Here is a 53,556-nt window from a genome sequence, read left to right as displayed (position 1 = left end):
TTGCCCGACGGGCTCAAGACCAGCGCGGACGGGCATGTCTATGCCACCGGACCGGGCGGGGTCTATATCCTGTCGCCCGAGGGCAAGGCTCTCGGGCTGATTTCGACGGGCAAGGCGACCGCCAATTGCGGCTTCGGCGAAGACGGCAAGACACTGTTCCTGACCTCCAGCGACATGCTCGCGCGGGTGCGTCTGAAGCGTTCGGGGTGGTGAGCGGGGCGAAGGCTCCCTAGATCGGGCTATGGCCGAAGCCGAAGCGATACCTGCCGCCACCGTAATCGTGATGCGCGACCGTGCAGGCAAACCGCCCGAATTGCTGATGGTTGAACGTGCGCAGGCGATGTCGTTCGCGGCCGGCGCGTTGGTCTTTCCCGGCGGGCGAGTCGATCCGGGCGACCGGCTGCTCGCCGCTCTGTTTGCGGGTGACCCAGACGATATCGCCGCTCGCGTCGCCGCGGTGCGCGAGACGCTGGAGGAAGCGGGAGTCGCGGTCGGCCTCGACGTCCCGCTCGCTGCGATTCCCAAACTCGGCAGGCGCCTCTATGCCGGTGAGCCGATGGGGGCGCTGCTCGAGAAAGCCGGCGGCGCGCTCCGCATCGACGCGCTGACGCCCTTCGCGCGCTGGCTGCCCACGGGCATGCGGCACAAGATCTTCGACACGCGCTTCTATCTTGCCCGCGCGCCCGACAACGCCGAGCCGGTGGTCGACGGCAACGAGAATGTTCGGGTCTTTTGGGCCGGCGCGCAGGCGGTGTTGGACGCCGCTGATGCGGGCGAGGCCATGATCATCTTCCCGACGCGGCGCAATCTCGAGCGGCTGGCGACCTTCGCAAGCTTCGAGCAGGCGGTGGCCGATGCGCTGGGGCATCCGGTGGAGACGATCACGCCCTGGGTCGAGCGCCGCGACGGCATCGACCATCTCTGCATCCCCGACCATCTCGGCTATCCCGTCACTGCCGAGCCGCTGGGCCAAGCGGTTCGCGCGTGAGGGCCATCCGTCTGACGATTGGTGCGGTGGTGACGGTCGCGGTCCTGCTCGGGATCGTCTTTACGCTCTACGCGCTGATGCGCAATCGCCCGCAGGACCTGCCCTGGACCCGGCTCGATCTGGGGCAGCCGATCGGCGCCTTCACCGGGCGCAAGCTGGCCGGATTGACCGACGATTATGCCGCCTGCCGCGCGCACCTGCGCAGCGCCGGGGTGCGCTATACGATGCTGCCGGCGGTGCAGTCGGAGGGGCAATGCGGCTATAGCGACGTGGTGCGCTTCGCGTCGGGTGGTTCTCGGCAGATTCGCTTCTCACCCGCCAATCTAGGCGTCTCCTGCCCCGTGGCGGCGGCGCTGACGCTCTGGGAATGGAACGTCCTTCAGCCCGCCGCGCAGAAGCATTTCGGAGCGCGGGTGGAATCGGTCGATCATCTCGGCAGCTATTCGTGCCGGCGCATCTACGGCCGCACCTCCGGCGACTGGAGCGAACATGCCACCGCCGACGCGGTCGACATTGCCGGCTTCCGACTGGCGGACGGAACGCGAATCAGCGTGCTCGGCGATTGGGAGAAGGAGGGGGCGAAGGCCGCCTTCCTGCACGAAGTGCGTACCGGCGGGTGCAAACTGTTTTCGACGGTGCTTTCGCCCGATTACAATGCGGCGCACCGTGATCACCTGCACCTCGATCAGGCAAAGCGTGGCGAGATGGGGGGCAGGGTATGCCGCTGACCCCCGCCGCGAGCGGCAGGGGTAGCGAGATCAGTTCGGCAGCGCCGTCGCGTCGACCTTTTCCACCCATTGCGGGAAGAATGCAGGCTGACGGTTCGACCAGCCCGATGCGGTAGCCGCGGCTTCGCTGATCGACTGGAGCAGCTTGCGGCGCAGGTCCGGGTGTAGATGCGGCAGCGCCGCGGCCGAGCAGAAAGCCGCGGGAAGCCAGGGTCGAACCTCGGCGCCGACCAGCCGCTCGTAGAGAAAGCGAAAGCTGGAGAAACTGGTGAGCCGGCCCTGGCTCAGATCGAATGCCGATACGGTGACCAGCGGCGCCATGAACGGTTCGATCGCGTTGAGATCGCTGTCGTCCGGCATCAGCGCGCGGATTTCGGGGATGCGATCATACATGCGCGCCTGGGCGCGGATACTGGCTGCCTCGACGACGTCGCGCGACCAGCGCTCCATTGCATCGTCGCGCTCAAGTCCGATGTCGAGCGAGCGGCGGACATAGCGCTGCGTCGCCGCGCTGAATCCCGCAAATTCCTTCATTTCGGCCAGCGTCATGGCGCCTTCGGCCGGCTTCATTCTCGATGCCATCACCTCAACTCCCACCCACTCATTCCCCACCGACGGATCATGCAATAGATTGGTTAACGCGTTGCTTAATCCGTCGTTGGCCCCTGTTCAGATTGGAGCGCAGAAGGTGTTGCGGCGCAACATCGCTGCGATGAACCGAGTCCGGTTTCTCGATGCGTGTGGCAATGCTGCGTTCAAGAAGGAAAGTGGGGCGAATCGGCAAGGTTCCGGCAACCCATCGGCTCACCGCAACGACTCGTCCCATCGACCGGTCGATGGGGTGTACGGCCCGGAAACGATCTGGTTAGCAGGATCCAACAGATCATCTTCCTGACCGGGGGGTCCCGTGAATTTTCGAGCGATTGCAGCGCGTTTCGCGCTGGTGGCGGCTTGCGCCCTGATGACTTCGATGCCCGCGCAGGCAAAGAGCGCGTTCCTGCAATGCGCGCCTTATGCTCGCCAAATCTCCGGCGTGAAGATCCACGGCAATGCCTGGACCTGGTGGGCGCAGGCCGCCGGCCGCTACGAGCGGGGCGAAGCGCCCAAGGTCGGCGCGGTGATGTCGTTCAAGAAAACCGGCCGCAACCCGTTCGGCCATGTCGCGATGGTCTCCAAGATCGTCGACGACCGCGAAGTCCTTCTCACCCACGCCAATTGGTCGCGCCGCGGCGGGATCGAGCGCAACGTGCGCGCCGTCGACGTGTCGGCAGCGGGCGACTGGAGCGAGGTTCGCGTATGGTTCGCCTCGGTCGGCGGGCTCGGCACGTCGACCTATCCGATCAACGGATTCATCTATTCGGACGGCGCCTCGGACGCAGACGATTTCGAGGCTCCCCAGATGGTGAAGAAGGACGATCGCGTGCTGGTCGCTTCGCTCCAGCTCGACCTCAGCGACCTGAAGCCCGAGACCGGCGTCAACTGAGCCGCGTCAGGCCTTCGGCTTGAAGGTCATCGCCACGCCATTCATGCAATAGCGCTTGCCCGTCGGGCGCGGACCATCGTCGAAGACATGGCCGAGATGCCCGCCGCAACGGCGGCAGCGGACTTCGGTTCGCGAAAAGCCCAGCGTTCGATCGGTGCGCGTGACCACCGCATTGGCTAGCGGCGCATAGAAGCTCGGCCAGCCGGTGCCGCTTTCGAACTTAGTGTTCGATGAAAAGAGTGGGAGCGTACAGCCGCCGCAGGCATAGACTCCCGCGCGCTTTTCCTTGTTCAGCGGGCTCGAATAGGGCCGCTCGGTGCCCTCGTGGCGGAGTACGTCATAGGCGGCGGGCGAGAGCCGCTTCTTCCACTCGGCGTCGGTGAGGTTGAAGGCGAAGGTCTGCGCGGCCTCGGCAGGTCCGCTTCCGCAGGCCGCGGTGAGTACGCCGAGCCCGGCGACGGTGAGAAGGGTGCGGCGATCGGTTTCCATCCGGCCTATGTGGGAACAGATTACGGCAATTCCAACGCTACCTCTCCCCTTGGGAGAGGCATGTTTCAATAGTGGCTAAGCTCCACCGGCATCTTGCGATATCCGTGGACGAAGCAGCCCGCGACTCGCTCGGGCTCGCGCATCACATTCGCACGCAGGCGCCGCTTGCCCATTTCCTCGAGCAATATGCCGATCTGCAGCTCGGCCAGCCGCGCGCCGACGCAGCGATGGATGCCGTGGCCGAACGCCAGGTGCCGCCGCGCATTCTCACGATCGACGATCAGCCGGTCCGCGTCGGGAAAGACGCTTTCGTCGCGATTGGCCGAGACATACCAGAGCGCGAGCTTGTCGCCCTCGCGGATCATCTTCCCTTCCAGTTCGGTGTCCTGGGTCGCGGTCCTGCGCATGTGCGAGAGCGGAGTCTGCCAGCGGATGATTTCCTGGACCGCATTCGGGATCAATCCGGGATTGGCCTCCAGCTTCGCGCGCTCGTCAGGAAACTGCTCGAGTCCCCAGGCATAAGCGCTCATCGAATTGCGCGTCGTATCGTTGCCGCCGACGATCAGCAGGAGAAGATTTCCCAGAAATTCCATCTGGTCCATATGCGACATCGCATCCGAATGGATCATCATCGAGATGAGATCGGGAGTCGGCTCCTTGCCGATCTTGCCTTGCCACAGATTGCCGAAATAGGCCGCGCATTCGAACAGAATCTGCTTGCGCTCTTCCTTGAGCACCGGGTCCTTGGCGATCTCGATATCGCCCGCCCAATCGGACCAGTAAGTGAGTTTTCGCCGGTCCTCCCAGGGGAAATCGAACAGGATCGCCAGCATCTGGGTGCTGAGCTCGATCGAGACTCGATCGACCCAGTCGAATTCCTCTCCCAGCGGCAGCGAATCGAGGATTTCGGCCGAGCGCGCGCGGATATTCTCGGTCATCCGCGCCATTTCGGACGGGGTGAAGGCCGGGGCGACGGTGCGCCGCTGGCCGGTATGCTTGGGCCGGTCCATTGCGATGAACATCGGCATCCTGATGTCCCCCTCCTTCAAATCGGCGAGGGTGATGGTGCCGATTGCGGAGGAATAGATGTCGGGGAGCGATTCGACCTGGGCCAACGCCTTATAGGTCGAGACCGACCAGTAAGGCCCGAAGTCGCTATTCTCGCAAAAATGGACCGGGGCTTCGGCGCGCAGCTTGCGGAAGGGTTCGTGCCACGTGTCGTCGCGGTACAGTTCGGGCCGGCTCACATCGAGCGGATCGACGGCATGTTCGGGCGCGTTTTCGGTCGCTAGCGTGGCCATGTGTCTCTCCTCATTTGACGTGAGGAGACTGCTAACTGACAGAGATGTCAATAGTGGCCTAACGCGCGAACATGGCTTTCAGCCTGAACTTGGGGCTGCCCGATTTGAGCACGCCGCGGCGGAACCAGCGCGCGCCCAGCGTCACGGTGATCGCGACCCACATCGCCTGCCAGGCAAGCGCCAGCAAATGCGGCCAAAGCTCGGGCGAATTGCCGGCACGCCCGATCATCGCGAAGGGCGAGCTGAACGGGAAGATCTCCGCTGCCAGCGCGACCCAGCTGCCGGGTGACGATGCCGCCGCGAGGGAAAAGCCGAACATCAGCATCTGGAAGATCGTGATCGGCAGCGACAGCATCTGCAGCTCGCGCTGAGTCGATGTCTGCGCGCCGATGCTCAGGAAAACTGCACCGAGGAGCATATAGGCCATCGTGAAATAGGCGATGAAGAGCAGCGCATAAGCCGGCATTCCGACCGCGGAGCCCATGCCGGAGAGGCCGCCGGCCACGTCACCGGGAATGAATTTTGCGGCGTTGAGCAACAGTGTCGCCCAGAACAGGATGAACAGCACCGCCACCGCGAACATGCCCACCAGCTTGCCGAGGAAAACCGATTCGAGCGGAACCGCGGCCGCCAAAATCTCAATCACCTTGTTCGATCGCTCCTCGGCCATGGTGCCCACCGCCTGGCTCGACAGGAACAGCGTGAGGAAAAACATCCCGAAAACGCCGATCGAGGCGACCTGGCTCTTGCCGGTGAGCGAGATGCCCTCGCGCTTGATCTCGGTGCGTGTAGGTGTGCTCAGGCGTGCCGCGCTGCCGAGCTTCTGGTTGCGCAGCGCCTGTTCGGCCAGTTCGGCGAGATAGGCGGCGTCGTCGCGGCCGCGCGGAGCGTAGAGGATTTCGGGGCGATCGAGCGGACCGTAGAGCACCGCGGCGGCTTCATAGTCGCGCGAGTCGAACATCGCGCGCGCCTGTGCTGCCACATCGGTCGCCGGCGCCACCAGCGTCAGCGGCGGCCGCGCATAATCGCCACGCGGCGGGAAGAGCGTGCGCAGCTCGCGGTCGGCCTCGACGATCATCGCCGACTGGCTGGCGGGGGCGATCGCCACCACCCGCACCTTGTCCTGCGCGCCGCTGTCCATCGACTGGGCACCGAGCCCGCCGACCAGCCCGAAGCCGATCATGAACAAGGGCGCGAGCAGGAAAAGCAGGAAAGTGGGGGTGAACACCGTCGCGATGAAATCGCGGCGGGCGATCGTGAGCGTCTGGCGCAGCGTGCGGCCAAAATTGCTCATGCCGCTTCCTCCAATGCCTGTTCGCCGACGATCTTGACGAAGGCGTCGTGCAGCCCCGGCCGCTCGATCGACAGGCCCGATATGCCGTAGCCGGCGTCGATCAGCCGCACGAGCAGAGCCTCCATCCCCTCATCGGGCACGGTGAAGCGCCAGCTGCCATTCTCGCGCTCGGCATCGGCGGGAAGCAGCGCGCCGGCGCCTTCGATATCGTTATGCGGGGTGTAATGCGCCTTCAGCGGCAGCAGCGCGCGGGCCTCGTTCACTGTGCCCTCGAAGCGGACCTTGCCGCCGGCGATGATCGACAGCCGATCGCACAGCCGCTCGGCATGCGCCATGACGTGGGTGGAAAAGAGGATCGTCGCGCCGCGGTCGCGCTCGGCGCGGATCAATTTCTCGAGCCGCTCCTGATTGACCGGATCGAGCCCCGAAAAGGGTTCGTCGAGCACGAGCAGATCGGGTTCGTGGACGATCGATCCGAGCAACTGGACCAGCTGCGCCATGCCCTTCGAAAGTTTGCGGATCTTGTCGTCGGCGGCGTGGCCGAGCCCGGCGGCCTCGAGCAGCCCGGCGGCGCGCTTGCGCCCGGTCGCCCAGGGCAGGCCGCGCAGCGCGCCCATGAAGGCGATCGCTTCCTTGCATTTCATACCCGGATAGAGGCCGCGTTCCTCGGGCAAATAGCCGACCTGATCGCTCGCCTCGCGGGGATTGGAGCGGCCGAGCAGCATCCGATCGCCCTCGTCGGGCTCGATGATGCCGAGCAGCATGCGCAGCGTGGTCGTCTTGCCCGCGCCGTTGGGGCCCAGCACGCCGTAGATCATGCCGGTGGGCACGGCGACGCTCACGCCGTCGACCGCGCGCCGATCGCCGAAGCGCTTGACGAGGCCGGTGGCGCTGACGGCCAGATCGCTGCTCAAATTCATGCCCCTAAAATCCAGAGCTTCGTGGTAGCGGGTGCGCGTGCGGCAAGACAAGCCATTGGAAGCCCGACTGAAGGCGAAAGCGGCCGAAATCGGCTTCGCGGATTGCGGGATCGCGCGCACCGACGCCGCGCCGGCGGCGGGCGCACGGCTGCGCGAATGGCTGGCCGAGGGGCGGCACGGATCGATGATCTGGATGGAGGAGCGCGCGCACCAGCGCGAGAGCCCCGCGTCGCTATGGCCCGAGGTGCGATCGGTGATCGCGCTTGGGATGAGCTATGCGCCCGCGAGCGACCCGCTGGCGCTGGCCGGGGAAGGGGAGGTGGGCCGCATCTCGGTCTATGCGCAGGGCGGCGACTATCATGACGTGATCAAGCGGCGGCTGAAGGAGCTGGCGCGCTGGCTGGTCGGGGTGGCCCCCGGCGCGGACGTCAAGGTGTTCGTCGATACCGCGCCGGTGATGGAGAAGCCGCTCTCCGAGGCGGCGGGGCTGGGCTGGCAAGGCAAGCATAGCAATCTGGTCAGCCGCGATCATGGCAGCTGGCTGTTTTTGGGCGCGATCTACACCACGCTGGAACTGGCGCCCGACGAGGCGGGGCGGGATCTGTGCGGCAGTTGCAGCGCCTGCCAGAGCGCGTGCCCGACCGATGCCTTTCCCGCCCCCTATCGGCTCGATGCGCGGCGCTGCATCTCCTACCTGACGATCGAGCATAAGGGACCGATCCCGCTCGAGTTTCGCGCGGCGATGGGCAATCGCATCTATGGCTGCGACGATTGCCTGGCGGTCTGCCCGTGGAACAAGTTTGCGGCTTCGGCGCAGGCGAACCTCGCCTTCGCGCCGCGAGCCGAGCTGACGGCGCCCGGGCTGGCCGACCTTCTGGCGCTCGACGATGCCGGGTTTCGCGAGGTGTTTTCAGGGTCGCCGATCAAGCGGATCGGGCGGGACCGGATGGTGCGCAATTGTCTGATCGCGGCGGGGAATAGCGGGAGTATGGCGCTGATCGGGCCTGTGCGCGCGTTGCTCGACGATCCTGATGCGGTGGTGCGCGAGGCGGCTGAGTGGGCGCTGGCGCGACTTTCTGCCTAATTCCCCTCCCGCTTGCGGGAGGGGTTAGGGGAGGGGAGTGCCGCGGGCGAACTGATATTTGACAGCCCCTCCCCCGACCCCTCCCGCAAGCGGAAGGGGAGAAGAAATCACCGCTTCCCCAAAGCCGCGACACAGCTTGCCTGGTCGATGGGACCACCGTCGCGCTGCCGGGTGTCGAGATAGGTTACGGTAGGATCCCCGCGGCCGTTGGCCGCCGGGTAGAGATAGGCATCGAGCACGCAGATCGGTCCGGCGAACTGCAATTTGCGCCCGCGCCCCTCGACGATATCGAGCTGCGGCTTGCCGAAGCGCGCGATCATCGCATTGCCGGTTTGGCCGAGGATCGCGCCGACATTTGCCGGCAGCGCGGCGGTGGGGACGGGGATATGGGCGGCCGGGCGTACTTCGGCGCCGCTGCCGCCGCATGCGCCCAGCGCGAGTCCGGCGGCGAGGATCCAGAATTTCATGCGAGTCTCCGATGGAAAAGATGCGTCGCCATCGCCGCGCCGACGATCGGGGCGAGCAGATTGAGGATCGGGACCAGGAACAGGGCCGTGCCGATCGCGCCGAGCAGGAAGCGGTGCCCCCCGGTCTGCTTGCGCCACGCGGGTAGCGCATCATAAGGCATGTGCCGGGCGGCGACCATGTCACCGAGATCGCGACCGAGCAGCCAGCTGTTGACCAGGAAGAACAGGATTGCCGTGCCCACACCGGTGATCAGCAGCATCAGATAGACCGGCGAAAGCAGCAGGTTGACGGCAACGATCCGCCCCGCCGAGCCCAGCCCCATCGCTAGCGAGCGCGCAAAGGGGAGGTCGCGCGCGCCGGCATGCGCGCCGGGATAATGTTTCGCTTCCACCGCCGCGACGACTTCGTCTGCGAAGATGCCGATCACCGCGACCGCGATCGCGCGGAACAGCAGCCACCAGGCGATCAGCAGCAACACAAGCGTGGCGATGCTCGCAAAGGCACCGCTTCCGCCGTTCATGCCAAGCCAGGATCCGGCGACGGCCCCGAGCCAATCCATCGCAAACCAAAGCCCCACGCCCCCGCAAGCGAACAGCAGCAAGGTCACGATCAGCGACTTGAGGAACACCATCATAATGCGCGGATCGAGCAACTGGCCGAGCGAGAGGAAGAAGGCCTGTAACATTGCGCTCTCCCTTGCCTGTCCCTAGTGCGTCGACGCAACCCAATTGGAGCCAAGAATTGACCAGCCCCACCTATGACGTGGTCGCGATCGGCAATGCCATCGTCGACATCCTCGCCCAGGCCGAAGACAGTTTCATTGAGGAGATCGGCGTCGCCAAGGGCTCGATGCAGCTGATGTTCTCGCCCGAGGAAGCCGACGCGCTCTATGCTAAGATGGGCCCGGGCCGCGAAGTATCGGGCGGATCGGCGAGCAATACCGTCGCCGGGATCGCGGCGCTGGGCGGCAAGACCGCCTTCATCGGCCAGGTCGCCGACGACCAGCTCGGCGCGGTCTTCGCGCATGATCTGCGCGCCGCTGGGGTCGCGTTCGCCACGCCGGTGCGCCCGGGCCAGCCGACCACCGCGCGCTGCCTGATCTTCGTCACGCCCGACGGGCAGCGGACGATGAACACCTTCCTGGGGGCGTCGCAATATCTGCCCGCCGCCGCGCTGGATGAGGAGGTGATCGCCAAGGGCGCGATCCTCTATCTCGAAGGCTATCTGTGGGATCCCGAGGAGCCGCGCGCGGCGATGCGCAAGGCGATCGACATCGCCCGCGCCAACGGCCGCAAGGTCGCCTTCACGCTCAGCGACGTGTTCTGCATCTCGCGCCACGGCGACGATTTCCGGCAGCTGATCGCCGATGGCCTGATCGACATCCTGTTCGCCAACGAGAATGAGCTGCTGGCGCTGTGCGAGCATGAGAGCTTCGAAGCCGCGGTCGAGCATATCCATGGCAAGGTGCCGCTGCTGGTCGTCACCCGCTCCGAGCAGGGGGCGATGGCATTGCAGGGCAGCGAGCGAGTCGAAGTTCCCGCCGAGCCGATCGCCAAGCTGGTCGACACGACCGGCGCGGGCGATATGTTCGCCGCGGGCTTCCTGCATGGCCAGGCGCAGGGCCGCGGGCTCGAGGACTCGCTTCGCCTCGGCGCGATCTGCGCGGCGGAGATCATCCAGCATTATGGCGCGCGCGCCGAGGTGGACCTGAAGAAGCTGACCGACGAAAAGCTGGGCTGAGCTAGTCCTCCCCGGTACGGGGAGGGGGACCAGCCGAAGGCTGGTGGAGGGGGCGGGCCGCAAGCTGGCCGCGTCGTGGAGAGCCCCCTCCGTCAGCGCTATGCGCTGCCACCTCCCCGTACCGGGGAGGATAAAGAAAAAGGGCCCGGGGATCGCTCCCCGGGCCCTTTCTTTGTGCGCTACGCCGGATCAGGCGTCCTTATACCCCGGCGTCGGGGCACCCGGCAGCGGCGGGACCGGCTGCGGCGGGGCGTCGGGATCGTCCTCGTGGACGTCGACGATGCCCTGGCCGACATGGCTCTTGCGGCGGCTGTAGGCGAAATAGACGACGAGCCCGATCGCCGCCCAGATCACGAACATCAGCTTGGTGTCATGCCCCAGGCTGTAGAACAGATAGGCGCAGCCGAGAATCGCGATCGGCGCGGTGATCGTGATGAAGGGCGTCCGGAACGGACGATGGCGGCTCGGATCGGTCCGACGCAGCACCAGCACCGCGATCGACACCGCGGCGAAGGCGAACAAGGTGCCCGAGTTCGAGATGTCGGCCAGCTTGCCGACCGGAAAGAAGGCCGCGAACATCGCCACGAAGATGCCCGTCAGGATCGTGATGACGTGCGGGGTGTGGAACTTCGGATGGACCTTGGAAAAGACCGCGGGAAGCAGGCCGTCGCGCGACATCACGAAGAAGATGCGGGTCTGGCCGAACATCATCATCAGGATGACTGAAGGCAGCGCCAGGCCGGCGGCGAGGCCGATGAGGTTGCCGATCTGCGGCCAGCCGATTTCGCGCAGCGTCCAGGCCAAGGCCTCCTTCGAGCAGACAACCGCGTCGCGGCCGGTGGCGGCGACATTGTCCGCGCAGGCCTTGGTCAGCTCGATGCTGCCCGGGGGCAGTGCCGCGCCGTCGGGGCCCAGCATCGGCTGCGCGCCGACGCTGCCAATGACGCCGGCGGCGACGAGCAGGTAGAAGATGGTGCAGATGGCGAGCGAACCGATCAGGCCGATCGGCATGTTGCGCTGCGGATTCTTGGTTTCCTCCGCGGCGGTCGAGACCGCGTCGAAGCCCACATAAGCGAAGAAGATCGAGGCGGCGGCGGCTGATACACCGGCGAAGCCGAGCGGCGAGAAGGGCTCGAAATTCTGCATGTTCATCGCCGGCACCGCCAGGATGATGAAGAGCGTCAGCGCGGCGACCTTGACCAGGACGAGGATCGAATTGACAAACGCGCTCTCCTTGGTGCCGATCACCAGCAGCCAAGTGACGAGGCCGGCAATCGCCATCGCCGGCAGGTTGATCAGCCCGCCGTCATAGGGACCACGCACCAGCATGTCGGGAATGTCGATCGCGAACGCGTTTTCGAGCAGGCCGACGACATAGCCTGACCAGCCGACCGAAACCGCCCCCGCGGCAACGGCATATTCGAGAATCAGGGCCCAGCCGACCATCCAGGCGATCAGTTCGCCCATCACGGCATAGCTATAGGTATAGGCGGAGCCCGAAACCGGGACCATCGCGGCCATTTCTGCGTAGCAGAGCGCGGCGACCGCGCAGACGAAGCCGGCGATCACGAACGCCAGCATCATGCCGGGGCCGGCCTTTTGCGCAGCCTCGGCGGTGAGAACGAAGATACCGGTACCGATCACCGCGCCGATGCCGAGCATCGTCAGCTGGAAGGCGCCGAGCGATCGGTGGAGCGATTTCTTCTCGGCTGTGGCCAGAATGGCGTCGAGTGACTTTACGCGCCCGAAAATCATGAATGGGTCCCCTTACGGCGTCTGATGCGCCGCTCCGAATTGGAAAGGCGCGAGCCTAGTCGCAAAACCCGAGGGTGCAATCCCTTAGTGCGATGAGACGAACTGGCATGGCCGCCGGACTCAGCCCTGGCGAGCGAGCATCGGGCCCAGGGGCCGCCCCGCGAAGATATGCACGTGGAGGTGCGGGACTTCCTGGCCGCCGTGCTGGCCGACATTGGCGAGTAGGCGATAGCCGTCCTCGACCATCCCCGCTTCCCGCGCGACCAGTCCTACTGCGCGGATGAATCCGGCAATCTCGGCGTCGCTCGCCTTCGTAGAGAAATCGTCCCAGCTGACATAGGCGCCTTTGGGGATCACCAATATATGTTGCGGCGCCTGCGGATTGATGTCGGGAAAGGCGAAGGCATGCGCGTCCTCGTAGATCGGCTTGGCAGGAATTTCGCCGCGCAGGATTTTCGCGAAGATGTTGTCGGGGTCATAGGGCTGGGTGGCGTCGATGGGCATAAGGTGCTCCTAGTTTGCCGCACCGTAACCGATCCTCCCCGGAACGGGGAGGATCAGATGCGCGACGCCTTCTCGTCGAGACCGGACACACCCTCGCGCCGGGCGAGTTCGGCGCGGACATCGTCCAGGCTGAGGCCGGCGTCGGCCAGCAGTACGGCCAAATGGAACACCAGGTCCGCGGCCTCGCTGGTGAGTGCGATCCTGTCGTCGGACAGCGCCGCGATCACGGTTTCCACCGCTTCCTCGCCGAGCTTCTGCGCGATCTTGGCGCGGCCCTTGGCGGTCAGGCGGGCGACGTAGGAGGAATCGGGATCGCCGGCGCGGCGTTCGCGGATGACGGCTTCGAGCGTGTCGAGATAGTCGGGCATGGGCTCCGGCTGCGGGAGCGGGGGGCCGCTGTCAATCCTTGGCGCGGAAGCGCGCGCGCAGCTTGCGGCGGACGAACCAGATGCCGGCCGCGGCGCAGGCGAAGAGCGCGAGGTCGGAAAGCTCGGGCATCGAGCGGCTGCCGGCGACGCCGCTATGCGGCGCGGGATTCGCCAGCGCGGGGGTGGCGAGGAACAGCAAGAGGGCGAGGCGGAGCATTTGGGTGGTGTAGTAGGTCGGGGTTTGGGAAGGGTTAAACCACTCCTCCCCCGGCACGGGGAGGGGGACCGCCGCGAAGCGGTGGTGGAGGGGGCGAGCCGCAAAGAGCGTCCCTCGTGGAGAGCCCCCTCCGTCAGCGCTGCGCGCTGCCACCTCCCCGTGCCAGGGAGGATCGACTACGCCCTAACCGGGATCCCCGCCGCCGCCAGCGCGGCGTGGGCTTGGGCCACGGTTGCTTCGCCGAAATGAAAGATGCTCGCCGCCAGCACCGCCGAGGCATGGCCGTCGCGGATGCCCTCGACCAGATGGCCGAGATTGCCGACGCCGCCGCTCGCGACGACCGGGACGGTAACTTGATCGGCAATCGTGCGGATCAGCTCGAGATCATAGCCGTCGCGGGTGCCGTCGCGGTCCATCGAGGTGATCAGCAATTCGCCCGCGCCGAGTTCGGCCAGCCGCAGCGCATGCTCGACCGCGTCGATGCCGGTCGCGCGGCGGCCGCCATGGGTGAAGACTTCCCAATGGTCGCCGCTTCTGCGCGCGTCGATAGAGGCGACGACGCACTGGCTGCCCATGCGATCGGCGATCTCGGACACGACTTCGGGGCGCGCGACTGCGGCGCTGTTGACCGCGACCTTGTCGGCCCCGGCGAGCAGGAGCGCGCGGGCATCGTCGACGGTGCGCACCCCGCCGCCGACGGTGAGCGGCATGAAACAGACCTCGGCGGTGCGGCGGACGACATCGACCATCGTGCCGCGAGCCTCGTGGCTGGCGGTGATGTCGAGGAAGCAGAGCTCGTCGGCGCCGGCGGCGTCATAGGCGCGGGCCTGCTCGACGGGATCGCCGGCGTCGGTCAGCGCGACGAAATTGACTCCCTTGACGACGCGACCGTTGGCGACGTCGAGGCAGGGGATGACGCGGGCCCGGACGGTCATCCCTTTGCCACCTCGATCGCCCAAGCGAGGTCGAGCCGGCCGTCGTACAGTGCGCGGCCGGTGATCACGCCCTCGACGCCGTCGTCGACATGGCCGCGCAGCGCATGGATGTCGCCGATATCGGTCACTCCGCCGCTGGCGATGACGGGAATGGAGACCGCGCGGGCGAGCGCCACGGTGGCTTCGACGTTACACCCTTTCAGCAGCCCGTCGCGGCCGACATCGGTGAAGAGCAGCGCGGCGACGCCGGCATCCTCGAAGCGCCGGGCGAGATCGATCACCGATACGTCGGAGACGTCAGCCCAGCCGCGGGTCGCTACCAGCCCGTCCCGGGCGTCGACTGCGACGACGATCCGCCCCGGATTGTCGCGCGCCGCCTCGCGCACCAGGTCGGGATCTTCCAGCGCCGCGGTGCCGATCACGACGCGCGCGACGCCCAGATCGAGCCAGCGCTCGATCGAATCGCGGTTGCGGATGCCGCCGCCAAGCTGGACCTTGCCGCCGAAGCGCTCGACGATAGAGGCGACCGCCGCGCCGTTGACCGATTCACCGGCGAAGGCACCGTCGAGATCGACGACGTGGAGCCACTCGGCGCCTGCCTGCGCAAAGGCCTCGGCCTGCGCGGCGGGATCGTCGCCATAGATGGTTGCGCGGTCCATATCGCCCTCTGCCAGGCGCACGACCTGGCCGGCCTTCAGGTCGATCGCGGGAAAGACGATCAGGCCCATGAACTTATGGTCGCCATGTGAGGAACCTCTCCAGCAGCGCGATGCCGTAGCGCTGGCTCTTTTCGGGGTGAAACTGGACGCCGGCCAGATTGTCACGACCGATCGCCGCGGTGACGGGGCCGCCATGCTCGGTCGTCGCCAGCACATGCTCGCCCTCAAAGGCGAAGCTGTGGAGGAAATAGGCCTCGCCGGGCTCGATCAGCGGGTGTTGGCCGACGGGGACGACGTGGTTCCAGCCCATATGCGGCACGCGGATATCGGAGGCGGGGGCGAGAGGGCGGACGGTGCCGGGGAGCCAGCCCAGGCCGGCATGGCTGCCATGCTCCTCGCCGCTGGTCGCCATCAACTGCATGCCGACGCAGACCCCGAGGAAGGGTGCGCCTTGCTTGAGGACGCGTTCCTCGAGTGCCTCGATCATCCCGTCGATGTCGCGAAGCCCGCGCGCGCAGGCGGCGAACGCGCCGACGCCGGGGAGGACGATGCGGTCTGCCTTCAGCACCAGCTCGGGATCGGCGGTGACGGCGAAGTCCGGCGCGCCCGCGGCCTTGAGCGCGTTGTGCACCGAATGGAGATTGCCCGCGCCGTAATCGATCAGCGCGACGCTCATGCCAGCAGGGCGTCCAGCCCCGGCGCGGCCAGGCTCGGCGTATATTCGACGAAGCTCGCGGTGGCGACGCCTTCGGTCACGAACGGATCGGTTGCCGCCCAGGCCTCGACTTCGGCGCGCGTGCCCTTGGCGATCAGCACACCGCCGGTGAGCGGAACCTGGCGCCCCGCGGTCACCAGCCGGCCCTCGGCCAGCGCGAGCTTGAGCCAGGCGACATGCGCGGCGCGGTGGCGGTCCACCTCGGCGATTTCAGCGACATAATCGAGCAGTACGATCACCATGTCAGAGCACGCCCTTGGTGCTGGGGATCACGCCGGCCTTACGCGGATCGAGCTCGACGGCCTCGCGCAGCGCGCGGGCCAGGCCCTTGAACGCAGCTTCGGCGATGTGGTGGTTGTTGTTGCCGTACAGCGTCTCGACATGCAGCGTCACGCCCGCGGTCTGCGCGAAGCTGTGGAACCAGTGTTCGAACATCTCCGTGTCCATCTCGCCCAGGCGCTTCTGGGTGAATTCGGTCTTCCAGACCAGGAAGGGGCGTCCCGAAATGTCGATCGCCACGCGAGTCAGCGTCTCGTCCATCGGCGAAAGCGCATCGGCGTAGCGGCGGATGCCGCTTTTGTCGCCGAGCGCCTGCGCCACCGCTTCGCCGATCGCGAGCCCGGTATCCTCGACGGTGTGGTGCTGGTCGATGTGCAGATCGCCGACCGTGGTCACGTCGAGGTCGATCAGCGAGTGGCGGGCGAGCTGCTCGAGCATATGATCGAAGAAGCCGATGCCGGTGGAAATGCGATAGGCGCCGGTACCGTCGAGGTTGACGGTGACGTCGATCGAAGTTTCGCTGGTCTTTCGGCTGATCGTGGCGGTGCGCATGTCGCTCACATAGCGATGGTTGCCGCCCATGCAATCTTGACCCGCGGTTTCGAGCCGCTACCCAAGGGGCATGACCGCAACCGTGCCCGACAGCCTGATTCCCTATGACGAAATCGTGCAGGAAGCGCTGCGCGCGGTGGTGGGGCGCGTGCTCGGCTCGGTCGCCGCGACTCAGGCGCTGCCGGGCGGGCATCATTTCTACATCACCTTCAAGACGCATGCCCCCGGTGTCGACATCCCGCAGCGGCTGATCGAGCGTTTTCCGGACGAGATGACGATCGTCATGCAGCACCGCTTCTGGGACCTGAAGGTCGACGACGAGCGCTTCTCGATCGGGCTGAGCTTCAACCAGGTGCCGGCGATGCTGACGATCCCCTTCTCAGCGATCACCGGCTTCCACGATCCCGCGGTCAATTTCGAACTGCGCTTCCAGGCGCAGGAGGGCCCGGATGCCCCCGAGCCGCACGACGAGGCGGAGAATGACGGCGCCGCGCCGCCGAAGCCGGTGGACGATGGGTCGAACGTCGTCTCGGTGGACTTCAAGCGGAAGAAGTAATCCGTCCGGGGACGGATACGCCGCCGGAGGCAGGCTGGGGGCTGACTGCCCGACGCTCTCGTGGAACCCTTGTCGAAATACGTCCGATGCCTTTAGAGCGCGCGCAAACGTTCTCGGAGGATCTCGTGACCAATACCCGCACCGAAACCGACTCGATCGGGGCCATCGAAGTCGCCGCCGACGCTTATTGGGGCGCGCAGACGCAGCGTTCGATCGAGAATTTTCCGTTCGGCGAGATGGAGCGGATGCCGCTGGGTATCGTCCATGCCCAGGCGATCGTGAAGCAGGCCGCGGCGCGGGTGAACCGGCGGCACGGGCTCGACGATAAAATCGCCGACGCGATCGAGGCCGCGGCGCAGGAAATCGTCGACGGCAAGCTCGACGATCAGTTCCCGCTGGTGATCTGGCAGACCGGCAGCGGCACCCAGACCAACATGAACGTCAACGAGGTGATCGCCGGCCGCGCGAACGAGGTGTTGAGCGGCGCGCGCGGCGGCAAATCGCCGGTGCACCCCAACGATCATGTCAATATGAGCCAGTCGTCGAACGACAGCTTCCCGACCGCGCTTCATGTCGCGGCGGTGCGTGCGACGCGCGATGCACTGATCCCGGCGTTGGAAAAGCTGACCGAGTCGCTGACCGCCAAGGCCGAGGCCTGGGACCATATCGTCAAGATCGGCCGCACCCATACGCAGGACGCGACGCCGCTGACGCTGGGCCAGGAATTCTCCGGCTATGCCGCGCAGCTGATCAGCTGCAAGGCGCGGATCGAGGGCGCGCTGAACGGAAACCTGCGCAAGCTCGCGATCGGCGGCACCGCGGTCGGCACCGGGCTCAACGCGCCCGAGGGTTGGGCCGAGGATATGTCCGCGGCGATCAGCGAAATCGCCGGCACGGAATTCGAGAGCGCGCCGAACAAGTTCGAGCAGCTTGCCGCCAAGGATGGGCTGGTCTTCTTCTCGGGCGCGCTGAACACGCTCGCAGTCGCTCTCAACAAGATCGCCAACGACATCCGCTTCCTGGGCTCGGGCCCGCGCTCGGGGCTCGGCGAGCTGTCGCTGCCGGCCAACGAGCCGGGCAGCTCGATCATGCCGGGCAAGGTCAATCCCACCCAGTGCGAATCGCTGACGATGGTCGCGGGGCAGGTGATCGGCAACCACCAGGCGGTTACCGTCGGCGGGATGCAGGGCCATTTCGAGCTCAACGTATTCATGCCGCTGATCGGCGCGAACGTGCTGCGCTCGATCCACCTGATGGCAGTCGGCATGACCAGCTTCGCCGAGCGCTGCGTCGACGGGATCGAGGCGAACGAGCAGCAGATCGCCGATCTGGTCGGCCGCTCGCTGATGCTGGTCACTGCGCTGGCGCCCGAGATCGGTTACGACGCGGCGGCCAAGATTGCGAAAAATGCGCATGAGAAGGGGCTGACGCTCAAGGAGAGCGGGCTCGCGCTCGGGCTGGTGGACGAGGCGACGTTTGACCGCATGGTCCGTCCTGAGACGATGGTAGGGCGTTAATTTCCCCTCCCCGTGCCGGGGAGGATAGGGAACCTCCCCGCTTCTCTTTCGCTCTACCGGGCAAAGGAGACTCGAATGATCGGCAAGGCAATTGCGGGCTGGATCGGCCACAAGATCGACGCAAGCGACGGCGAAGGCGGCACGATCGGTGCCGTCGCGGGCGTCGCGGCATGGGAAGTCGGCAAGCGCGTCGTCCCCGCGCTGATCGTGCTCGGGGCGCTGGCCTATGGCGCGCGCTATTTCTCGCGTCTCGGGGAGCAGCAGGCATGATCCGCAACCTCATCGGCGCCTTCATCGGCAGCCGCATCGATCGGCGTGATGGCAAGGGTGGCATCAAGGGCGCGGCGATGGGATACGCCGCGCAGCGCGTGATTACCCGAATGGGTACACCCGGGTTGCTGCTCGCGGGCGGCTATGGCCTTTATCGCTATGCAAAGGATCGCCGAAGCCGGCGCAACGGCGGCGTTTGACTTGACGCGGGGCGAGTCCCCGCGCCACTAGCGCCCATGCCCCACCGCGCCGAGAACGATCCCCACAAATTCCGCCGTCGTGGCGTATTGTTCGTGCTGTCCTCGCCTTCGGGCGCGGGCAAATCGACGATCGCCCGCAAGATACTGGCGGCCGACGATCAGCTCGAAATGTCGGTATCCTACACCACGCGGCCGATTCGCCCGGGCGAGGAAGACGGCGTCGACTATCATTTCGTCGATCTCGAAAAGTTTCGCGAGATGGTGTCGAACAACGAGTTCCTCGAATGGGCGCATGTGTTCGGCCATCGCTATGGCACGCCGCGCGCGACCGTGGAGAGCATCCTAGCCGCGGGTCGCGACGTGCTGTTCGACATCGACTGGCAGGGCGCGCAGCAGCTGTTCCAGCTTGCGGGCGGCGATGTCGTCCGCGTCTTCATCCTGCCGCCGTCGCTCAAGGAATTGCACGAACGGCTGGTGCGGCGGGCCACCGATCCGGTCGAGGTGATCGACGCGCGCATGTCGCGCGCGACTGCCGAAGTCAGCCATTGGGACGGCTATGACTATGTGCTGGTCAACGACGAGGTCGAACAGTGCTACGGGTCCGTGCACACGATCCTGAAGGCCGAGCGGCTGCGGCGCTCGCGGCAGACCGGGCTGATCGGCTTCATTCGCGGGCTGAACAAGTAAGCCGGTCTTAGCCCAGCAGCGCCAGGAACCGCACGCCCGTATCGAAGTCCGCGCGGTGGGCGTCGCGCGTGGCGATGGCAAGGTCGTCCTCGCCCCATTGCTCGGCCTGCCAATCCTCGTCGATGCGCGTGGCGTTCCACGCCGTGTCGGCATCCGCCGCGCCCTCGAGTAACGCCAGCGCGGCGATCAGCGAGCCGCTTACCGTCACCAGCGGCGAGAGACCGGCGAGCCGGAACGGATCGAGCGCGGCCACCGCTTCGCTTAGCCGCGTGATCGTCGCGGGGGGCTGGGCGCGGTGCATCACCCCGTGGACGGGCTCGAAATGCACGTCGTAGCGGCCGCACGCCCAATCGAGCAGCGGATCCCACGCCGCCTGTTGCCGCGCGATGAGCTGGGGCGGGGACTCGGCCCGATAGTAAAGCAGGTCGCTCTCGCCATAGGCCGTCAGCCCCGCGGCGAAGCGCGCCGGATCGGGCGCGACGCGATCGATCGCGGCATTGGCGAGGCCGGTGAGCGGCATGGTCCGCGGATCGAGCGTCTCGCCGACGCCGCGCCACTCCTCTGCGATTGCCTCGGCAAGCTGCCCCGTCGGCAGCTGGAGCAGCGCGCGTCCCGGGGTGCGCACCGGGCGCGCGTCCAGCGCGATGCCGTTGCCGGGCTCGACCGTCACCTGTTTCCAGAAACGTTTCACGGCGTCGGAGTACGCCAGCGCCGCGCGAGCGCGCGCGGCACGACCGCCATCATGTAGAGCGACGAGAGGATCACCGCACAGCCCAGCACGGTATATTCGGTGGTCTGCGATCGGCCGGCAATCACCAGTCCGAGCACCGCGCCGGCGGTGGCGAGCAGATTGACTCCGGCCATCATATAATAGCGCTTCCGCGCCAGCTTTTCTTCGTCGGTCATGACCTCTCCAGGTGCCCCGGCAAAGCGCGCGCATGCTCGACGACATGCCGGGCACCGGCCTCCAGCAGTTCCTGGCGACTGTGGTAGCCCCATGCAACACCGATCGGATCGGCGCCCGCGGCGGTGGCCATCAGGATGTCGAAGCTGGTATCGCCGATCATCGCGGTGGTCTCGGGCGCGGCGCCGGCTTCGGCCATAGCCAGTTCGAGCATCGAGGGATGCGGCTTGGAGGGGTGGCGGTCGGCGGTCTGGAGCGTGACGAAGCGGTGGCTGAGAGCATGATGCTCCAGGATATGGTGGAGCCCGCGATCGGATTTGCCGGTGGCAACGCCGAGCAGCCAGCCGGCTTCGTGGAGTGCCTCGATCGTTTCGGCTACACCCTCGAACAACGGTTCGGGATCGAGCGCGCCGTTCGAGCGCATCGCGACAAAGGCCTGCTTATAGGCCTCCGCCATCGCGGCATGTTGCGCCGCATCGGCTTCGGGCAGGAGCCGGGCGATCGCCGGCACGAGGCTCAGCCCGACAATCTGGCGGATGGCGTGGCGATCGGGCGGATCGAGCCGCGATGCGACGAAGCACGCCTCCATCGCGCGGCAGATGTTCGCCTGGCTGTCGACGAGGGTCCCGTCGCAATCGAAGACGGCGAGGCGGTTCATTTCTTCTTCGCTTCGCCCCGGCCGCGCCGTTCGCCGCGGCGTTCTTTCCGGACGCCCTTGGCGTGCGCGCGCGCCTTGGATTTGAGCATTTCGCGGCTCATCGGCGGGGGACCGTCGTCCATGGCGATGCGATCGCCCTCGGCCAGCTCGAAGCCGAGCGTGTCCATCGATTCGGCGAAATGGGTCGGCAGATCGGCCAGTATGTCGATCTTGCCGCCGTCGGGATGATCGATCCGCAGCCGGCGCGCGTGGAGGTGCATCTTTCGCGAGATGCCGCCGGTCAGGAAGGCCTCCTGCAAGCCATATTTGCCGTCGCCGACGATCGGGTGGCCGATAGCGGCCATATGGACGCGGAGCTGGTGGGTTCGGCCGGTGAAGGGCTGGAGCTCGACCCAGGCGGTGCGGCTCGCGGCATGATCGATCACCCGGTATCGCGTACGGGCGGCCTGGCCTTCTTTCTGGTCGACATGCATCTTCTCGCCGCCGGTGCCGGGCTGCTTGGCGAGCGGCAGGTCGATGATGCCGTCTTCGATCTCGGGCACGCCGACGACGAGTGCCCAATAGACCTTCTTCGCGGTGCGGCCGGAGAAATGCTTCGAGAAATAGGCCGCCGCACGCGAGGTTCGTGCCAGCAGCAGCGCGCCGCTGGTATCCTTGTCGAGGCGGTGGACCAGCTTGGGGCGGTTCTCGCACTCGAACTGGAGCGCATCGAGCATGCCGTCGACATGCTCCATCGTGCCGGTGCCGCCCTGCGTGGCGAGGCCGGGGGGCTTGTTGATCACGATCGCCTGGGCATCCTGGTGGATGACCATTTCGCGCATATATTCGGTCTGCTCGTCGCTGAGCGGCGGACGCGTGGATTTGGGCTTGGCCGCGACCGTCGCCTTGACCGGCTCGTCCGGTGGCACGCGGATCGTCTGGCCGACCGTCAGCCGGTCGCCCGGCGTCGCGCGCGCGCCGTCGACGCGGATCTGCCCGGTGCGCGCCCAGCGCGAGACGAGGTTGAAGTTGATGTCGGCAAGATGCCGCTTGAACCAGCGATCGAGCCGGATGCCGTCATCATCGGCGGCGACCACGAACTGGCGGACGTCCTTGTTCATGCGATTGCCCTGATCAAAAAGAGGCCGCCCGCCAGCGCCAGCACCGAGCCGGCGACCGAGGCGGCGATATAGCCCGAACCGGCAAGCCAGGCGCCGCGCTCGAGCATCAGCACGACTTCGAGCGAGAAAGCCGAGAAAGTGGTGAAGCCGCCGAGCAGGCCGACGCCCAGCAGCAGCCGCCATTGCTCGCCGCCATCGACGAAGCGGGCCAGGCCGCCCGCGAGCAGCCCCATCGCAAACCCGCCGAGCAGATTCACGCTCAGCGTGCCCCAGGGATAATTGGGACCCAGCAGCCCCAGCGCGGCGCGTCCGACGAGGTGCCGCGCGCCGGCGCCGAACGCGCCGCCGAGCATGACGAGAAGAAGAGAAGGCATAAGGAGCGCGGTAGCGCGTAATGCCGGGGAGGGGAACTGTTGGCGGATATTCCCTCTCAACCGTCATCCCGGCGGAAGCCGGGATCCCGGGTCACGAGCGATGCCCTGCTTGGCTCTGGATCCGGCTTTCGCCGGTATGACGGGGCTTATTAGCTGCCGTTGTTCGCGACGAAATCGACGTCGGTCCCACCATCCTTACGGGTGGTCATGAACAACACATAGGCACCGTCGTCGCGCTCGCGCGTGCCGCCTAGGATATGCTGCTTGCCCTCGACCTGATGCTCGGAGGTGTAGCCGCCGCGGATAGCCTTGGTGTAATACCAGTCGAGCATGAGCTGCATCGGCTGCGATGCCGAGAAGCTGACGACGCGGAGCGCGCATTTGCCGCCCTCGGCGCCCGCCGCCTCTGTCACGCGTGCCTGCGGGAAGAGCGGCAGATCGGCGGGAAGCCGCTGCGCCCATGCCGCCGAATATTTGAGTGCGCCCGCGCAACCGGCGCTGCGAGGGTTCTTCTGGCGCGCAGCGAGACCGCCCAGCGTCACGGCTTCGCGGGCCGCGGCGCACTGGGTGCATTGCTTGCCCGATTCGATCGGGGGCGGAGTTTTCATCAGTCCGGCGGTATCCGGATTGCTGCCGTTTGCCGCGACCGCATCGCTGGGCAGGCCGCCCGAATAAGGCTGGCTCGGAGGACGAACGGCATCGCCGTTCGCCTGGCGGCCGAGCTGCGGATCGACCATGATCTGCTCCTGGAGCGCGCTGGCCAGCGCGGGATCGGCGGCGTTGACGATCTCGTTATCGCCGAGATTGTCGCCGGCGCCACTGCAGGCCGCAAGCGCCAGCGGCAGGAAGGCGAACAGGAAAAAACCGAGGCTGCGGGCCATCAAAACGCTCCTTCAGGGAGACGTATCCTAGCCAGGAGACGGTTAAGGAAGCGTTGGTAGAGAAGGTTAACCGCTAAATATTCCGTTAACTATTCTGCCCCGTTCGTTGCTGGTTTATGTTGCCAACACACCGGTAAGTCGGCATGGCAGGATCATGCTGAATATCTTCTCGATCCTCGTGGGTCTCGTTGCGCTGCTGATTGCCCTTGTCGGCGTGATTCCAATCCCGCTGGTGCCGATGCTCAATTGGATCGCCTTGCCCGTCGCCATCCTCGGCGCCGCGATCGGCATGATCTCCGGACGGACCTCCGGTCGCAATCTCAACCTGCTGGTCGTCCTGATCAGCGGCCTCCGCCTGTTCCTGACCGGCGGGCTTATCTAACTTCCAAGAAAAAAGGCCCGGTGCCGAAGCACCGAGCCCATTTCTATGCCTGGATGGCAGCCGGATCAGCGGCAGCGCACGTTGCCGCGATCGATCGCGGCGCCTGCGGTCGCCCCCAATGCGGCGCCGAGCAGCGTGCCGATCGTCGATGAACGGCCGTTCGAAATCGCATTGCCAAAGAGGCCGCCGGCGACACCGCCGACGATCAGGCCGGTCGTGCCATCGTTGCGGCGGCAATAATATTGGCCGTTGCGACCACGATAGATGCGGTCGTTGCGAGTCAGGCGACGCTCCTGATAGTAGCGGCCATCGCGATAATAATCGTCGGCGTAATAAGCGGTCTGGCCGCGCGCCGGGCGGTTATAGTCGTAATTGCGATACTGGCGCCAATCGCGCCGATCCTCGCGCAGTTCCTGGCGGGCGTTGCGCATATCCTCGCGGCATTCTTCGCGCGCACCGCGGACATCGCGGCGATTGTCGGCACGGCGCATGTCGCGGTTGCACTCCCGCTGCGCCTGGCGGACATTCTCGCGATATTCCTGGCGCGGATTTTGTTGGGCTGCGGCGGGAAGCGCCGGCAGGGCGACCGCGGCGATCGCGGCGGCGAAGAGGATACGCATGGAATGGCTCCTGATTGTTACAGTGCCGACCCAACGTGCCGATGCCGGTCGAGGTTGCGTGAACGGCAAACTACAGGCCGTTCATCGCGCCGCTATCCCAGCCGTCACTGGATCCGGTGAGTGCCCGGATAGGCGAACAGCAGATCGCTCCCCGCAACAGCATGCAGTTCGCATGCGCCCTCAAGCACCAGGCATTCGCCCGCGCGGAACGGGACGCCGTCCACAACGCCTTCGCCGCTGACCGGCACGAGCCAGCCCTGGACCCCCGCCGGCAGGGTGAGCGTGCGACGCCCCCCTTCCCAGCGCTCGAGCACGAATTTCGGCCCTTCGACCAGAATCGTGCGATCGTCCGCTACCTTTCCGGGCGTCGGGTGCGCGACATAGGGGTTCGGATCGGCGACGGCGACACCCGCATCGAGGTGCAGCTCGCGCGGGCGGCCATAATCGTAGAGGCGATAGGTGGTTTCGCTATTCTGCTGGACCTCGATCAGCGTGATGCCGGCGCCGATCGCGTGGATCACGCCCGAAGCGGAGTAAAAGAAGTCGCCGGCCTTAACCGGCTTCCAGTCGAGCATCGCCTCGATCGAGCCGTCGAGCGCGGCCGCGCGGAGCGCTTCGCGGGTCTGCGGCTGTCTGGTGCCGAGGGCGATCGTGGAATCGGGCTCCGCATCCAGGATGATCCAGCATTCGTCCTTGCCGCGCGGAAGCCCGGCAGCATGCGCCTGCTCGTCGTTCGGATGAACCTGGACCGACAATTTCTCGCTGGTGAAGAGATATTTGATCAGGAGATCGGGCGCAGCGTCACCCTGCGCCTGGAACCAGATCTCGCCGACCGGCTCGCCGTCGGGCGCGGGATCGGCGAAACCGGGATAGAGCGTATGGCGCCCCCAGGGCTTTTCAACGCGGTGCGTGGCGAGAAGCGTAGCAGTCAAGGTGATCTCCATTTCGCTCTGAAACGCCTTTGGCCCGCCACGCGATCCCCGGCAATATTTTGTTGGCCAATCGACCCGCCACAAAGCCGCCGCGAAAAGGATTGTTCGAAGCCACTACGCTCGGCTAAGACCCCGCCCATGCGTACCCCCATTGCCCGCGCTTGCGCGCTCGCCCTCGTCCCGGTGCTTGCCTTTTCGGTAGCCGGCTGTGCCAAGCGCGGCGCCCCCGGCGACCTTCCCTACGTCGCCCGCGACGTTGGCACGCTGTACAGCGCTGGCAAGGAGCGGCTCGATCAAGGTCAGTATAAGCTGGCGGCGGCGCTGTTCGACGAGGTCGAGCGCCAGCATCCCTATTCGGTGTGGGCGCGCCGCGCGCAACTGATGGGCGCGTTCAGTTACTATCTGAATCAGGATTATCCTGAGGCGATCGCCTCGGCGCAGCGCTTCCTTGCAGTGCATCCGGGCAATCGCGACGCGCCTTACGCTTATTATCTGATCGGCCTGAGCTATTATGAGCAGGTTCAGGACGTGACTCGCGACCAGAAGATCACCCAGCAGGCGCTCGATTCGCTGGGCGAGTTGACCCGCCGCTATCCCAACACCCGCTACGCAGCCGATGCGCGGCTGAAGATCGATCTGGTTCGCGACCATCTTGCGGGCAAAGAGATGGAGATCGGTCGCTTCTATCAGAGCCGCGGCCAGTGGCTCGCCGCTACGATGCGGTTCCGCGCGGTGGCCGACAATTATCAGATGACCACGCATGTGCCCGAAGCGCTGATGCGGCTGACCGAATCCTATCTTGCGCTCGGGGTTCCGGTCGAGGCGAACAAGGCGGCGGCGGTGCTCGGCGCCAATTACCCCGGCACCAAATGGTACCAGCAGGCCTATGAGCTGATGCAGGACAATCGCGACAAGCTCGCTTTGGCGCAGTCGCCCGCGAGCTGATCGGGCTCCGGCTTGTCGTTCGCGGCGGCTTCCGTTCCTTCTCCGTTCCTGCGATAGGGGCGCCATGCTGACGGCGCTTTCCATCCGCGACGTGGTTCTGATCGAGGCGCTCGATCTCGAATTCGGTGCCGGGCTGGGCGTGCTCACCGGCGAAACCGGCGCGGGCAAATCGATTCTGCTGGATGCACTGGGCCTCGCGCTGGGCGCGCGGGGCGAGAGCGGGCTGGTCCGCCAGGGGGCTGCCCAGGCCGTCGTCACCGCCAGCTTCGCGATGCCGGCACCTGGTGGCGCGGTCGCGAACCTGATGGCGCAGAACGGGCTCGATCTCGAACCCGGCGAGCCCTTGCTGATCCGCCGCATCGTCAAGTCGGATGGCGGCAGCCGCGGCTTCGTCAACGATCAGCCTGCCTCCGCCGGGCTGTTGCGCGAACTTGCCCCACATCTCGTCGAGATCCACGGCCAGCATGACGATCGCGGACTGCTCAATCCTCGGGGGCACCGTGCGCTGCTCGATGCCTTTGCCCGGCTTGAGACGGGCGCGGTCGCCATCGCGCACCGGGCGTGGCGCGAGGCCGAGGGCGCGTTGGCGGTCGCCCGCGCCGAGCAGGATGTAGCCGAGCGCGATCGCGAATGGCTCGAACATGTCGTCACCGAATTGCGCACGCTGGCGCCGGAAGAAGGCGAGGAGGAAGAACTCGCCGGCCGCCGTGCGACGATGCAGCGCGGCGAGAAGATCGCCGAGGATCTGCACGCGGTATCCGAACTGCTCGACGGATCGGACGGGGGGCTGAGCCAGTTGCGCCAGGCTGCGCGCATATTGGAGCGGATCGCTGATGGACATGCAGCGCTGGCCGAAGCGCTGGTCGCGATCGATCGCGCGATCAACGAAGGCAGCGCGGCGCAAGACAGTCTGGCGCTGGCCGCCGATGCGCTCGCCTTCGATCCGGCAGCGCTCGAGGCCGACGAGGCGCGGCTGTTCGAATTGCGCGGGCTTGCCCGCAAGCATCGCATACAGCCCGACGCGCTGCCGGCCTTCCTTGCCGAGATGGAAGCGCGGCTCGAGCGGGTGCAGGGTGGCGGCGCAGGGATCGCCCGGCTCGAACTGGCGGTCGAGGAATCGCACCGCGCCTATCGCGACGCGGCGCGCAAACTATCCGAAGCGCGCAGCATCGCCGCGACTCGGCTCGATCTCGCGGTGATGACCGAGCTCAAGCCGCTCAAACTCGATGCCGCCCGTTTCCAAACGGTCGTCGAGCAGCTTGACGAGAGTCTCTGGTCGCCGGCGGGGATGGACCGGGTGGAGTTCGAAGTATCGACCAACCCGGGGGCGCCCTTTGCGCCGCTGATCAAGATTGCGTCGGGAGGCGAATTGTCGCGCTTCATTCTGGCGATGAAGGTAGCCCTGGCCGAGGAAGGCGGGGCGGCGACCTTGATCTTCGACGAGATCGATCGCGGCGTCGGCGGCGCGGTCGCCAGCGCGATCGGCGATCGCCTCGCCCGGCTGGCGGGTACCGCGCAGGTGCTGGTGGTGACGCACAGCCCGCAGGTCGCGGCGCGCGGCACGCGGCATCTGCTCATCGCGAAGAGCCATGACGGCACCGTCACCCGCACCGGCGTGACTCCGCTCGACAGCGGCGAGCGCCGCGAGGAAATCGCGCGCATGCTTTCCGGCGCGGAGATTACCGACGAGGCGCGGGCACAGGCAGAGCGCCTGCTCGAGCCGGCCTGAGCTGAACGAACTTCCCGCGCTTGCGACAAAAAGCGACAGAATAAGACGAACCGTGGGACACCTGCGCGACATGCGCGTTCGATACAGGCTTTCGACCGCGGCAATGTGGCGGTCCAGTTCAGAAAGAGGAGTTCGCCATGAAGAAGTTCACCCTGATGCTCGCAGGCCTCGGCATCGCCGCCGCGACCCTGCCCGCCACCGTCAGCGCGGCTCCGGCGCCGGGCTATGCCAGCGTCCAGGCGTGGCAGAATATCAATGCCCGCCAGCAGCGCCTCGAGACGCGGATAAACCAGGGCATCCGTTCCGGCGCGCTCAGCCGCGCAGAGGCGACCCGGGTGCGCAACGAGTTCCGTGCCCTCTCGCGGCTCGAGACCCAGTATCGCAACTCGCGGCCCGGGCTGACCGTCGCCGAGCGTCGTGATCTCGATCGCCGTTTCGATGCGCTATCGGCTCGGATCCGGACCGAGAAGCAGGATCGCAACAACCGCCGCCGCTGATCCGCGATCGGCCAGGCTGACGACCACGGGCTCCGCCATTTTGGCGGGGCCCGTTTCGGTTCAGCGCAGCGGCTTGCCGCTGTCCTTCCACTTGTCGAGGATCTGCGAGTCGGGGAGCGTTGCAGTGCCGGCATAGGCCGTGGTCGGCGTCCCGCTGGCGGCATAGGCCGGCTGGATAGCCGCGCTGGGGGTCGGCGGGACCACCGGCATCGGCACGGCGAGCGCAAGCGGATTGGCGGCGACCGGTGCGGCGACCAGCGCGCTCGGATGCGGGCCGGGGAAGGGCTCGTTGCCGCGATAGGCCTGGGTGAAGGCGGCGGCGGTGCCCCAGCCGCCCTTCCAGCGATGGAAGAAATGCGCGCCATAGACGCCGGTCATCACCAGGCTGCGGTTCCACGACGGGGTCACCGCATAAGTGTGGTAATGCGTCGCCATGCCGACCGGCGCGAAGACGCTTCCTGCCAGCGCGGCTGCTGCGACCCGTCCGGCGCGGGCCCAGGCGGTGCGCGAGGGGATGCGCGCCATGGCGCCGTCGCAGGCGAAGCTGAACTGGCAGCCCTTGCGCTCCGAACCCTGGAAAACGACGCCGCAGACCGTGGCGGGGAAAGCGGGATGCCGGGCGCGATTAAGGATGACTTGCGCCACCGCGCGCTGGCCATCGTCGGGCTCGCTCGCTGCTTCGTAATAGATTGCCGTCGTCAGGCACTGCATCGCGCGCGCCTTGTCGATATCGGTGCCGACCAGCCGGAACGGGCTGGCGGGCTGGATCGATCCGTCGACGCCGCCTTGCGGGACGGGCAGATCGGGAAGCGCGGTCGTGCCGGTGGTGCCGGCCGCCTGCGCGGCCTCGTCGGAGACCGCAGTATAATAAGCCGCGCCGGGGAAATGATCGTCGGCCTCATAGCCCGCGCTGGCAGGCGCAGCGACGGGCGCGAGCGGCTCGGGGCTCAGCGCCTTGGCCGAGAATCCGGCTCCCACGAGCGACACAAGGGCGGCCGCGGCGATCCCCCGAGCCTGCATTTGTGAGAAGCGCCGCCAGAACAAGTTCGAGACCTCCGCGCGGGCAGAGGCCCGCTTCCGGCCTGCGCTATAGCGATTCGCACGCGCGTCCGCGCCCTGCTTTTTGGCCGCGTCCCGCCCCGGAACAGCTTATGGTTAAGGTAGTGATTGAGCGGTATCAGCCGCTTGCGCGATAGCGTGCGCGGAAACCGTTCGCGAAGTCGGCCAGCACGCCCCCTTCGATCGCGGCGCGGAGATCGGCCATCAGCTGCTGGTAGAAATAGAGGTTATGCTCGGTCATCAGCATCGCGCCTAGGATTTCGCCGGCGCGCACGAGATGGTGGAGATAGGCGCGGCTCCAGGTACCGCAGACGGGGCAGGGGCATTCCGGATCGATCGGACCCTGATCCTCGGCGAACCTGGCGTTGCGTATGTTGATCGGGCCCTGCCGCGTGAAGGCCTGGCCGGTGCGGCCCGAGCGGGTGGGCAGCACGCAATCGAACATGTCGATCCCGCGCTCGACCGCGCCGACGATGTCGTCGGGCTTGCCGACCCCCATCAGATAGCGCGGCTTTTCGGCATCGAGCTGGCCGGGGGCGTAATCGAGCACCGCGAACATCGCTTCCTGGCCCTCGCCCACCGCGAGCCCGCCGACCGCATAGCCGTCGAAGCCGATATCCTTCAGCGCATCCGCCGAAGATCGCCGCAGTCCTTCGTTGAGCGCGCCCTGCTGGATGCCGAACAGGGCCGCGCGCCCGGCATGTTCGCCGCCCGAATCGAAGCCGGCGCGCGACCGCTTCGCCCAGCGCATCGAGCGCTCCATCGCCGCGGCCTGCACTTCGCGCGTCGAGGTGGTCGGCACCAATTCGTCGAACGCCATGACGATGTCCGATCCGAGCAGCCGCTGGATCTCCATCGATCGCTCGGGGCTGATCAGATGCTTGGAGCCATCGAGATGCGAGCGGAACGCCACGCCTTCCTCGGATCGCTTGGTCAGCTCGGACAGGCTCATCACCTGATAGCCGCCCGAGTCGGTCAGGATCGGCCGGTCCCAGCCCATGAAGCCGTGCAGCCCGCCCAGCCGCGCGACGCGCTCGGCACCGGGGCGCAGCATCAGATGATAGGTGTTGCCAAGCAATATGTCTGCGCCGCTGGCGCGCACGTCGGCGGGCTTCATCGCCTTGACCGTCGCGGCGGTCCCCACCGGCATGAAGGCGGGGGTACGGATTTCGCCACGCTGCATCGAGATTGTGCTGCGGCGGGCCTTGCCGTCGGTGGCGTGGATGGTGAACTGGAAACGGGGCATGTACGGTGCCCTTGCAGATTTGGGGCCGCGAAGTCGAGGGATCGTGAAGTGAGCGAACAAGACGACGCGCTTCGCGAGATGGCGACGCACCGGGGGCTGAAGCTGGTCAAGTCGCGGCGCCGCAAGGCCGGGGGCGATTTCGGGCTTTATGGGCTCAAGGATTCAGCGGGCGCCCCGGCGTTCGGGATCGAGGGGGATGCGCTGACGGCGAGCGCCGCCGAGATCGAGGCGCATCTGCGCGATCTTGCGCGCGCGACCTGGGGCAAGTCGGCGAGCTCGGTAAGGGCGCTGCCCAGGCCCAAGCCGGAACCCGAGCCCGCGCCGAAACCCAGGGCCAAGCCCGAACCCAAGCCGAAGCCCGCGCCGAAGCCAAAGGCCAAGCCGCGGCTGAAGGTAGCGGTCGGCAATCTCCTGACCGAACTCCCTTCCGCAAAGCAGACCGAGGCGTTCACCGATCTCCTCGCGCGCCCTGGAATTCGCGTCGAACGCATCGTCTCACACGGGCAGTCGACCCCCGAGGATGCGCCAATGCTGCAGGCGCACGACGAATGGGTCCTGTTGCTGGAGGGGGCGGCGGGGATCCGCGTCGAGAATTCGGCCGAAGTCAGTCTGAGCCGCGGCGATCACCTGCTGATCGCGGCCGGGCAAAGGCATTGGGTCACATGGACCGCAAAGGACCGCCCGACCGTTTGGCTCGCACTGCATCTCGATGTGAGGAACGATTGATGGCGAGCATTCCTACCAATCCCGGTGACGATGCCGAGCCCGGCACTCCGGGGACCGGCGAAAATGTCTGCCGCCGCTGCGCCGGATCGGGCGAAGCCGATGGCGGCGTCTGCCCCGAATGCGGCGGCGGCGGGACGGTGATCGAAGGGGTCGGCGGGGGCTGATTGCCTTTCGACGCCCTGACCCGTTCAACTCGCTCCGCGTGGATCAGTCTCGCCAACGGAATGTTTGGCTTACACTCAGAAAAGCGGCCGGTCGGCTAACGACCCAATCTCGGACATTCGTCTGAGCTCATGACTCACAGAAACAAGTACGCGTGGTGATGGCGGAACTGCCGTGGCAGACTTCAGGAATAAATCAGGGTTTGCTCATGCTTCGCTCACGTCTCCGGTCGGCGCTTATCCTATTGGGCGGTCTCAATCACGCATAGAGGTGAACATGATGACGGATCAGACGATCAACCCGCGGGCCGGAACCTCCATATGGCGCATCGCCGGATGGGGGTTGTTAGGCGCGTTGCTCTTGGCCCCGGCCGTTGCCATGCAATTCACCTCTGAGGTCAACTGGACTTTAGGCGACTTCGTGTTCGCAGCAGTTATGTTTCTCCTCCTCGGTGGAGCGATCGAGTTCATCGTCCGCGCCGTCCGCAGTGGTTCGACCCGCGTGCTCGCGATCCTCGGTGTTGTCGGGATGTTCCTATGGCTATGGGCGGAGTTGGCCGTTGGCGTCTTCACGAACTGGGGAAGCTAGTCCCAAAGCATTTTGTTCAGGGGGTGTACGACGGCGCACGTAGTCGTCTGGCGACTGACGAAGTTCGCTAATGTCCGGTTCCCACCCAAAGTCGGAAGATCAGCCTTTGCGCCGATAGCGGTCGTTGATGGGTTCGCTAGCCCCGGCGCCCTGCGACATAAGCCAAGATTTCTTCCGGCGTGCGAAACAGCGTGTCCGGGGCCTGCCCGGCGAGCGCGGCTTCGCTGGCGTAGCCCCACAGCACCGAGCCGGCTCGCATCCCCACTTCGCGCGCGGCGTCGACGTCGCGCGTCTCGTCGCCGATCGACAGCGCCTGCGCTGCGGGGATACCCATCTTCTTCAAGACCTTGCGAAACTTGGGAGCCTTGCCGAACAACGAGGCGCCGCACGCGTAGAAATCGATCTTTGCCGCGCAGTCCGGACCCAGGATATTGCGCGCATTCGCTTCCGAATTGGACGTGACGAGCGCGATCTTCACGCCCGTAGCAGAGAGCCGATCGAGTAGCCCCGGGGTCCCGGGAAACAAGGCGATGTGATGCGCCTCGCGGCCGACCAGCCCGCGCACGTGGCGCGCGATCAACGGCAGCTTCCAGCGCGCGATACCCAGGAAGGCGATGACTTCGCGCGAACTCTTGTGCCGCAGCATCTCGACCTCGCCATCCTTGACGGTCCGGAAGTGGAAGCGGCGTGCGATCTGGTCGATCACCGACAGGAACCAGTCGCCGCTGTCCGAAAGCGTGCCGTCGAAATCGAAGATCACGAGTCGAATCGGAGGGCCGCTGTAGACGGCTTCGTCGGGTGTCTCAGACATGGTCATGCCCGTGGCCATGGTCACGCCCGTGCATCCGGCATTCCGCCCCGTCGCCCAGTTCGATCTGGACGGTCATGTGATCGATGTGGAAATCGTGCGCCAGCCGATGCTGCAGCTCCGCCAGACAGGCGTCGCCGGGATGCCCGTCCGGCATCCGCAGCCGCGCGGTGAGCGCGGTCTCGGTCGTGCTCATCGGCCAGATGTGGAGATCGTGGACGCGCGTCACGCCCGGCACGGCGGCCAAGGCAGCCTCAACCGCCTCCGCATCGACACCCTCGGGCACCGCCTGCAGCACCATCGTCAACGATTCGCGGGCCAGGCCCCAGGTGCTCCAAAGGATCACCGCGACGATCAACAGGCTGATCGCCGGATCGATCCAGGCCGCGCCCGTCAGCAGCATGAGCGCGCCGCCGATTACCACCCCCGCCGAGACCGCGGCATCTGCAGCCATGTGGAGATAGGCGCCGCGAATATTCACATCGTCCTTGCGTCCGCGTGCGAACAGCAAAGCGGTGGCCGAGTTGATTACGATGCCGATGGCGGCGACGACCATCACCGTCGCACCGTGGACCTGCGGCGGATCGGCGAAACGCCCGATGGCTTCCCAGGCGATCGCGCCGACCGCGACCAGCAGCAGCACCGAATTCGTGAGCGCCGCGAGGATCGAGCTGCTGCGCAGGCCATAGGTAAAGCGCTTCGAGGCAGGGCGCTTGCCCAGCTCCACCGCGGCCCAGGCGACGAGCAGCCCCAGCACGTCGGACAGGTTGTGCCCGGCATCGGCGAGCAAAGCGACCGAGTCGGTGAGGAAGCCGGCAGTGCCCTCCACCAGCACGAAGCCGATATTGAGCGCGGTGCCGATCGCGAAGGCGCGCCCGAAGCTGGCCGGGGCATGGCTGTGATTGTGGTCGTGCGCGGCGGCCATCCGCGGGTCTTAGCCGCGCATCCGCATGAGATGCTAGCGCCTCAACGCCGGCGCCGAGGCTTTCCTTCGGGCAAGGCCTCGCGCCGTGGTCCGCGTTCGAACATCTGGGGCCGCACAGTCAACAATTCGCGACGGCTGATCGCCCCGTCCTTGTCCACGTCAAAGCGCGTGAACAGCAGGTCGAAACGTGCGGCGAGCTCTTCATAAGTGATGCGATTGTCGCCGTTGCGATCGGTCTCGAACGGACTGGGCAGCGTGTTGCGATCGCCTAGCCAGCGTTCGGACCAGTCGGAGAAGGCGATATAGCCGAGGGATCCTGCCCCGGTGCGGTCGATGCTGTCGAAACTGCGCTTCAGCCCGGCAGCGAATTCGGGCCGGGTGACTTGCGCGTCGCCGTCGGCGTCGAAGGCTGCGATCATTACCGCGACCGGCTCGGCCATGACCGTCGGCATCGGCTGCGCGCGCGGGCCGGGGAGAGCGGGTGCGATCGGCGGCGTCTGCTGCGCGACTGCGGGCGTCGCGCTCAGGGCGGCGAGGAGGACGAGCAGGCGCATCAGAGATCGCTTTCCGGGAGCAGCAGGCTGGCGTCGCCATAGGAGTAAAAGCGGTATCCCTGCGCGATGGCATGCGCATAGGCGGCCTGCATCCGCTCCAGCCCCATCAGCGCCGATACCAGCATGAACAGGGTCGAGCGCGGCAGATGGAAGTTGGTCAGCAGCCCGTCGATCCCGCGGAAGCGATAGCCGGGGGTGATGAAGATCGCGGTGTCGCCCTCGAAGGGCCGGATGACGCCGTCTTCGCCGGTCGCGCTTTCGATCAGGCGCAGGCTGGTGGTGCCGACCGCGATCACGCGGCCGCCGGCCTTGCGGACCGCGTTGAGCCGAGCCGCGGTCGACGCGTCGATCCGGCCCCATTCGGCGTGCATCCGGTGATCGACGGTGTCCTCGGCCTTGACCGGCAGGAAAGTGCCGGCGCCGACGTGAAGCGTCAGCGTGGCATGCGCGATCCCCGTGGCGTCGAGCGCAGCCATCAGCGCGGGGGTGAAGTGCAGCGCCGCGGTGGGAGCGGCGACGGCGCCGGGTTCGCTGGCGAACATCGTCTGATAGTCGTCGGCGTCGCGCGCGTCGGTCGGGCGTTTCGAGGCGATGTAGGGCGGCAGCGGCATGCTCCCGGCGCGGCCCAGCAGCAGCTCCACCGGCTCGTCGCCGGCGAAGGTGAGCGCGAAGCTGCCATCGTCGCCGCGGTCGGAGACGATCGCGGTCACGCCGTTGCCGAAGTCGACGCTGTCGCCGTCGCCGAGCCGGCGGGCGTTGCGGATGAACGCGCGCCACCGCCGTGGCCCCTCGCGCTTGTGCAGCGTCGCGCCGATCTTCGCGTCGCCGCGAGTCCCTTCGAGCTGGGCGGGGATCACGCGCGTGTCGTTTAACACGAGCAGATCGCCCGCGCGCAGCAAGGCCGGCAGGTCGGCTATGCCGGCATCGCGAGTCTCGGCACCGTCGAGCAGCAGCAGGCGTGCGGAATCGCGCGGCTGCGCGGGGCGCAGCGCGATTCGCTCTGGCGGTAGGGCGAAATCGAAGAGCCCGACGTCCACCTTATTGCGGCAGCGTCGCCTTCGTCTCCCCTGGCGGCAGCGCTGGCGCAGCCGGGGCCGGGGCCGCCTGATATGGCGGGGGATTGTCCGAGGCTATGTAGGCGCGCAGCACGCGCGTGGGGTTGGCCGGCGGCTCGCCGCGCTCGATCTTGTCGACCCACTCCATGCCGTAGATGACGCGGCCGAACACGGTATAGTCATGGTCGAAGCCCAAACGGGGCCCGAACATGATGAAGAACTGGCTGTTTGCGCTGTTCGGGTCCTGGGTCCGAGCGGCAGAGACGGCACCGCGGGCGTGGGGGAGATTGTTGAACTCGGCGGGAACGTCGGGAAGGTCGGACTCGCCGCCACCGGTGCCGGTCGGGTCGCCGCCCTGCGCCATGCTCTCGGGTGCGTCGATCACACGGTGGAAGGTCACCCCGTCATAGAATTTGCGCCGTGTAAGCGTCTTGATCTGCTCTACCATCTTGGGCGCCGCGTCGGGGCGAAGGCGAATCGACACGCGGCCGCCAGTGGAAAGATCGAGCACCCAGGTGTTTTCCGGGTCCGCCGGCACGACGATCGGAACGCGCGTGGTGCCCTCGACGCCCACGCCCTCGAGCGGATCGATGACGGGCTTGGGGGGAGGCGGCCCGCCCTGCGCAGCGGCGGGCACCGCGATGAATATGGCGGCAACAGCGGCCAGGGCGGCAACGAAACGCATCAACTTCCCCAAACAAGGATTGCTTGGGCGACCGTCTAGAGCAAAGCAGGCGGCGCGGAAAGGCCGTCAGCTGCCCTTGCGGCCGATCTTCTCGACGCGCGCGGCGACCTTGACCTCGACCTCGGCCGAGACGAACTTGCCGATCGCGCCGCCATACATCGCGATTTCCTTCACCAGCCGGCTCGCGATCGGCTGGAGCGAGACGTCGGCCATCAGGAAGACCGTCTCGATCCGGTCGTTGAGCTGCTGGTTCATTCCCGCCATCTGATATTCATATTCGAAGTCGGCGACCGCGCGCAGTCCGCGGATGATCATGCTCGCCCCCTGCCGCTCGGCGAAGTCCATCAACAGCGAATCGAAGCTGACGATCACGAGCTCGCCGGCGATGCCCTGCGTCTCGCGCGTCACCATCGCCATCCGTTCCTCGACCGTGAACATCGGCGATTTGGAAGGGTTGGTGGTAACTCCGATGACCAGCCGGTCGCACAGCTTCGCGCCGCGGCGGATGATGTCCATATGGCCGCGGGTGATCGGATCGAAGGTGCCGGGATAGACGCCGATGCGGATGGTCATGGCGTTTCCTATCGATCCCGTTCCAGCGTGAAGCGCGCGATATCGCGCAACAGGTCGGCCTCGGGCCCATAAGCGTGGAGATGCGCCTGTGCCTGTTCCACCAGCAGCCGGGCCTGCTCGCGCGCGCGATCCAGCCCGAGCAGCGAGAGGAAGGTCTCCTTCCCCGCGGCGCCGTCCTTGCGCAGTTTCTTGCCGGCCAGCGCCTCGTCGCCCTCGGCGTCCAGGATATCGTCGGCGATCTGGAAGGCGAGGCCGAGATCGCGGGCATAGCCGCGCAGGCCCGTGCGCCCTTCGATCGGAAGCCGCCCCAGGATCGCGCCGCATTCCACCGCGCAGCTGATCAGCGCCCCCGTCTTCATCGCCTGCAGCCGGGTGACCGTCGGCAAGTCGAAGCTCGATTTTTCCGCCTCCAGGTCCATCATCTGGCCGCCGGCCATCCCCGAGGGGCCCGAGGCGTGGGCAAGCGCCGAGATCAGCTCGACCCGGACGAAGGGATCGGGATGCGCGCTTTCGTCGGACAAGATTTCGAAAGCGAGCGCGTGGAGGCAATCGCCCGCCAGGATCGCGGTCGCCTCGTCGAAGGCCTTGTGCACGGTCGGCTTGCCGCGGCGGAGGTCGTCATCGTCCATCGCCGGCAGATCGTCGTGGATCAGCGAATAGACGTGGATGCATTCCAGCGCCGTCGCCACGAGCGCGGTGCAGTCGCGATCCACTCCGAACAGCCGCGCGGTGGCGAAGACGAGAAGCGGCCGCAGCCTCTTGCCGCCGCCGATCGTCGCATGCCGCATCGCGCGATAGAGCCCCTGGCGCGGATCGTCGGGCACGGCCAGCAAGGTGTCGAAACGCTGGTCGATCTCCGCCGAGACCTGCCGCAGCGCGCCCTGCAGCGCGATGGAAGCATGCGCCACCTTGCTCACCCTAGCCGGCGTTGAACGGAGCGGTGCCGACCGGGCGACCCTCGGCGTCGGTCTTGATCGCCTCGATCCGCGCCTGCGCCGCGTCGAGCCGCGCCGCGCATTGCCGCCGCAGCTCGTCGCCGCGCGCATAGAGGTCGATCGCTTCCTGCAGCTTCGCTTCTCCGCTTTCGAGCCGACCCACGATCGTCTCGAGTTCCTTCAGCGCTTCCTCGAAGGAAAGCGCCGTGATGTCCGCTTCGTCTGCCATGGCAGCGCTATGCGGCACCAGAGGAGGGGATTGCAACCGCGGAACGCAGCCACATGTTGAGCAGGCGCGCTTAAGGAGTTTGCCATGTTCACGAGCATCAATCCCGCCACCGGCGAGGCCGGCGATCGTTTCGAAGAACTGGACGCCGACGGTATCGAACTCGCACTGAGCCGCGCGCAGGCATGCTACCAGGCGTGGCGCAACAGCAGCCTCGACCAGCGCACCCGGTTGCTGAACGCGATCGCCGACCAGTGGGAGGCCAACAAGCAGCACCTCGCCGAAACCGCGGTGCGCGAGATGGGCAAGCCGATCGGCGGCGCGCTTGCCGAAGTCGAGAAATGCATCGCCGGCTTCCGCCATTATGCCGAGCATGGCCCGCGCTATCTCGAGCCCACCGAGGTGAAGACCCCCAACGGCCATGCCGTCGCGCGCTGGCTGCCGATGGGCCCGGTGCTCGCGATCATGCCCTGGAATTTTCCTTACTGGCAGGTCGTGCGCTTCCTCGCGCCGACGATCATGGCGGGCAATGTCGCGCTGCTGAAGCATGCCTCCAGCGTCCAGGGCTGCGGGGCATTGATGCAGCAATTGGCGCAGGCGGCGGGGGCGACCGACGGGCTGTTCCAGAATCTGGCGATCAAGTCCGACAAGGTTTCCGATCTCATCGCCGACAAGCGAGTCGTGGCAGTCACGCTGACGGGGAGCGAAGGCGCGGGCGCCAAGGTCGCGGCGGCGGCGGGCAGGGCGCTCAAGAAGGTCGTCCTCGAGCTCGGCGGCTCGGACCCACTGATCGTCATGCCCTCGGCCGATCTCGACCTGGCGGCGAAGACTGCGGTCACCGCCCGCGTCCAGAATGCCGGCCAGTCGTGCATCTGCGCCAAGCGGATAATCGTCCATGCCGACATCTATGATGCCTTCCTGGCCCGGTTCGAGGCCGGCATGAAGGCGGTCAAGATCGGCGATCCGATGGCCGGGGATACGGTAATGGGCCCGCTCTCCAGCGAGCAGCAACGCGATACCGTCCTCGAGCAAGTCGAGCGCGCGCAGGCCGAGGGTGCGCGGCTCCTGTTCGGCGCGGAGAAGATCGACCGGCCCGGCGCGTGGATGACCCCCGGCATCCTCGTCGATCTCGACCCGGAGAGCGACGTCGCCAAGGAAGAGATTTTCGGCCCGGTAGCCGCGGTCTACAAGGTCGCCGACATCGACGAGGCGATCGCGCTTGCCAATGACGTGCCCTACGGCCTGGGCTCGGCGGTATGGACCAGGGACGACGCCGAGATCGAACGCTTCGCCCGCGACATCGAATCGGGGATGACCGCGGTCAATTCCTTGCTCGCCTCTACGCCCGAAGCGCCGTTCGGTGGGGTAAAGCTATCCGGCCACGGGCGCGAGCTCGGGCCTTGGGGGATGCACGAATTCATGAACCTGAAGGCGGTGATGTACGGCGGCGGCCAGCCGGGAGATTGACCCGCGGGGCGAAGGTTAAGCCGCGACAAGCGGCGCAAATAGGCTAGGAGCGCCCCAGCATCGATAAAGTAGGACCGCGTACATGCCCAGAAAGAGCCTCGCCAAGTTGGAGGTGCGGGTCGCCGTTCCCGCCGACGTCCCGGGAATCCTGGCACTGATCGGTCGCGCCTATCCGGGCATGGAAACCTATAGCGCCGGGCAGATCAGCGGCCAGATCAACAATTTCCCGGAAGGGCAGTTCGTCGCCGTGTTCGAAGGCGAAGTCGTCGGCTATTGCGCCTCGTCGCGGATCGACGAAGCGGTCGCGCTGGCGCCGCACGATTGGGCGACGATCACCGGCAACGGCTTCGGCAGCCGCCACGATGCCACCGGCGACTGGCTCTACGGCACCGAAATGGCGGTCGACCAGCGCCAGCGTGGCCTGCGCATCGGCAAGCGGCTATACGAGGCGCGCCGGGTCCTGGCCGAGCAACTCGAGTTGCGCGGGATCGTGTTCGGCGGGCGGATGCCCGGCTACGCGCGGGTGAAGTCGAAGGTCGAGGGACCCGACGACTATCTCGCCCGCGTCCGCGAAGGCGAATTTCGCGATCAGGTCATCGGCTTCCAGCTCGCCAACGGCTTCACCCCGATCGGGGTGCTTCCGAAATATCTGCCATCCGACAAGGCATCGGACGGCTTTGCCGCGCACATGGTCTGGCGCAATCCCTATGTCGATCCGAGCGAACCGCCGGCTTTCCGCGTGCCGCGCCATGTCGAGAGCGTCCGTCTCGCGACGGTCCAGCTCCAGGCGCGCGCGGTCAAGAATTTCGAGGAATTCGTCCACAATATCGAATATTTCGTCGATGTCGCCGCGGACTATCGCTCGGACTTCGTCGTCTTCCCCGAGCTTTTCACGATGTCGCTGCTCTCGTTCGAAAAAGGCGGCCTGAGCCCGATGGAAGCGATCGACCGGATGACCGAGCATCGCGCGCCGATCGTCGCCGAGCTTTCGCGGATGGCGCTGCGCTATAATATCAACATCGTCGGGGGATCGCACCCGACCCGCACCGAGGATGGCAGCATTCAGAATGTGGCCTATGTCTGCCTGCGCGACGGATCGGTCCATTCGCAGGAAAAGATCCACCCCACGCCGAACGAAGCCTATTGGTGGAAGATCAAGGGCGGAAGCTCGGTCGACGTGATCCAGACCGACATCGGACCCGTCGGCGTGCTGATCTGCTACGACAGCGAATTCCCCGAACTCGCCCGCCGGCTGGTGGACGAGGGCGCACGGATCATCTTCGTCCCCTTCTGCACCGACAATCGCCAGGGCTATATGCGGGTGCGCTACTGCGCCCAGGCGCGCGCGATCGAGAATCAATGCTTCGTCGTGCTCTCGGGCAATGTCGGCAACCTCCCCGGCGTCGATAATATGGACGTCCAATATGCCCAGTCTTGCATCCTCACGCCGTGCGATTTCCCCTTCGCGCGCGACGGCATCGCCGCCGAGGCCAGCGAGAATATCGAGACGCTGACGATCGCCGACGTGAACCTCGCGGACCTGACTTGGGCGCGGGCCGAGGGCACCGTGCGCAACCTCGCCGACCGACGCTTCGATCTCTACCGGATCGACTGGAAGAAGGGCAAACCCCGCGACGTCGCACCGCCCGAGGCTCGGCCACGGGGCACGAAGGCGCCGGGCGGCGGCTAGGCCGCCAGCACTTCGGCCAGCAAATCCTTGCGGCTGAGCTTGCCGATCATCGTCTTCGGCAGGCTCTGCCGCACCACCACGTCGCGGACGCGCTCATGCTTGCCGAGTTGCGGGTTGAGCCAGCGGGCCAGCTCTTCGCCGCCGATCTCGGCATCGTCGTTCAGCGTCACATAGGCGTGCGGCATTTCGCCATGATAGGAATCGGGCAGCCCCAGAACGAGCGCCTCCTTCACCGCCGGATGGCGATAAAGCACCGCCTCGATCTGACTCGGAAAGACCTTGAACCCGCCGACCGCGATCATGTCCTTCAGCCGGTCGACGATGCGGATATAGCCTTCCTCGTCGATCGTGCCGACGTCGCCGGTGCGCAGCCAATGATCGTCGACGAAGGTATAGGCATCGGCGTCGGGCCGGTTCCAATAGCCCTTCATGATCTGGGGGCCGGATACGACGATCTCGCCGGGCTCGCCCGAGGGCGGAGGACGGGTCGGGTCCTCCTTGTCGACCAGCCGTACGCGGGTACGGGCCAGCGGCTGGCCGATCGTGCCGATCTTGCTGAGCCCGACATAGGGATTGCACGAGACCACGCCCGAACTTTCGGACAAGCCATAGCCTTCGATCAACCGAGCGCCGGTCAGGTCCTGAAAGGTGGTGCGCAGCTGCTCGGACAAGGGTGCGCCGCCGCAGATGCAGAATTTGAGCGAGCTGAAATCGTCGGGCTTCATTCCCGGCGCATCGAGCAGCGCCTGGTACATCGTCGGGACTCCGGGCAGCGCGCTTGGGCGAGTGCGGCGCAGTGCCGCGAGCACCTGCTCGGCGTTGAAGCGCGGCAGCATCACGATCTCGCCACCGGTCAGCACGGTGCGGTTGAGCACGCAGGTATTGGCGAAGACGTGGAAGAAGGGGAGGGCGCCCATGATCCGATCGCCGGCCTGGCCCATGTCGGGATCGAGCTTCGCCACCTGCCGCGCATTCGCCGACAAATTCTGGTGGGTGAGCATCGCACCCTTGGGAACGCCGGTGGTGCCGCCGGTATATTGGATCAGCGCCAGTTCCTGCTCGGGGTCGATCGGCACGGTCTCGCAGGCCCCGTCATTGGCGATCAGTTTCGAAAAGGAGAGAATGCGGGGATCGACGGGCCGCTTGGCGATCTCGCTCCGCTTGAACAATCGGTAGAGCAGTGACTTGGGTCCCGGCAGCCCGCCCGCCACCGATCCCACCACCAGCCGCTCGAGCCCGCTCTGGTCGAGCACCTTGAGCGCGGTCGGCAGCAGGGCGCTGGCCGAAATCGTGAAGAGCAGCCGAACCCCCGAATCCTCGACCTGCGCGGCAAGCTCCTCGACCGAATACAGAGGCGAGAAATTGACGACGATCGCGCCGAGCTTGAGGATGCCGTAATAGGCTGCGACATAATGCGGCACGTTAGGCAAAAAGAGCCCGATCCGGTCGCCGCGGCCATAGCCCAGCGCCTTCAGCCCGCAGGCAACCCGGTTGGCGCCGGCCAGGGTTTCCCCATAGCTATATTTGCGGCCCAGGAAATCGAGCAGCGGCGCCTGCGGATGCGCGCGGGCGCTCGCCTCGAACAATTCGACCATCGATAGCGGAGGCAGCGGGTCGTCCCAGGCGCCGGGATGATGGTATGCGGTACGCCAGACAGTCTCGGAATCGGTCATTTACATCAGTGTAAGCAAGCCGCCGTTCCGGTCAATGATTCAGGCGCTTGCTCCAGGTGACCAGCACCGAAACGGCGACCAGGCCGAGATCGACAGCTGCCTGCATCCGCTGCGGCGAAGCGTCGCTCTGTTCATGGGTCAGGATGCGAATATCGGCACGATGGTCCGGCGAGGCGAGTGCAACCAGCGCCAGCAACGATAACGCTCCGATCACGATCCTGCCTGTACGCGATTGCATGGCTTAACTCCCCGGTCGTTTGCATACGCCCGCAGCGCATTTCGCGCAACGGCCAAGGTGACCGTTCAGGCTGCCTGCCGGGCGGAGTTGCGGGCACGATCGCGCCCCGCTGCCTTGGCGTCGAACAGCGCGGCGTCGGCGCCGCGGTACAGCGTCTTCCACTCGACTTCGCTGGTTAGCGGGCCGCGGCACGCGCCGATGCTGGCGGTCACCTTGACGTCGAACGGCATTCGCAACGCGCGCAATCGGGCCAGCAATGCCTCCGGCTCGACGGGCTCCGCGCCGTGCGCCAGGATCGCGAACTCCTCGCCGCCGATCCGCGCAATGAGAGCGCTCGCCGGAGCATTTGTGCGCAGCAGCCGCGCGAACAGCCGCAGCACTTCGTCGCCACCGTCATGCCCCAGCGTATCGTTGACGCCCTTGAAATGGTCGAGGTCGGCGATCAAAAGGATTTGCTCGCCGGGACGGCCGATCGCCTGGTTCAGGAAGGCGCGGCGGTTGAGCAGGCCGGTGAGCGGGTCGGTATCGGCGAGTCGCCGTGCCATCACTTCGTTTGCGATTGCCTCATCTCGCTCTTCGCGCAGCAGCTTGATCCGATAGGCGATTGCCAGGCCAGACATCAGCGCTTCGGCCACCATCGCGAATATGGTCGAGTTATCGAGCCAGAAATTCCACGGGATCAGGTGAAGATTGGCCATCGTGCGCAGGATCGCGGTCAGGATCGGCGCGCCCCAGCCGATCGCATAAAGCCACAGATAGTTGCTCCGCAGCCGCCATGCGCGCCACAGCGTCGGCCCCACCACGGTCGCCAGCCCGACGAAAACCAGCGTGAAGGCCGTATCGGCGACGCGCACGCTGAACGGAGCCGTCACCACGAACATCACGCCCATCGCCACCATCAGCGCCGCGACCACATCGGTATAGCGCCCCAGCCAGCCCGCGAAGACGCGTTCCTCGAAAAAGCTTTTCGCAAAGAACAAGGCGGTGCCGCCCGTGGCCGCAAGCAGCAGATAATTGACCCGCAATCGATCGTTGTTGGCGATATCCGGAAACGTCCAGGCCAGTGCGCCGGACGACGAGAAGGCATAGCCGAGCAGGCAGGCGACCATCAGGCAATATTTGAGCTGGAACGGATATCGCAGCGATCGCCACAGCGCGAGATTGTACATGATGAGGGCCACACAGAGCCCCGCGAAGCCCGAATATAGCGCCGCCATCTTCAGGTTGGCGCGCTGGCTCTGCTCGGCGGCCGAAAGCCGTGCGCCGATCAGCACGCCCCGGACATTGGCGGCGCCGCGCACCTTCCACAGGATCCGCACGACCGGCGCCTCGGCCAGCGGGAGCCTCTGCTCGACCACCGCGCCGAGCTGGAGGAACGGAGCCACTCCGCGCCCATCGGTGGAGATGGCGCGGATCCCGCCGTCGCCATAGAGGATGTGCGTCGTCAGCCCCTCTTGCCACAGGCTCGCGAAGCGGATGTTGAGCGGCGCCTCCTCGCTCGACCGTTCGCCGATGTTCTCGGAGATCGCCCAGAAATCGCCCGAGCCGAGCTTATGTTGGGGGGTGCTGCAATCGAACCGCTCTGGATGGGCGATCAGATCGACGGCGCGCATCGTGCCGGTGTCGCGCAACACGCAGATATCGAGCGGAGCGCCGGCCACTCCGGTCTGCGCCGCGGCGGGGGCCACGGCGCAAGAAAGCGCTGCCCCCAAGCCCAACGAAACAAAAAGACGGGATAGCCACCGCGAAAGCATCGCTCCTGCTAGTCCGCACCAAGCGAATATCTGGTAAACGCGGCCCGAAACGGGACGATGGCATGCAAAGAGCGAAGGAATCTACGTCCGGCGAAGCGTTATGAGCGATATGGTTACGCTGAGGGGAAACAGATCATGTTGAGGGCATTGCTACCTGCCGCGGCCTGTGCCGCGGCGACACTGGCACCGGCGACGGCACAGGCGCAGGACTGGCGCGACGGTGAATTTCGCTCGATCCGCGTCGACGCCTCAGCGCTCGATCTGTCGACCGACGCAGGAGTGGACGAGCTCGAACGCCGCGTGGGTCGGGCGGTGAGCCGGATCTGCGGCAACGATCGCTATTGCCGGGAAGATGCCTGGGCCAGCACCGACGAACAGGTCGCCTGGGCGATCCGCCGCGACGAGCAGATGCGCCGGTTTGCCGAGGAGCGTCTGGCCCAGCTTCGCGCCTGCGGACATCATGGCTGTGCTCCGCAGCCCCAACCCGCTAATTATGCGCCGCCGCCGCCACCGCCGTCGCACGGCGGCGTGACCGTCACGATCATCCACACCTATGCGCCACCGGTCCACTACCAGACTTGGGCCTATCGATAGGGGTTCCTTGACCGGTCATGGATCCGGCCAGCCCTTCAAAAAAAAGCGGGTCGGAACTCGCGTTCCGACCCGCCGATCACGTCAAGAGAAACAGCCTATTTCGCGTCGACCTTCGCCACCCGCTTGCCGCCGCCCTTCTTGGGCTTCTTTGGCGCAGCGGGGACGATCTCGAACGCCAGGGCGTTGTCCTTCAGCTTCACATTGACTTCGCCGCCATGGATCAGCTTGCCGAACAGCAGTTCCTCCGCGAGCGGCTGCTTGACCTTCTCCTGCATGAGGCGGCCCATCGGGCGCGCGCCATAGAGCTTGTCGTAGCCGCGCTCGGTAAGCCAGGCCTTCGCCTCGTCGTCGAGCTGGATGTGCACGCCGCGGTCGGCCAGCTGCAATTCGAGCTGCAGGACGAACTTGTCGACAACCCGCGCGACCACTTCCGGCGGCAGATAGTCGAACGGCACGATCGCATCGAGGCGGTTGCGGAATTCGGGGGTGAAGAGGTTCTTCACCGCTTCCTCCTGCACGTCCTCGCGGCCGCCCAGATCGCCGAAACCGACCGATTCCTTGGCCATGTCCGACGCGCCGGCATTGGTCGTCATGATCAGGATCGTGTTCCTGAAATCGACGGTCTTGCCGTGGTGGTCGGTGAGCTTGCCGTTGTCCATCACCTGCAACAGGATGTTGAACAGGTCCGGATGCGCCTTCTCGATCTCGTCGAGCAGCAGCACCGAATGCGGCTGCTGGTCGACCGCATCGGTCAGCAGGCCGCCCTGATCATAGCCGACATAGCCCGGAGGCGCGCCGATCAGGCGGCTCACCGAATGCCGCTCCATATATTCCGACATGTCGAAACGCTGGAGCGGAATGCCGAGAATCTCCGCCAGCTGCCGTGCGACTTCGGTCTTGCCGACGCCGGTGGGGCCGCTGAACAGATAATTGCCGATCGGCTTGTCCGGATCGCGCAGGCCCGCCCGGCTCAGCTTGATCGCTGATGACAGGACTTCGATCGCCCGATCCTGGCCGAACACGACGCGCTTGAGGTCGGTGGTCAGATTGGCCAGCGCCTTGGTGTCGTCGGTCGAGACCGATTTCGGCGGGATGCGCGCCATCGTCGCGATGACCTGTTCGATCTCCTTGGTGGTGATCACCTTCTTGCGCTTATTGACCGGCACCAGCATCTGCATCGCGCCGACTTCGTCGATCACGTCGATCGCCTTGTCGGGCAGCTTGCGGTCGTTGATGTAACGCGCGCTGAGCTCCACCGCCGACTTGATGGCGTCGGGCGTGTATTTCACATGGTGATGGTTCTCGAACGCCGAGCGCAGCCCGGTGATGATCTTGATCGTGTCCTCGACCGTCGGCTCGTTCACGTCGATCTTCTGGAAGCGCCGGAGCAGGGCCCGGTCCTTCTCGAAATGATTGCGGAACTCCTTGTAGGTGGTCGATCCGATGCAGCGGATCGTGCCGCCCGACAGCGCCGGCTTGAGCAGGTTCGACGCATCCATCGCGCCGCCGCTGGTCGCACCCGCTCCGATCACGGTGTGGATTTCGTCGATGAACAGCACCGCGTGCGGCAGCTTCTCGAGCTCGTTGACGACCTGCTTGAGCCGCTCCTCGAAATCACCGCGATAGCGCGTGCCCGCCAACAGTGCGCCCATGTCGAGCGAATAGATCACCGCTTCCTTGAGCACCTCGGGCACCTGGCCCTCGACGATCTTCCGCGCCAGGCCCTCGGCGATCGCGGTCTTGCCGACGCCCGGATCGCCCACATAGAGCGGGTTGTTCTTGCTGCGGCGGCAGAGGATCTGGACGGTTCGGTCGACTTCAGGGCCGCGGCCGATCAACGGATCGACCTTGCCGGCCTTGGCCTTCTCGTTGAGATCCACGGTGAACTGCTTGAGCGCGGATTCGCCCTTGCCGCCTTTGGCTTCGGCCTTGGACGACTTGTCCTCGTCGGCCCCCTTCGGCGTGCTGGTTTCGGTGGGGGTCGATCCCTTGCCGACGCCGTGGCTGATGAAGCTAACGGCATCCAGCCGGCTCATATCCTGCTGCTGCAGGAAATAGACCGCATAGCTTTCGCGCTCGCTGAACAAGGCGACCAGCACGTTCGCACCGGTCACTTCGTCGCGGCCCGAGGACTGGACGTGGAGGATCGCCCGCTGGACGACGCGCTGGAAGCCACTGGTGGGGGAGGGGTCGGTGACCGCCTCGACCTTCAGCGCCTCGAGCTCGGTGTCGAGATAGTGGGCGACGATATTCTTGATTTCTCCGAGATCGACGCCGCAGGCGCTCATCACCTTGGAGGCATGCTCGTCGTCGACGAGCGCCAGCAACAGATGTTCGAGCGTCGCATATTCATGGCGGCGGGAGGATGCTGCCTCCAGCGCCTTGTGCAGGGTCGATTCCAGAGCAGATGCGAAACTAGGCATTAGATTACTCCAGTCGGGCCAGAGGGATACGCAGCCCGATTTCCCTGTATGTCGGGAGGGGGGAGCCCCGCATCAAGCACCGTTGCCCAACACCTGGATTTCGTGGCGTGTCGCCGCTGGTCCGGTGTCGTGCGCTCGTCACTTGAATAGAGCGTCGGCGCTTGCGCGATGGTTAACGGCGCGTTGCATCTTGATGCGGCTCCGTTCGATTTCCGCCTCGAGTAGCTGAATCCGCTCTTCGAGCTCCTCGACCGAATAGGGGTCGAGGTCCTGCCGGCCCAGCTGAGCTACCAGATCGTCCTTGCGGCGCGGAAGATTTTCGTCTGCGTCCATCGCCCGATCAACGTTGACCCGGGCAGAGGCGATGTCAATAAGGCGCCCGTTGAGACCTCAGGGTGAAAGCGAAGAGCCGATGATCGTGCCTGAAACGATGCGCGCGATGGACCCCGAGGCTCCTGGCGGTCCCGAGGTACTGGTCGCCGTGGAGCGGCCGGTGCCGGCGCCGGGGCCGGACGAGGTGCTGATCCAGGTCGCCGCGGCGGGAGTCAATCGGCCCGAGGTGATGCAGCGGACCGGCATGTATCCGCCGCCGCCGGGCGCGTCCTCGATCCTCGGCATGGAATTGTCCGGCACGATCGTCGCAGTGGGCGAAGATGTCCCGCGCGAAATGATCGGCCAACCCGTGTGCGCGCTGGTCGCGGGCGGCGCCTATGCCGAATATGCCGTCGCGCCCTCTGGCCAGTGCCTGCCCGTCCCGCCCGCACTGACGATGATCGAGGCTGCGGCGATGCCAGAGACGCTGTTCACCGTCTGGACCAACCTGTTCGAGCGGGCATATGCCGGCGAGGGCGAATCGGTGCTGGTTCATGGCGGCACCAGCGGCATCGGCACGATGGCGATCGCGCTGGGCAAACTGTTCGGGCTGAGGGTGTTCGTCACCTGCGGAAGCGACGCGAAATGCGATGCTGCGCGCGCGATCGGCGCGGATCATGCGATCAATTACAAGTCCGAGGATTTCGTCGAGCGGGTGAAGGCAATCACCGGCGGCAAGGGCGTCAACATCGTCCTCGACATGGTCGGCGGCGACTATGTCCCCCGCAACCTCAAATGCCTGGCCGAGGACGGCCGCCACGTCTCGATCGCGGTCCAGGGCGGTGCGCAGGCGACCATCCCCCTGTTCGACATCATGCGCCGCCGCCTGACACTCACGGGATCGACCCTTCGGCCGCGCAACAACGAATTCAAGGCGCTGGTTGCGGACGAGCTCCATCGCACCGTCTGGCCCCATGTCGTTGAGGGCAGGCTGAAGCCGGTGATTGATTCCACCTTCCCCTTCGCCGACGCCGCGGGCGCGCACCGGCGAATGGAATCGGGCGATCATGTCGGGAAGATCGTGCTGGTCACGGGCGAGCTTTGATGGGCCCCTTCGTCCTCCACGAATATGCCCCGTCCGGGAACTGCTACAAGATTCGCCTCGCCGCCGCGCATGTCGGATCGGCGCTGGAACGGCGTCAATATGATATCCTCGCCGGCGAGACGCGTACCGGGCATTTTCTTTCTAACGTGAATGCCAACGGGCGCATTCCCGTGCTCCAGATCGGCGATGCTTTCCTGCCCGAGAGCAATGCCGCCGCATTCTTCATCGCCGATGGCAGCGATCTGATCCCGCACGATCGGTTCGAGCGGGCGGATATGCTTCGCTGGATGTTCTGGGAGCAACAGAACCCCTGATTATCGTTCATAAATAACCAGTTAGTTCAACATGATAGCGATCCGGGTCAGAACAGGTCATAAAACCAAGCGCTAGCAAGGGCGGGAATGCGAAAAGTTCGCCTGAGAGCGGACGGTCGGCAAACGACCCAACGTCGGCCCTTCCACGCACATCAACGGAGGCTTGAAAGCGGCCATTAATCTATTGGATGTAAATGGACAGCGGAGGTCGAATGAGCACGCTGACGATCAGTAAATTCGCTGGCTTAGCGCTGGGCGCAGCCGTGGTGGGCAGCACCGTTGGGACGGTGCTCTTAGTGGCCGATTATTTCCTTGGTCATCCCAATAGATCGCCGCACCATAGCCTTTGGGAGATTTTTGTTTCTCCGGCTGTCTGGTTGATGAGCCTGTGCGGAACTATCCCCGGCGCTTTGATTATTGGACTGCCGGTTGTTTATCCTTTCCGGCATTTCATTGGGCGCCATCCCTATCTGAGTTTTATCCCAACCGTTGTGCTGGCCATGGCGATTTCTTTCGCATTATTGGGATGGGCGTTCAAACAGCAGATCGGAGACAAATACTCCGACTTAGAAGTCCTTTGGTGCTATTCCGGCAGCGTCGCATTCGGCTTTGTTTTCATGTTGGCTTGGTGGTATTCGCGTCAATCAAAGAAGCAGGCCGAATAGAACGATTTTCATCCGCAAGCTGCCCGTCTGCAAACCACCCAATATCGGCCATTCCGGCGCTGATCGACACGCACCAAAAGCCGCCTGACCGCTTCCGAGTGTCGGTTGCTCAATCTACTAGCGGCATGCAAGGTTGCGGAATGTCAGGGCCATCACTGAAACGCTGCCGGTTATATGACCTTTACAGGGAGCAATATAATCACGAGCCCAACATCGCGACGGTGCGCTTCTGGCGGACGATGGTGGGGGAGGACAATCTCACCGACCTCCAGCGCGCGATGCTGCCCGGCAAGATCGCCGGGGGTGATGCCGCGCTAGCCCTGATTGACGAGCATCTCGAGCATCGCGACTTTCTGGTGCAGGATCGGCTAACCCTGGCAGACATCATCCTCTACGCCTACACCCATGTCGCGGAAGAGGGCGGGTTCGACCTCCAGCCCTTCCCAAAGGTTCGTGCCTGGCTGGGGCGTGTGGCGGCCCGGCCCGAACATATTCCCATCACTGCCTGATCGCACGATTCAGCTTGTAACAATCCCCCGCCATAGGCGGCGACGGAACAGGTTCATTCGGGGGAACGAGCATGGCGACGATCACCAGACTTCCGTTCGACGCAGCGCATCTTTCCGACTTTCAGGCGCGCACCCCGGTCATTCCGGAGCGGATCATCGGCGGGCGGCGTCAGTATCGCACAGTCTGGATTTCCGACGTCCATCTCGGCACGCGCGGCTGCAACGCGGCGATGCTCATCGACTTTCTCGACCATGTCGATAGCGAGACGATGTATCTCGTCGGCGACATGATCGACGGCTGGGCGATGAAGAAGCGGCTTTACTGGCCCGCGTCGCACAACGACATCGTCTGGCGCATCCTCAAGCGCGCGGGGCGCGGCACCCGGATCGTCTATATTCCGGGCAATCATGACGAGATGTTCCGGCAATTCTCGGGGCTCGATTTCGGCGGCGTGGAAATTCGTCGCCAGGCGATCCACGAGACCGCCGACGGGCGCCGCCTGCTCGTGCTCCACGGCGACGAGTTCGACGCGATCACGATGTCGCACCGCTGGCTCGCCCATCTGGGAGACGCCGCCTATGAGATGATGATGGGGCTCAACCGCTGGCTCAACACCGCGCGCCGCGCGCTGGGCATGCCCTATTGGTCGCTGAGCAAATATGCGAAGCAGAAAGTGAAAAACGCAGTCTCGTTCATTTCGAAGTTCGAGGAGGTCGTGGCCGACGAGGCGGCGCATCGCGGGATCGACGGCGTAATCGCCGGGCATATCCACAAGGCCGAGATGCGCACGATCGCGGGGGTGGACTATTATAATGACGGCGATTGGGTGGAGGGTTGCACCGCGCTCGTCGAGCATTACGACGGCCGGATGGAAATTCTCCATTGGGCCGATGAGATGGCGGCGCGCGATGCGCCCATGTCCGAGGCCAGACTAGAGGCGGCGTGACGGCGGCGGCGGAGGCTGACGCAGTGCGCATCGCGATCGTAACCGACGCCTGGGAGCCCCAGGTGAACGGAGTCGTCCGCACGCTCCAGTCGGTTCGCCGGGTGTTGGAGGGGCAGGGGCATCAGGTCTGCGTGATCTCGCCCGATCTATTCTATTCGCTTCCATGCCCGACCTATCCCGAAATCCGGCTCGCGATTACTCGCACCAGCAGCGTCGGCGCGATGCTCGCGGCATTCGGGCCAAACGCGATCCATCTGGCGACCGAGGGCCCGCTCTGCGTGGCCGCGCGACGCTGGTGCCTGCGCCACGGCATGCCCTTCACCACGGCCTATCACACCCAGTTTCCCGACTATGTCTCGGCGCGATCGGGGGTGCCCGCGGAGTGGATCTGGCGCTACATCCGCTGGTTCCATGCCCCCAGCCAGGCGATCCTCGCCTCGACGCCGTCGATCCGCCAGTCGCTCGTCGCGCACGGCCTGGACAAGGTCCGCCATTGGGGGAGGGGAGTCGATCTGGCGCATTTCCATGCCGGATTGGCCCCGCATCCGGCAATGGAGCGCCTCGCAGGCCCGGTGCAGCTCTATGTCGGCCGCGTGGCGGTCGAGAAGAATATCGAGGCGTTCCTGAAGAGCGGTCACCCGGGCACCAAGGTGGTGGTCGGCGACGGCCCGGCCCGCGCCGCGCTACAGGCGCGCTTTCCGGACGCGCTCTTCCTGGGGCCGCTTTTCGGTGCGGAACTTGCCTCGGCCTATGCCGCCGCCGACGTTTTCGTGTTTCCCAGCCGGACCGATACGTTCGGCCTCGTGATGATCGAGGCGCTCGCCTGCGGTACGCCGGTCGCCGCCTATCCGGTCAGCGGGCCGATCGACGTATTGACGCCCGAAGTAGGTGCAATGGGCGAAGACCTGACAGCCGCGATCGCCGAAGCGCTCAGCCGCGATCGTGCTGCCTGCGCCGCTTATGGCCGCACCTTCACCTGGGAGGCGAGCGCCCGCCAGTTCCTGCATGCGCTGTACCCGATGGACGGCCATCAACTGGCGGCTTGATTTCGGATCGCATCGCGGTAGTCTCGGTGGCTGACGTCAGGAGCCGTTCGATGGCACGCTTGGGCAATGCGCTGGTCCTGCTAACCGTCCTGCTGGCCGCGCCGTGGGCGGCCGCCGCCCAGACGCCCGGCGACGCGATGGGTTCGGAATCGCAGGACAGCGTCGGCATGAAGCCACGAATCTCGCCCGAAATGATCGCCTTCAATTCGATGCTCAATTTTCGCTATCAGAAAAATCAGGCGAAGACCTGTTACGACACGGGCTGCTTCTTCGTGATCAACGAAACTGCGGACTATGACGCGATCGGCCTGTATCTGGACAAGGGCAGCCCCGATCCCGGCGATGCGCCGGTGTGGACCGCAAATCTGCTCCGCGGCGCGCTGGGCCCGCGCCTGGCCCGCTGGACCTACAAAGCGGGCGACCAGACGATGTGCGCGCTGGGCACCAAGGTGGTCCTTCGGCATCGCCGGACCAGGCAAGAAATCACGACGCTGGGTGAAGTGAGCCTGTGCAAGAGCCCGCGCCGCGATACGGCACTGCGCATCA

General features: G+C 65.8%; 66 protein-coding genes and 1 pseudogene (2 of these 67 running past the window's edge). 28 read left to right on the top strand and 39 right to left on the bottom strand.

Annotated elements, in window-relative coordinates:
• The 3 genes in view from OKW87_RS07450 to OKW87_RS07440 are tightly spaced (at most 28 nt apart) and all read left to right on the top strand, a layout consistent with a single transcriptional unit that may run on beyond the window.
• A protein-coding gene (locus OKW87_RS07450; protein ID WP_265543542.1) for an SMP-30/gluconolactonase/LRE family protein crosses the window boundary here: on the top strand, positions 1-213 show its end. It extends 807 nt beyond the left edge of the window; the window shows 213 of its 1,020 coding nt (coding positions 808-1,020); its start codon lies off the left edge, out of view; the stop codon is at positions 211-213.
• Positions 214-241: 28 nt separating this feature from the next.
• On the top strand, positions 242-988 hold the full coding sequence (locus OKW87_RS07445) for an NUDIX hydrolase (RefSeq protein ID WP_265543540.1): 747 nt from the start codon (positions 242-244) through the stop codon (positions 986-988).
• The gene (locus OKW87_RS07440) at positions 985-1,716 is read left to right on the top strand and encodes an extensin-like domain-containing protein (protein WP_265543538.1); all 732 of its coding nucleotides are present in this window, start codon (positions 985-987) and stop codon (positions 1,714-1,716) included. The genes OKW87_RS07445 and OKW87_RS07440 overlap by 4 nt, the downstream gene beginning before the upstream one ends.
• Positions 1,717-1,746: 30 nt before the next feature.
• Here the strand turns inward: OKW87_RS07440 and OKW87_RS07435 are convergent, their stop codons facing one another.
• The gene (locus OKW87_RS07435) at positions 1,747-2,298 is read right to left on the bottom strand and encodes a hypothetical protein (RefSeq protein WP_265543536.1); all 552 of its coding nucleotides are present in this window, start codon (positions 2,296-2,298) and stop codon (positions 1,747-1,749) included.
• A 379-nt stretch (positions 2,299-2,677) separates the two neighbouring features.
• On the opposite strand from OKW87_RS07435, the gene OKW87_RS07430 reads away from it, so the two are divergent.
• On the top strand, positions 2,678-3,199 hold the full coding sequence (locus OKW87_RS07430; protein WP_265543535.1) for a CHAP domain-containing protein: 522 nt from the start codon (positions 2,678-2,680) through the stop codon (positions 3,197-3,199).
• A 6-nt stretch (positions 3,200-3,205) separates the two neighbouring features.
• Here OKW87_RS07430 and msrB read toward each other — a convergent pair whose 3' ends face one another.
• From msrB to OKW87_RS07410, 4 genes are all read right to left on the bottom strand, one after another.
• Positions 3,206-3,688 (bottom strand): peptide-methionine (R)-S-oxide reductase MsrB, encoded by a 483-nt coding sequence (msrB, locus tag OKW87_RS07425; protein ID WP_265543534.1) that lies wholly within the window; start codon positions 3,686-3,688, stop codon positions 3,206-3,208.
• A 65-nt stretch (positions 3,689-3,753) separates the two neighbouring features.
• Positions 3,754-4,989, bottom strand: coding sequence for a cytochrome P450 (locus OKW87_RS07420; protein WP_265543532.1), 1,236 nt, complete (start codon positions 4,987-4,989; stop codon positions 3,754-3,756).
• Positions 4,990-5,047: 58 nt separating this feature from the next.
• Complete coding sequence (locus OKW87_RS07415; RefSeq protein WP_265543530.1) at positions 5,048-6,283, bottom strand: ABC transporter permease; 1,236 nt, start codon at positions 6,281-6,283, stop codon at positions 5,048-5,050.
• Positions 6,280-7,203, bottom strand: a complete 924-nt coding sequence (locus tag OKW87_RS07410) for an ABC transporter ATP-binding protein (RefSeq protein WP_265543529.1) — start codon at positions 7,201-7,203, stop codon at positions 6,280-6,282. Before OKW87_RS07410 ends, OKW87_RS07415 begins: the two co-directional genes overlap by 4 nt.
• Before the next feature lie 37 nt (positions 7,204-7,240).
• Between OKW87_RS07410 and queG the strand changes: the two genes are divergently transcribed.
• On the top strand, positions 7,241-8,287 hold the full coding sequence (queG, locus tag OKW87_RS07405; RefSeq protein WP_265543527.1) for a tRNA epoxyqueuosine(34) reductase QueG: 1,047 nt from the start codon (positions 7,241-7,243) through the stop codon (positions 8,285-8,287).
• A 107-nt stretch (positions 8,288-8,394) separates the two neighbouring features.
• Here the strand turns inward: queG and OKW87_RS07400 are convergent, their stop codons facing one another.
• On the bottom strand, positions 8,395-8,754 hold the full coding sequence (locus OKW87_RS07400; RefSeq protein ID WP_265543525.1) for a hypothetical protein: 360 nt from the start codon (positions 8,752-8,754) through the stop codon (positions 8,395-8,397).
• The gene (locus tag OKW87_RS07395) at positions 8,751-9,440 is read right to left on the bottom strand and encodes an EI24 domain-containing protein (RefSeq protein WP_265543523.1); all 690 of its coding nucleotides are present in this window, start codon (positions 9,438-9,440) and stop codon (positions 8,751-8,753) included. Before OKW87_RS07395 ends, OKW87_RS07400 begins: the two co-directional genes overlap by 4 nt.
• Positions 9,441-9,496: 56 nt before the next feature.
• On the opposite strand from OKW87_RS07395, the gene OKW87_RS07390 reads away from it, so the two are divergent.
• Complete coding sequence (locus OKW87_RS07390) at positions 9,497-10,495, top strand: adenosine kinase (protein ID WP_265543521.1); 999 nt, start codon at positions 9,497-9,499, stop codon at positions 10,493-10,495.
• Positions 10,496-10,684: 189 nt separating this feature from the next.
• Here OKW87_RS07390 and OKW87_RS07385 read toward each other — a convergent pair whose 3' ends face one another.
• The 9 genes from OKW87_RS07385 to hisB all read right to left on the bottom strand — a co-directional run bounded on the left by OKW87_RS07385 (position 10,685) and on the right by hisB (position 16,479).
• Positions 10,685-12,250 (bottom strand): amino acid permease, encoded by a 1,566-nt coding sequence (locus tag OKW87_RS07385; protein WP_265543519.1) that lies wholly within the window; start codon positions 12,248-12,250, stop codon positions 10,685-10,687.
• Positions 12,251-12,370: 120 nt separating this feature from the next.
• A complete protein-coding gene (locus OKW87_RS07380; RefSeq protein WP_265543517.1) occupies positions 12,371-12,754 on the bottom strand; it encodes a histidine triad nucleotide-binding protein in 384 nt (127 codons plus the stop codon).
• A 53-nt stretch (positions 12,755-12,807) separates the two neighbouring features.
• On the bottom strand, positions 12,808-13,122 hold the full coding sequence (locus tag OKW87_RS07375; RefSeq protein WP_265543516.1) for a phosphoribosyl-ATP diphosphatase: 315 nt from the start codon (positions 13,120-13,122) through the stop codon (positions 12,808-12,810).
• Between the two features lie 31 nt (positions 13,123-13,153).
• Complete coding sequence (locus tag OKW87_RS07370; protein WP_265543514.1) at positions 13,154-13,339, bottom strand: hypothetical protein; 186 nt, start codon at positions 13,337-13,339, stop codon at positions 13,154-13,156.
• Positions 13,340-13,515: 176 nt separating this feature from the next.
• Positions 13,516-14,274 carry an imidazole glycerol phosphate synthase subunit HisF gene (gene hisF / locus OKW87_RS07365; RefSeq protein WP_265543512.1) on the bottom strand — a complete coding sequence of 253 codons (759 nt, stop codon included), beginning with the start codon at positions 14,272-14,274 and terminating at the stop codon, positions 13,516-13,518.
• A complete protein-coding gene (gene hisA, locus OKW87_RS07360) occupies positions 14,271-15,002 on the bottom strand; it encodes a 1-(5-phosphoribosyl)-5-[(5-phosphoribosylamino)methylideneamino]imidazole-4-carboxamide isomerase (protein WP_265543510.1) in 732 nt (243 codons plus the stop codon). The genes hisF and hisA overlap by 4 nt, the downstream gene beginning before the upstream one ends.
• 4 nt (positions 15,003-15,006) lie before the next feature.
• Positions 15,007-15,609 carry an imidazole glycerol phosphate synthase subunit HisH gene (gene hisH, locus OKW87_RS07355; protein ID WP_265543508.1) on the bottom strand — a complete coding sequence of 201 codons (603 nt, stop codon included), beginning with the start codon at positions 15,607-15,609 and terminating at the stop codon, positions 15,007-15,009.
• Positions 15,606-15,890, bottom strand: coding sequence for a YciI family protein (locus tag OKW87_RS07350; protein WP_265543507.1), 285 nt, complete (start codon positions 15,888-15,890; stop codon positions 15,606-15,608). Before OKW87_RS07350 ends, hisH begins: the two co-directional genes overlap by 4 nt.
• Before the next feature lies 1 nt (position 15,891).
• Entirely contained in the window at positions 15,892-16,479 is a 588-nt protein-coding gene (gene hisB / locus OKW87_RS07345) for an imidazoleglycerol-phosphate dehydratase HisB (protein ID WP_265544039.1), read from the bottom strand.
• A gap of 70 nt (positions 16,480-16,549) precedes the next feature.
• Between hisB and OKW87_RS07340 the strand changes: the two genes are divergently transcribed.
• From OKW87_RS07340 to gmk, 5 genes are all read left to right on the top strand, one after another.
• A complete protein-coding gene (locus tag OKW87_RS07340; protein WP_265543505.1) occupies positions 16,550-17,035 on the top strand; it encodes an SspB family protein in 486 nt (161 codons plus the stop codon).
• 125 nt (positions 17,036-17,160) lie between these two features.
• A complete protein-coding gene (gene fumC / locus OKW87_RS07335; protein WP_265543503.1) occupies positions 17,161-18,552 on the top strand; it encodes a class II fumarate hydratase in 1,392 nt (463 codons plus the stop codon).
• 75 nt (positions 18,553-18,627) lie between these two features.
• Complete coding sequence (locus OKW87_RS07330) at positions 18,628-18,822, top strand: hypothetical protein (protein ID WP_265543502.1); 195 nt, start codon at positions 18,628-18,630, stop codon at positions 18,820-18,822.
• Positions 18,819-19,022 (top strand): hypothetical protein, encoded by a 204-nt coding sequence (locus OKW87_RS07325; RefSeq protein ID WP_265543500.1) that lies wholly within the window; start codon positions 18,819-18,821, stop codon positions 19,020-19,022. Before OKW87_RS07330 ends, OKW87_RS07325 begins: the two co-directional genes overlap by 4 nt.
• A gap of 36 nt (positions 19,023-19,058) precedes the next feature.
• Positions 19,059-19,709 carry a guanylate kinase gene (gene gmk, locus OKW87_RS07320; protein WP_265543498.1) on the top strand — a complete coding sequence of 217 codons (651 nt, stop codon included), beginning with the start codon at positions 19,059-19,061 and terminating at the stop codon, positions 19,707-19,709.
• Between the two features lie 7 nt (positions 19,710-19,716).
• On the opposite strand, the gene OKW87_RS07315 is transcribed toward gmk, so the two are convergent.
• From OKW87_RS07315 to OKW87_RS07290, 6 genes are all read right to left on the bottom strand, one after another.
• Positions 19,717-20,400, bottom strand: coding sequence for an ATP12 family chaperone protein (locus OKW87_RS07315; RefSeq protein ID WP_265543496.1), 684 nt, complete (start codon positions 20,398-20,400; stop codon positions 19,717-19,719).
• Positions 20,397-20,615, bottom strand: coding sequence for a hypothetical protein (locus tag OKW87_RS07310; protein WP_265543494.1), 219 nt, complete (start codon positions 20,613-20,615; stop codon positions 20,397-20,399). Before OKW87_RS07310 ends, OKW87_RS07315 begins: the two co-directional genes overlap by 4 nt.
• On the bottom strand, positions 20,612-21,271 hold the full coding sequence (locus OKW87_RS07305) for an HAD-IA family hydrolase (RefSeq protein WP_265543492.1): 660 nt from the start codon (positions 21,269-21,271) through the stop codon (positions 20,612-20,614). Before OKW87_RS07305 ends, OKW87_RS07310 begins: the two co-directional genes overlap by 4 nt.
• Positions 21,268-22,371 (bottom strand): RluA family pseudouridine synthase, encoded by a 1,104-nt coding sequence (locus OKW87_RS07300; protein ID WP_265543490.1) that lies wholly within the window; start codon positions 22,369-22,371, stop codon positions 21,268-21,270. Before OKW87_RS07300 ends, OKW87_RS07305 begins: the two co-directional genes overlap by 4 nt.
• Entirely contained in the window at positions 22,368-22,745 is a 378-nt protein-coding gene (crcB, locus tag OKW87_RS07295) for a fluoride efflux transporter CrcB (RefSeq protein ID WP_265543488.1), read from the bottom strand. Before crcB ends, OKW87_RS07300 begins: the two co-directional genes overlap by 4 nt.
• Before the next feature lie 149 nt (positions 22,746-22,894).
• Positions 22,895-23,626 (bottom strand): hypothetical protein, encoded by a 732-nt coding sequence (locus OKW87_RS07290; protein ID WP_265543486.1) that lies wholly within the window; start codon positions 23,624-23,626, stop codon positions 22,895-22,897.
• A 154-nt stretch (positions 23,627-23,780) separates the two neighbouring features.
• Between OKW87_RS07290 and OKW87_RS07285 the strand changes: the two genes are divergently transcribed.
• Entirely contained in the window at positions 23,781-24,008 is a 228-nt protein-coding gene (locus OKW87_RS07285) for a hypothetical protein (RefSeq protein ID WP_265543484.1), read from the top strand.
• A 65-nt stretch (positions 24,009-24,073) separates the two neighbouring features.
• Here the strand turns inward: OKW87_RS07285 and OKW87_RS07280 are convergent, their stop codons facing one another.
• Both OKW87_RS07280 and OKW87_RS07275 read right to left on the bottom strand, forming a co-directional pair.
• On the bottom strand, positions 24,074-24,628 hold the full coding sequence (locus tag OKW87_RS07280; protein ID WP_265543482.1) for a glycine zipper 2TM domain-containing protein: 555 nt from the start codon (positions 24,626-24,628) through the stop codon (positions 24,074-24,076).
• A gap of 104 nt (positions 24,629-24,732) precedes the next feature.
• On the bottom strand, positions 24,733-25,560 hold the full coding sequence (locus OKW87_RS07275; protein ID WP_265543481.1) for a class I mannose-6-phosphate isomerase: 828 nt from the start codon (positions 25,558-25,560) through the stop codon (positions 24,733-24,735).
• Between the two features lie 138 nt (positions 25,561-25,698).
• Between OKW87_RS07275 and OKW87_RS07270 the strand changes: the two genes are divergently transcribed.
• The 3 genes from OKW87_RS07270 to OKW87_RS07260 all read left to right on the top strand — a co-directional run bounded on the left by OKW87_RS07270 (position 25,699) and on the right by OKW87_RS07260 (position 28,731).
• Positions 25,699-26,505 carry an outer membrane protein assembly factor BamD gene (locus OKW87_RS07270; protein WP_265543480.1) on the top strand — a complete coding sequence of 269 codons (807 nt, stop codon included), beginning with the start codon at positions 25,699-25,701 and terminating at the stop codon, positions 26,503-26,505.
• Between the two features lie 64 nt (positions 26,506-26,569).
• Entirely contained in the window at positions 26,570-28,234 is a 1,665-nt protein-coding gene (recN, locus tag OKW87_RS07265; RefSeq protein WP_265543479.1) for a DNA repair protein RecN, read from the top strand.
• A gap of 137 nt (positions 28,235-28,371) precedes the next feature.
• Positions 28,372-28,731, top strand: coding sequence for a hypothetical protein (locus OKW87_RS07260; protein WP_265543478.1), 360 nt, complete (start codon positions 28,372-28,374; stop codon positions 28,729-28,731).
• Between the two features lie 60 nt (positions 28,732-28,791).
• Here OKW87_RS07260 and OKW87_RS07255 read toward each other — a convergent pair whose 3' ends face one another.
• Positions 28,792-29,718, bottom strand: a complete 927-nt coding sequence (locus OKW87_RS07255; protein WP_322740337.1) for a cell wall hydrolase — start codon at positions 29,716-29,718, stop codon at positions 28,792-28,794.
• A gap of 190 nt (positions 29,719-29,908) precedes the next feature.
• The gene (gene tgt / locus OKW87_RS07250) at positions 29,909-31,036 is read right to left on the bottom strand and encodes a tRNA guanosine(34) transglycosylase Tgt (protein ID WP_265543474.1); all 1,128 of its coding nucleotides are present in this window, start codon (positions 31,034-31,036) and stop codon (positions 29,909-29,911) included.
• Positions 31,037-31,084: 48 nt separating this feature from the next.
• Here tgt and OKW87_RS07245 point away from each other — a divergent pair, with 48 nt between their 5' ends.
• From OKW87_RS07245 to OKW87_RS07235, 3 genes are all read left to right on the top strand, one after another.
• The gene (locus OKW87_RS07245) at positions 31,085-31,762 is read left to right on the top strand and encodes a hypothetical protein (protein ID WP_265543472.1); all 678 of its coding nucleotides are present in this window, start codon (positions 31,085-31,087) and stop codon (positions 31,760-31,762) included.
• On the top strand, positions 31,762-31,926 hold the full coding sequence (locus OKW87_RS07240) for a hypothetical protein (protein WP_265543470.1): 165 nt from the start codon (positions 31,762-31,764) through the stop codon (positions 31,924-31,926). The genes OKW87_RS07245 and OKW87_RS07240 overlap by 1 nt, the downstream gene beginning before the upstream one ends.
• A gap of 274 nt (positions 31,927-32,200) precedes the next feature.
• Positions 32,201-32,512 carry a hypothetical protein gene (locus tag OKW87_RS07235; RefSeq protein ID WP_265543468.1) on the top strand — a complete coding sequence of 104 codons (312 nt, stop codon included), beginning with the start codon at positions 32,201-32,203 and terminating at the stop codon, positions 32,510-32,512.
• Positions 32,513-32,648: 136 nt separating this feature from the next.
• On the opposite strand, the gene OKW87_RS07230 is transcribed toward OKW87_RS07235, so the two are convergent.
• The 8 genes from OKW87_RS07230 to OKW87_RS07195 all read right to left on the bottom strand — a co-directional run bounded on the left by OKW87_RS07230 (position 32,649) and on the right by OKW87_RS07195 (position 38,276).
• Entirely contained in the window at positions 32,649-33,323 is a 675-nt protein-coding gene (locus OKW87_RS07230) for an HAD hydrolase-like protein (RefSeq protein ID WP_265543467.1), read from the bottom strand.
• Positions 33,316-34,245, bottom strand: a complete 930-nt coding sequence (locus tag OKW87_RS07225) for a cation diffusion facilitator family transporter (RefSeq protein ID WP_265543465.1) — start codon at positions 34,243-34,245, stop codon at positions 33,316-33,318. The genes OKW87_RS07230 and OKW87_RS07225 overlap by 8 nt, the downstream gene beginning before the upstream one ends.
• 41 nt (positions 34,246-34,286) lie before the next feature.
• Positions 34,287-34,799: an EF-hand domain-containing protein gene (locus tag OKW87_RS07220; protein WP_265543464.1), complete on the bottom strand. Its 513-nt coding sequence runs from the start codon at positions 34,797-34,799 to the stop codon at positions 34,287-34,289.
• Positions 34,799-35,836, bottom strand: coding sequence for a tRNA preQ1(34) S-adenosylmethionine ribosyltransferase-isomerase QueA (gene queA / locus OKW87_RS07215; RefSeq protein ID WP_265543463.1), 1,038 nt, complete (start codon positions 35,834-35,836; stop codon positions 34,799-34,801). The genes OKW87_RS07220 and queA overlap by 1 nt, the downstream gene beginning before the upstream one ends.
• A 1-nt stretch (position 35,837) precedes the next feature.
• Positions 35,838-36,539, bottom strand: a complete 702-nt coding sequence (locus tag OKW87_RS07210; RefSeq protein WP_265543461.1) for a peptidylprolyl isomerase — start codon at positions 36,537-36,539, stop codon at positions 35,838-35,840.
• A 66-nt stretch (positions 36,540-36,605) separates the two neighbouring features.
• A complete protein-coding gene (gene coaD / locus OKW87_RS07205) occupies positions 36,606-37,106 on the bottom strand; it encodes a pantetheine-phosphate adenylyltransferase (protein ID WP_265544037.1) in 501 nt (166 codons plus the stop codon).
• Positions 37,107-37,120: 14 nt separating this feature from the next.
• Complete coding sequence (locus OKW87_RS07200) at positions 37,121-38,029, bottom strand: polyprenyl synthetase family protein (protein WP_443025085.1); 909 nt, start codon at positions 38,027-38,029, stop codon at positions 37,121-37,123.
• Between the two features lies 1 nt (position 38,030).
• Positions 38,031-38,276 (bottom strand): exodeoxyribonuclease VII small subunit, encoded by a 246-nt coding sequence (locus OKW87_RS07195; RefSeq protein ID WP_265543458.1) that lies wholly within the window; start codon positions 38,274-38,276, stop codon positions 38,031-38,033.
• Between the two features lie 84 nt (positions 38,277-38,360).
• Between OKW87_RS07195 and OKW87_RS07190 the strand changes: the two genes are divergently transcribed.
• Together OKW87_RS07190 and OKW87_RS07185 are read left to right on the top strand one after the other, a co-directional pair.
• Positions 38,361-39,740: an NAD-dependent succinate-semialdehyde dehydrogenase gene (locus tag OKW87_RS07190; protein ID WP_265543456.1), complete on the top strand. Its 1,380-nt coding sequence runs from the start codon at positions 38,361-38,363 to the stop codon at positions 39,738-39,740.
• An 82-nt stretch (positions 39,741-39,822) separates the two neighbouring features.
• A complete protein-coding gene (locus OKW87_RS07185) occupies positions 39,823-41,430 on the top strand; it encodes a carbon-nitrogen hydrolase family protein (RefSeq protein ID WP_265543454.1) in 1,608 nt (535 codons plus the stop codon).
• Here OKW87_RS07185 and OKW87_RS07180 read toward each other — a convergent pair.
• The 3 genes from OKW87_RS07180 to OKW87_RS07170 form a co-directional block, all read right to left on the bottom strand.
• A complete protein-coding gene (locus OKW87_RS07180; RefSeq protein WP_265543452.1) occupies positions 41,427-43,103 on the bottom strand; it encodes a long-chain-fatty-acid--CoA ligase in 1,677 nt (558 codons plus the stop codon). The genes OKW87_RS07185 and OKW87_RS07180 overlap by 4 nt on opposite strands.
• A gap of 31 nt (positions 43,104-43,134) precedes the next feature.
• Entirely contained in the window at positions 43,135-43,341 is a 207-nt protein-coding gene (locus tag OKW87_RS07175) for a hypothetical protein (RefSeq protein ID WP_265543450.1), read from the bottom strand.
• Between the two features lie 65 nt (positions 43,342-43,406).
• Positions 43,407-45,029: a sensor domain-containing diguanylate cyclase gene (locus OKW87_RS07170; RefSeq protein WP_265543448.1), complete on the bottom strand. Its 1,623-nt coding sequence runs from the start codon at positions 45,027-45,029 to the stop codon at positions 43,407-43,409.
• 201 nt (positions 45,030-45,230) lie between these two features.
• Here OKW87_RS07170 and OKW87_RS07165 point away from each other — a divergent pair, with 201 nt between their 5' ends.
• Positions 45,231-45,689, top strand: coding sequence for a UrcA family protein (locus OKW87_RS07165; RefSeq protein WP_265543446.1), 459 nt, complete (start codon positions 45,231-45,233; stop codon positions 45,687-45,689).
• 95 nt (positions 45,690-45,784) lie between these two features.
• On the opposite strand, the gene clpA is transcribed toward OKW87_RS07165, so the two are convergent.
• Complete coding sequence (clpA, locus tag OKW87_RS07160) at positions 45,785-48,112, bottom strand: ATP-dependent Clp protease ATP-binding subunit ClpA (RefSeq protein ID WP_265543444.1); 2,328 nt, start codon at positions 48,110-48,112, stop codon at positions 45,785-45,787.
• Between the two features lie 138 nt (positions 48,113-48,250).
• Positions 48,251-48,445, bottom strand: a complete 195-nt coding sequence (locus tag OKW87_RS07155; RefSeq protein WP_265543441.1) for a DUF1192 domain-containing protein — start codon at positions 48,443-48,445, stop codon at positions 48,251-48,253.
• A 79-nt stretch (positions 48,446-48,524) separates the two neighbouring features.
• Here OKW87_RS07155 and OKW87_RS07150 point away from each other — a divergent pair, with 79 nt between their 5' ends.
• The 7 genes and pseudogenes from OKW87_RS07150 to OKW87_RS07120 all read left to right on the top strand — a co-directional run.
• Complete coding sequence (locus tag OKW87_RS07150) at positions 48,525-49,529, top strand: NAD(P)H-quinone oxidoreductase (RefSeq protein WP_265543440.1); 1,005 nt, start codon at positions 48,525-48,527, stop codon at positions 49,527-49,529.
• A pseudogene (locus tag OKW87_RS07145) lies at positions 49,529-49,837 on the top strand (glutathione S-transferase family protein); the annotation flags it as partial. The gene OKW87_RS07150 and the pseudogene OKW87_RS07145, both read left to right, overlap by 1 nt.
• A 218-nt stretch (positions 49,838-50,055) precedes the next feature.
• Positions 50,056-50,508 carry a hypothetical protein gene (locus OKW87_RS07140; protein ID WP_265543438.1) on the top strand — a complete coding sequence of 151 codons (453 nt, stop codon included), beginning with the start codon at positions 50,056-50,058 and terminating at the stop codon, positions 50,506-50,508.
• 140 nt (positions 50,509-50,648) lie between these two features.
• A complete protein-coding gene (locus OKW87_RS07135) occupies positions 50,649-51,017 on the top strand; it encodes a glutathione binding-like protein (RefSeq protein ID WP_265543436.1) in 369 nt (122 codons plus the stop codon).
• 71 nt (positions 51,018-51,088) lie between these two features.
• On the top strand, positions 51,089-51,964 hold the full coding sequence (locus OKW87_RS07130; protein WP_265543434.1) for a UDP-2,3-diacylglucosamine diphosphatase: 876 nt from the start codon (positions 51,089-51,091) through the stop codon (positions 51,962-51,964).
• 23 nt (positions 51,965-51,987) lie between these two features.
• Complete coding sequence (locus tag OKW87_RS07125) at positions 51,988-53,010, top strand: glycosyltransferase family 4 protein (protein WP_265544035.1); 1,023 nt, start codon at positions 51,988-51,990, stop codon at positions 53,008-53,010.
• Between the two features lie 50 nt (positions 53,011-53,060).
• On the top strand, positions 53,061-53,556 hold the 5' portion of the coding sequence (locus OKW87_RS07120; RefSeq protein WP_265543432.1) for a hypothetical protein. The gene runs 50 nt beyond the window's last position; only the first 496 of its 546 coding nucleotides appear in the window; the start codon lies at positions 53,061-53,063; the stop codon falls past the right edge of the window.

Origin of the sequence: Sphingomonas sp. M1-B02 (genome assembly GCF_026167525.1) — a bacterium.
Taxonomy (GTDB): Bacteria; Pseudomonadota; Alphaproteobacteria; order Sphingomonadales; family Sphingomonadaceae; genus Sphingomonas.
The sequence above is the reverse complement of the archived record's forward strand: the minus strand, read 5'-3'. Positions and strand labels throughout refer to the sequence as shown.

Bases quoted from the DNA above. Each gene is read 5' to 3' on its own strand.
- hisA (WP_265543510.1), bottom strand. From the start codon at position 15,002: ATGGGCCTGATCGTCTTTCCCGCGATCGACCTGAAGGCCGGCCAGGTC.
- OKW87_RS07230 (WP_265543467.1), bottom strand. From the start codon at position 33,323: ATGTCTGAGACACCCGACGAAGCCGTCTACAGCGGCCCTCCGATTCGA.
- OKW87_RS07380 (WP_265543517.1), bottom strand. From the start codon at position 12,754: ATGCCCATCGACGCCACCCAGCCCTATGACCCCGACAACATCTTCGCG.
- OKW87_RS07140 (WP_265543438.1), top strand. From the start codon at position 50,056: ATGAGCACGCTGACGATCAGTAAATTCGCTGGCTTAGCGCTGGGCGCA.
- gmk (WP_265543498.1), top strand. From the start codon at position 19,059: ATGCCCCACCGCGCCGAGAACGATCCCCACAAATTCCGCCGTCGTGGC.
- OKW87_RS07325 (WP_265543500.1), top strand. From the start codon at position 18,819: ATGATCCGCAACCTCATCGGCGCCTTCATCGGCAGCCGCATCGATCGG.
- OKW87_RS07420 (WP_265543532.1), bottom strand. From the start codon at position 4,989: ATGGCCACGCTAGCGACCGAAAACGCGCCCGAACATGCCGTCGATCCG.
- OKW87_RS07225 (WP_265543465.1), bottom strand. From the start codon at position 34,245: ATGGCCGCCGCGCACGACCACAATCACAGCCATGCCCCGGCCAGCTTC.
- OKW87_RS07190 (WP_265543456.1), top strand. From the start codon at position 38,361: ATGTTCACGAGCATCAATCCCGCCACCGGCGAGGCCGGCGATCGTTTC.
- OKW87_RS07280 (WP_265543482.1), bottom strand. From the start codon at position 24,628: ATGCGTATCCTCTTCGCCGCCGCGATCGCCGCGGTCGCCCTGCCGGCG.
- hisH (WP_265543508.1), bottom strand. From the start codon at position 15,609: ATGAGCGTCGCGCTGATCGATTACGGCGCGGGCAATCTCCATTCGGTG.
- OKW87_RS07175 (WP_265543450.1), bottom strand. From the start codon at position 43,341: ATGCAATCGCGTACAGGCAGGATCGTGATCGGAGCGTTATCGTTGCTG.
- OKW87_RS07135 (WP_265543436.1), top strand. From the start codon at position 50,649: ATGTCAGGGCCATCACTGAAACGCTGCCGGTTATATGACCTTTACAGG.
- OKW87_RS07290 (WP_265543486.1), bottom strand. From the start codon at position 23,626: ATGGCCCGCAGCCTCGGTTTTTTCCTGTTCGCCTTCCTGCCGCTGGCG.
- OKW87_RS07350 (WP_265543507.1), bottom strand. From the start codon at position 15,890: ATGGTGATCGTACTGCTCGATTATGTCGCTGAAATCGCCGAGGTGGAC.
- recN (WP_265543479.1), top strand. From the start codon at position 26,570: ATGCTGACGGCGCTTTCCATCCGCGACGTGGTTCTGATCGAGGCGCTC.
- OKW87_RS07430 (WP_265543535.1), top strand. From the start codon at position 2,678: ATGACTTCGATGCCCGCGCAGGCAAAGAGCGCGTTCCTGCAATGCGCG.
- OKW87_RS07235 (WP_265543468.1), top strand. From the start codon at position 32,201: ATGATGACGGATCAGACGATCAACCCGCGGGCCGGAACCTCCATATGG.
- OKW87_RS07285 (WP_265543484.1), top strand. From the start codon at position 23,781: ATGCTGAATATCTTCTCGATCCTCGTGGGTCTCGTTGCGCTGCTGATT.
- hisF (WP_265543512.1), bottom strand. From the start codon at position 14,274: ATGACCGTCCGGGCCCGCGTCATCCCCTGCCTCGACGTCGCCAACGGT.
- OKW87_RS07210 (WP_265543461.1), bottom strand. From the start codon at position 36,539: ATGCGTTTCGTTGCCGCCCTGGCCGCTGTTGCCGCCATATTCATCGCG.
- OKW87_RS07305 (WP_265543492.1), bottom strand. From the start codon at position 21,271: ATGAACCGCCTCGCCGTCTTCGATTGCGACGGGACCCTCGTCGACAGC.
- OKW87_RS07260 (WP_265543478.1), top strand. From the start codon at position 28,372: ATGAAGAAGTTCACCCTGATGCTCGCAGGCCTCGGCATCGCCGCCGCG.
- OKW87_RS07150 (WP_265543440.1), top strand. From the start codon at position 48,525: ATGATCGTGCCTGAAACGATGCGCGCGATGGACCCCGAGGCTCCTGGC.
- OKW87_RS07385 (WP_265543519.1), bottom strand. From the start codon at position 12,250: ATGATTTTCGGGCGCGTAAAGTCACTCGACGCCATTCTGGCCACAGCC.
- OKW87_RS07270 (WP_265543480.1), top strand. From the start codon at position 25,699: ATGCGTACCCCCATTGCCCGCGCTTGCGCGCTCGCCCTCGTCCCGGTG.
- OKW87_RS07445 (WP_265543540.1), top strand. From the start codon at position 242: ATGGCCGAAGCCGAAGCGATACCTGCCGCCACCGTAATCGTGATGCGC.
- crcB (WP_265543488.1), bottom strand. From the start codon at position 22,745: ATGCCTTCTCTTCTTCTCGTCATGCTCGGCGGCGCGTTCGGCGCCGGC.
- OKW87_RS07300 (WP_265543490.1), bottom strand. From the start codon at position 22,371: ATGAACAAGGACGTCCGCCAGTTCGTGGTCGCCGCCGATGATGACGGC.
- OKW87_RS07370 (WP_265543514.1), bottom strand. From the start codon at position 13,339: ATGCTCCGCCTCGCCCTCTTGCTGTTCCTCGCCACCCCCGCGCTGGCG.
- OKW87_RS07340 (WP_265543505.1), top strand. From the start codon at position 16,550: ATGACCGCAACCGTGCCCGACAGCCTGATTCCCTATGACGAAATCGTG.
- OKW87_RS07220 (WP_265543464.1), bottom strand. From the start codon at position 34,799: ATGCGCCTGCTCGTCCTCCTCGCCGCCCTGAGCGCGACGCCCGCAGTC.
- OKW87_RS07415 (WP_265543530.1), bottom strand. From the start codon at position 6,283: ATGAGCAATTTTGGCCGCACGCTGCGCCAGACGCTCACGATCGCCCGC.
- msrB (WP_265543534.1), bottom strand. From the start codon at position 3,688: ATGGAAACCGATCGCCGCACCCTTCTCACCGTCGCCGGGCTCGGCGTA.
- OKW87_RS07240 (WP_265543470.1), top strand. From the start codon at position 31,762: ATGGCGAGCATTCCTACCAATCCCGGTGACGATGCCGAGCCCGGCACT.
- OKW87_RS07435 (WP_265543536.1), bottom strand. From the start codon at position 2,298: ATGGCATCGAGAATGAAGCCGGCCGAAGGCGCCATGACGCTGGCCGAA.
- OKW87_RS07410 (WP_265543529.1), bottom strand. From the start codon at position 7,203: ATGAATTTGAGCAGCGATCTGGCCGTCAGCGCCACCGGCCTCGTCAAG.
- OKW87_RS07130 (WP_265543434.1), top strand. From the start codon at position 51,089: ATGGCGACGATCACCAGACTTCCGTTCGACGCAGCGCATCTTTCCGAC.
- hisB (WP_265544039.1), bottom strand. From the start codon at position 16,479: ATGCGCACCGCCACGATCAGCCGAAAGACCAGCGAAACTTCGATCGAC.
- OKW87_RS07155 (WP_265543441.1), bottom strand. From the start codon at position 48,445: ATGGACGCAGACGAAAATCTTCCGCGCCGCAAGGACGATCTGGTAGCT.
- OKW87_RS07310 (WP_265543494.1), bottom strand. From the start codon at position 20,615: ATGACCGACGAAGAAAAGCTGGCGCGGAAGCGCTATTATATGATGGCC.
- OKW87_RS07185 (WP_265543454.1), top strand. From the start codon at position 39,823: ATGCCCAGAAAGAGCCTCGCCAAGTTGGAGGTGCGGGTCGCCGTTCCC.
- clpA (WP_265543444.1), bottom strand. From the start codon at position 48,112: ATGCCTAGTTTCGCATCTGCTCTGGAATCGACCCTGCACAAGGCGCTG.
- OKW87_RS07375 (WP_265543516.1), bottom strand. From the start codon at position 13,122: ATGCCCGACTATCTCGACACGCTCGAAGCCGTCATCCGCGAACGCCGC.
- OKW87_RS07165 (WP_265543446.1), top strand. From the start codon at position 45,231: ATGTTGAGGGCATTGCTACCTGCCGCGGCCTGTGCCGCGGCGACACTG.
- OKW87_RS07400 (WP_265543525.1), bottom strand. From the start codon at position 8,754: ATGAAATTCTGGATCCTCGCCGCCGGACTCGCGCTGGGCGCATGCGGC.
- OKW87_RS07180 (WP_265543452.1), bottom strand. From the start codon at position 43,103: ATGACCGATTCCGAGACTGTCTGGCGTACCGCATACCATCATCCCGGC.
- OKW87_RS07395 (WP_265543523.1), bottom strand. From the start codon at position 9,440: ATGTTACAGGCCTTCTTCCTCTCGCTCGGCCAGTTGCTCGATCCGCGC.
- OKW87_RS07195 (WP_265543458.1), bottom strand. From the start codon at position 38,276: ATGGCAGACGAAGCGGACATCACGGCGCTTTCCTTCGAGGAAGCGCTG.
- tgt (WP_265543474.1), bottom strand. From the start codon at position 31,036: ATGCCCCGTTTCCAGTTCACCATCCACGCCACCGACGGCAAGGCCCGC.
- OKW87_RS07330 (WP_265543502.1), top strand. From the start codon at position 18,628: ATGATCGGCAAGGCAATTGCGGGCTGGATCGGCCACAAGATCGACGCA.